The sequence below is a fragment of the Beijerinckiaceae bacterium genome, from assembly GCA_004564215.1.
Classification (GTDB): Bacteria; Pseudomonadota; Alphaproteobacteria; order Rhizobiales; family Beijerinckiaceae; genus Methylocapsa.
Map to the genome: position 1 here is coordinate 2,178,676 of CP024846.1, position 56,168 is coordinate 2,234,843.

A 56,168-nucleotide genomic window follows, 5' to 3' on the forward strand; every position below is an offset into this window, starting at 1 on the left:
CATCACCGAAACGCCGGCGTAGGCTTTGCCCCAGCTTGCGGACGCCATCGGCGCCGCAGTCGGCGGCATGAACAAGACCCGCAATGGCTCCTGTCGCAATCACTTCTTCGACCTTGGAAAAGCCCGTGACCACCTGGCCGGCCTTGTTGGCGAGCGAAAGGGCCTGCAGGCAATCCTTGGTTAACAACGCTTCGATCTCCGCCGCCAAAGCCTCGGAGGCCACGACTTTGGTCTTGAAACCACGCGCAAAGGCCTGTCGCTTGACCGCCTCCGCGACGCGATCGGCCCGGGCCGTCACCCAGACGCCCCGGCCGGGCAATTTGCGGCGAATATCGGGGACCACGGTCGCGTCCGGCCCGATCACGAAACGAATCATGTCCTCCGGCGTCCCCTTCGCCCGCGTGACGATACAGGTTCGCTCAGGCGACGCTTCGCTCTTCGGGGCTGCGGCCTTGGCCAAATCCAAAGGACTCTCCCTATTCGCCGTTCTCGTGGACGAAGGCTTCTTCCGGCGTCGGCTCCGGTTGGGCTTCGATCCATCCCGCCTTGACCCGCGCGGTCATGATCAGCGTTTCCGCCTCTTCGCGAGAAATCTCGAAACCGTCCAGAATCCCGGGGTGCTTGGTCGTCTCGCCTTCCTTGCGTTCGGTCCAGCCGGCAAGATCGTCGGTTGCGCAGCCGGCGAGGTCCTCGATGGTCTTGATATCGTTTTCTCCGAATTTGACGAGCATTGCAGTCGTGACGCCGGCGACCTCTTTAAGTTCGTCGGAGACGCCAAGTTCCAATCGCCGCGCGTCCTGCTCCGCCTCGATTTTGGCGAGATAGTCATGCGCGCGCGCCTGAATTTCAGCGGCGGTATCCTGATCGAAGCCCTCGATCGCGGCCACCTCGGTCGGTTCCACGAAGGCCAATTCCTCGACCGACCGGAACCCTTCCGATGCCAGCAGCTGGCCGACGACTTCGTCGACGTTCAGCGCATTCATGAAAATATTGGTCCGCTCGATGAATTCCTTCTGCCGGCGCTCGGATTCCTCCGCCTCCGTCAAAATATCGATGTCCCAGCCGGTGAGCTGCGAGGCCAGCCGGACGTTCTGGCCGCGGCGTCCGATCGCCAAAGACAATTGGTCGTCGGGCACGACGACTTCAATCCGGGCGGAATCCTCGTCGAGCACCACCTTGACGACCTCGGCCGGCTGCAATGCGTTGACGATGAAGGTCGCGGCGTCGGGCGACCAGGGGATGATGTCGATCTTCTCGCCCTGCAATTCATTGACGACCGCCTGGACGCGGGAGCCGCGCATGCCGACGCAGGCGCCCACTGGGTCGATCGACGTATCGCGGGAGATCACCGCGATCTTGGCGCGCGAGCCTGGATCCCGCGCGACCGATTTCACCTCGATGACGCCGTCATAGATTTCAGGAACTTCCTGACGGAACAGCTTGGCCATGAACTGCGGGTGGGTGCGCGAGAGAAAAATCTGCGGGCCGCGCTGTTCGCGCCTGACGTCGTAAACATAGGCACGGGCCCGGTCTCCGGGCCGGAAAACTTCGCGCGGGATCATTTCGTCGCGCCGGATGGTCGCTTCGCCGCGACCCAGATCAATGATCACATTGCCATATTCGACCCGCTTGACGATGCCGTTGACGATATCCCCGATGCGGTCCTTGTATTCTTGGTATTGCCGGTCCCGTTCGGCTTCGCGGACCTTCTGGACGATGACCTGCTTGGCCGATTGCGCCGCGATCCGCCCGAAATCGAACGGGGGCAGGGTTTCGGCAATCCAGTCGCCGACTTGAGCAGCGGGGTTTTTCTTGCGCGCTTCGGTGACCGTGATCTGCGTGGCGTCATTATCGATCTGATCGACCACGAGAAGCAGCCGGGAAAACCGGATTTCTCCCGTTTTCGGGTTGATCTCGGCGCGGACTTCCGTCTCTTGGCCGTAGCGGGAGCGCGCGGCCTTCTGGATTGCGTCTTCCATCGAGGCGAGCACGATCTGCCGATCGATCGATTTTTCCCGCGCGACGGCATCCGCGATCTGCAAGAGCTCGAGCCTATTGGCGCTGACTGCCATCTCTGTCTCCTGTTTCGGGCACGGCCGGGTCTGACCCGTGCGGTGCCGTATTTTGCGGCCGCTCCAGCGGCCTGGTTTGTTTTTGGTTCGTTGGCTTGGCGTTCGGCTGCTTCGTTTTGGTTGGCTTGAACGCGGACCTTACCCCTGCCGGAAGCACAGGTTTGGCCTTGAGGGCGCGGCGAGATGCGAAGCGGCCGGGTCCCCGACGCGGTCCGGTGGACGCGTCTTCATTCGCCTCCGTTCCGCTTGGCTCGGCAGTGTTTTCTTCGGCCTCGGCATCCGGGTCGAGCGAGGCTTTCGCGCTCCGCAAGGATTGGCGGATGAGGGCATCGGTCAAAATCAACCTCGCTTCGCCAATATCATAAAGAGGGAGCACGGCTTCGGCCGTCTCGCCGGGTTTGGCGTCGCTGCGTTCGAATCTCACGACGGCGTTTTGTCCTTCGCCTTCCACGTTGCCGATCAGGCCACGGAAGCGTTTGCGTCCCTCGACGCCGGTCTTCATCTCGATCCGCGCCTCATGAGCCAGCGCGCGGCAGAAATCCGAAACACGGACCAGCGGACGGTCGATACCCGGCGACGAAATCTCCAGGCGATAGGCAATTTTCACCGGATCCTCGACGTCAAGAACCGGCGAGAGAGCGGCGCTCACGATCTCGCAGTCGTTGACATTCATCGACCCGTCCGGCCGTTCCACCATAATCTGCACCACTGTTCCCGCTTGCGTCCAAAGCTTGACCCGAACAAGCCGGTAACCGAGGCCGGCGAGCACCGGCTGCGCAATATGCGCCACCCGCGCAGCGACCCCCGTTTCGTCCATCAAACGAGGCTCGTCGAGGAGGCTTTGCGCCTCCGTATTGATCGCGGTGTGGTCGTGATCCAAATTGAGCCGGTCCATCGCCGGTTCACTCCGGCATACAATAACTGGGAACCACGCTTCGACCCTGACAGCGCCCAATTGGCAATAAAAAAGAGCGGGTCCGGGAGGGCCCACTCTCAATAAAGCGATCGCTTCTATCGAACAACCGTCATGAGAAGTATGAACAACCCCACATATAAGGCAAGGGGCACCGTTGCGCAAGCGCCCGCCCAGCCTTCTGCCGGCCTGTCCCCTCGGCAGGCCGATCCCGTGCGACGCGACAATAATGGACAGTTGCGGTTTCGCGGTTGAAGACGCATTTTGGCAGGAGATTCGCACGCGCAAAAAATAGCGCAGGAGAGCTTGAACATGGCGGGGATTTTCGGGCTGGGGCGCGGCCAAGGGAAAGATCAAGGCGCCGGCCAAGCGGGCCAAACCGCCAAGCCGCCCGGCGCGGAGGCCGCTGACGCCCTCGTGAAGGACGGCTCGACCGCGAGCTTCGGAGCCGATGTGATTGCCGAATCCGCCCGCCAGCCGGTGATCGTCGATTTTTGGGCGCCATGGTGCGAGCCCTGTAAGCAGCTCGCCCCGGTTCTTGAAAAAATAGTCAGGGCCGCGGGCGGCAAAGTAAAGCTCGTCAAGATGAATATTGACGAGCATCCGGAAATCCCCGGACAGCTTGGGGTTCGGTCGATCCCCGCCGTGATCGCCTTCCAGCGCTCGGCGCCGGTCGATGGTTTCATGGGCGCCTTGCCGGAAGCCCAGGTCAAAGGCTTCATCGAGCGGCTGGTTGGGCCCCTCGACGACGGCGCCGATCGCCTCGCGGAAGCGGCGGAGTTGATGGGGGCGGGCGAGCTTGAGGCGGCGGCCGAGATTTATGCAGGCATTCTTGCCAAAGACCCGGATGAACTTGCCGCCATAGCCGGGTTGGCGAAAATCCTCGTCGCATCGGGCGATATTGACAGCGCCAAGCGATTGTTGGCCTCGGTCCCCGCCGGGGGCGAAAGCGACACCGCGATCCTTGCTGCCAAAACCGCGATCGATCTGGCCGAACAGGCGGCTTCCCTCGGTGATTCCGCCGATCTCCTCGGAAAGCTCGCGGCCAACCCGGCCGATCATCAGGCGCGGTTCGATCTGGCTCTTCTTCTCAATGCCCAGAACCGGCGCGAGGAAGCAGCCGAAGCGCTGACCGAAATCATCCGGCGCGATCGGACCTGGCAGGACGACGGCGCCCGCAAGCAATTGCTGCAATTCTTCGACGCCTGGGGGCCGATCGATCCAGCGACAATCGGTGCCCGGCGAAAACTTTCGGCCCTGCTGTTTTCCTGAGGCAAACCGGTGCCGCTCGGCAAACGTCCCGTCGGCTGAGACAGATCACCGATTGAGCATGGCGTAGCTAAAGCTCAACGTGACGTCGGAAAAGCGTAGCTCGGACCGCAGCTTGATCAAAAATAGCTGATTGCTTAATTAATAGGCAATCGCCCAAAAGCTTGGCGGAAGGCAAATTTTTCGATGGAATGGCGCGAGGTCGCCATCGGGGTTATATTAAGTGTCCTCAGCGAAATCCTTGGTCCCAAGGAGCGGAGCCCGGCGAAAGGTGAGGACCAGATATGAGCATGAACCGCGCCTATCGCGATCCGGGGGAGCTGCCAGCCGTATTCCCCATTTTCCCCCTTGCGGGCGCTCTTTTGCTCCCGCGTGGTGAACTGCCGCTCAATATTTTCGAGCGGCGCTATATCGCCATGGTCGACGACGCCATGAAAGCCGCGCGACTTGTGGGGATGATCCAACCCGACCCCGAGGCCGGGGCGGCCAGTGCGACGCCGGCGCTTTTTTCGGTCGGATGCGCGGGGCGTATCACCCAATTGGCCGAAACCGGCGACGGACGTTACCTCGTTACCCTGACCGGGATCGCCCGGTTCAGGATTGTCGAGGAAATCGCGACCGTTACCCCCTATCGGCAATGCCGGGCCGACTTTGGGCCGTTTGCGGTCGATTTCAGTCCCCGCGCCGGCGAGGAAGAGGTCGATCGCGAAGGGGTCTTGCGCACGCTGCGTGATTTTGCCGAGACGAACAACCTCCAGATCGACTGGAACAGCATCAACGAGGCGCCCAACGAAGCGCTGGTCAATGCGCTGTCCATGATGAGCCCGTGCAGCCCGAAGGAAAAACAGGCGCTTCTGGAAGCGCGCGACCTGAAAGGCCGGGCCGACGTCCTCGTCGCGATCACCGAGATCGAATTGGCCCGCGGGAAAAGCGCGTCGACGCCTTTGCACTAGACGCAGGCCACCCTAGCGGCTATCCGCTTAGAAGGTGCAGTCGCGCCGCCATGCTAAACGCGTGGTGCGGGCCCCAAGGCTCGCGAGTGAAAAAGCTGGAGGAAAACGGGATGTCCGACAAGGATCATGGTTCAAGCGGCAAGACGGCTCCGGAGGCTTCACGCATCGATCCGAGGCTGCTGGAAATCCTGGTCTGCCCGCGGACCAAAACCACCCTTGAATACGACGCCCTCAATCAGGAACTGATTTCGCGCGCCGCGAAGCTTGCCTATCCGATTCGCGACGGCATTCCGATCATGCTTCCGGACGAGGCGCGCCCGCTCGATTAAGGCTTGCCCCCGAAGGGGTAGCCGACCAGAGATTTATCGCATCGGTCGCCGAGCCGCGTCGTCAAGCTGCCGGGTGGCGATCGATGATGACTTACGGCTCATTCCATTTCCGGGGACATCATGGCCCGCAGATTTATAAGTGCTGTTTTCGCTGCGCTTTTTCTCACTCAACCGGCGCAGGCCTGTACCGGACTGCGTCTCACCGCCGAGGATGGCGCGGTGGTCCCCGGCCGCACTTTGGAATTCGGCTTCGACCTCCATTCGAATGTCGTGGTCATTCCGAAAGGCACCAAATTCACGGGGTCGACGCCGGGAGGCGGAACGGGACTGAGCTATACGACCAAATACGGCATGCTGGGCGCCAATGCGGTGGGCCTGCCGGACATTGTCGATGGCATTAACGACCAAGGCCTCTATGTGGGCCTTTTTTATTTCCCGGATTATGCAGCCTATGCCGATCCGAGCGCCGAAAATGCAGCCCGAGCCATGGCGCCGTATGAATATGGCAATTGGCTTCTCGGCAATTTCGCCAATGTGGACGAGGTCAAGGCCAATTTCGACAAGGTGGTTTTGGTCCCCACGGTTCTGGAGGCGATCAAGCAGGCGCCGCCGGTTCATTTCGTCGTTCATGATCGCAGCGGCAAATCCGTCGTCATCGAGCCGGTCCAACGGACGCTCAAGATTTATGACAACCCGCTTGGCGTCCTGACCAACGCGCCGACCTTCGATTGGCACATGACCAATTTGCGCAATTACATCAATCTGTCCGCGACCAATGTGCCGCCGGTGGATCTCTCCAGCCTCAAGCTCGCTCAGCTCGGTCAGGGGAGCGGCATGCACGGGCTTCCGGGAGACTTCACGCCGCCCTCGCGGATGGTCCGGGCAGTCGCCTTTTCGCAGGCGGCGCTGCCTTCGCAAACGGCCCCCGAGACGGTGCTCCAAGTCTTCCATATTCTGAATGCCTTCGACATTCCGGTCGGCGCCGTGCGGGGAACCCAGGACGGCAAGGTCGATGCCGAGTACACATATTGGACGAGCGTCGCCGACCTCAAAAACTTGAAATATTATTTCAGGACCTACAAGGATCAATCGATTCGCAGCGTCGATCTTCCGGCCGCGATCGCCGGCGCAAAGGGTAAAACCAAAATCATCACGATGGATTCGAAACAGCCCCTGCAGGATGTTTCGACCGGGTTCGAATAGGTGCTTCGGAACCGGCCGGTTCTATAATGAGGACTTTCCCGCGATGGCCAGGATTTGCACCTTCATTGCGGGCGAGTTCTTGGTTTTCGTCGTTCTGTTGTTTGGCGCCGCCGGCACGTTTTTCTGGCCGGCCGCTTGGATCTTCCTCATCATGTTCTTCGGTTGGTCCGCAATGATCACGGGCTTCATTGCGCGCGATGACCCGGCCTTGCTTGCCGAGCGGATGAAACCCCTGTTCCAGCACGGCCAGCCGCTATGGGACAAAATAATCCTGGTGAGCGTCGTCTTGCTTTTCGCGGCGTGGCTGATCTTGATGGGATTGGACGCCGTCCGGTTTCGTTGGTTTGTCATGCCCCTCTGGCTGCAATGGCTTGGCGCCGCGGGCGTCATCGCCTCGATGTGGATCTACCAGCTGGCCTTCAGGGCCAATACGTTCCTGGCCAATGTCGTAAGAATCCAGGATGAGCGCGGCCACAAAGTCGTCAGCACGGGTCCTTACGGCATCGTCCGGCACCCTCTCTATGCCGGTGTCCTGCTCTTTTTGCCGATGACCGCGCTGATGCTCGGCTCCTGGGCGGGCCTCGCCTTCGCGCCCTTGATTGCCATCGCCGTAATTGTGCGGACGGCGCTTGAAGATCGCGAATTGCGGCGCTCGCTGGACGGCTATGCGGATTACGCGCGCCGGGTCCGGTATCGGCTGCTTCCGGGGGTATGGTGATCCGTCCCAAGTGAGCTTTTTCAGAATTGACGGGCGCAAACATCCCACTGCGGAAAAGGAAGTTGATCCTGCCATGTCCAACGCCGTAGAAGAACTTTTGGCCATTCTAGATCTCGAAAAGATCGAGGAGAATATTTTTCGTGGCCGCAGTCCCCAAGTTGGCTGGCAACGCGTTTTCGGTGGGCTGGTGATCGCGCAGGCCCTCGTGGCTTCGGCCCGCACCGTCGACGGACGCGCGCCGCACTCCTTGCATGGTTATTTTCTTTTGCCGGGCGATCCGGCGGTGCCCATCGTCTATGAAGTAGATCGGATTCGGGACGGCAAGAGCTTCACCACGCGCCGTTGCAATGCGATCCAACATGGGCGGGCCATTTTCTCTCTGTCGGCCTCATTTCATATCGAGGAACCGGGCCTTGAACATGCGTTTTCGATGCCCGACGTGCCTTTGCCGGAAAGCCTGCCGAGCGAAGCTGAAATGCTCGAGCGTTTCGGGGCGGCAATGCCCGAGGCGATCCGCCGATGGTTCATGCGGGACCGCCCGATCGAACTGCGGCCGGTCGATCTCTCCCGCCACTTTCGGCACCAGCCTGGCGCGCCGCAACAAAACATCTGGCTCCGGGCGAGCGGGCCGCTGCCCGACGATCCCGCCATCCATCGCGCTGTCCTCGCATATCTTTCGGACATGACGCTCATCGACGTCGCGCTCAGCGCACATGGTCATTCGGTTTTCGATAGCGATCTGCAGATCGCGAGCCTTGATCATGCCTTATGGTTCCACCGGCCCTTTCGTGCCGATGAATGGCTGCTCTATGCGCAGGACAGTCCGAGCTCCGGCGGCGCGCGCGGTTTTACCCGGGGGCTTCTTTTCTCCCATGACGGCCAGCTCGTCGCCTCCGTCGTCCAGGAAGGCTTGATCCGTCCAAAACCAGAGAGCTTAAAAACTTTGCGCTGAGCGGGTCTGCGGCCGCGGATTTCCAAAGATGTGCTCTAGGCCGAGCCGAAGTTTTGAGACATGATGGGGAACCTCAGGATCACATCGATCGGGGATCCCGATGTCGATCTCGAGGGGGGCTGGTTCGCCATCTTGGGGCGATGCGTTAACCGCCTGATTATTCGACCGGAATAGAGGAGGCGGGCTCGGATTTCCGCCGCAGGGGCGATCGCCGTCGGGCATTTCTGCTGCGGGCCCGAGTCTTGGCCCGCCGATTGCTATCCAGAACTCAAGCAGGGCCGCGATAGCTCGCGTCCGGCTCTACGGTCGCGAGCCGTATTTGCACGCAGTTTCCAACGTCAAAGGTTAAAGGCAAGCAGGAAAATCAACATGAAAATAGTTACTGCGATCATTAAGCCGTTCAAGTTGGACGAGGTCCGTGACGCACTGACGGCGCTCGGCGTGCACGGCATGACCGTAACCGAGGTGAAAGGTTACGGGCGCCAGAAGGGCCATACGGAAATCTACCGTGGCGCGGAATATGCGGTCAGTTTTCTTCCGAAGTTGAAGCTTGAGGTCGCCGTGCCGAGCGATCTTGTCGCCCAGACCATCGACGCCATCACGACGGCTGCTAGAACCGGCGAGATCGGCGACGGCAAGATTTTCGTGAGCGGGCTCGATCAAGCGGTCCGAATTCGTACCGGCGAACGCGATCAAGAAGCCATTTAGCCTTCCTCCCCATTTGAAGTTTCTCAGGAGTTGAATATGAATCTTTGTTTGCTTCCGAGGATCGCTCCCCGAGCGGTCGGAGCAGGGCTTTTGATAGCCATGAGCACGGCAGGGCTGGCGTTCGCAGATGCGCCAGTGCCCAACAAAGGCGATACCGCCTGGATGCTGATCTCGACGGCACTGGTCCTGATGATGTCGATCCCAGGCCTCGCGCTTTTCTATGGCGGCTTGGTCCGTACCAAGAACATGGCGTCCGTACTTTCGCAGGTCTTCGCGATTGTGGCGCTGGTTTCGATCCTGTGGGTTTTTTACGGCTATTCGCTCGCCTTTTCCGAGGGCAGCCATACGTTGGTGCCCTTCGCCGAGAGCGAGCACGCTTGGCTCGGATTTCTGCAAGGGTTCGAATGGAACAACCTGATCGGAGGGTTCGACAAGGCCTTTCTTAAGGGCGTGACCCCGGATTCGACGGTCGCGACCTTCTCCAACGGCGTGGTCATTCCTGAATATGTCTATATGGCGTTTCAGATGACCTTCGCCTGCATTACCCCGGCCTTGATCATCGGCTCTTTCGCGGAGCGCGTTAAGTTCTCGGCCGTTTTCGTGTTTATCCTGCTTTGGGTAACGTTCATCTATTTCCCGATCGCCCACAGTGTTTGGTACTGGGCGGGCCCGGACGCGATTGGCGATGCCGCCAAAGCGCTTGCGGACGCTCCCGACGAGGCCGCCAAGGCCGCCGCGCAGGCAAACCTTGATTCTGTTCTCGCCAACGCCGGAAACTTCTTCAAAATAGGCGCGCTCGATTTTGCCGGCGGCACGGTCGTCCACATCAACGCGGGTATCGCTGGTTTGGTTGGCGCTCTGATACTGGGCAAGCGGATCGGCTATCCCCGCGATATCGATCCGCCGCACTCGGTCACCATGTCGATGATCGGCGCCTCGCTGTTGTGGGTCGGCTGGTTCGGCTTCAACGCCGGTTCGAATCTGGAATCGAACGGTGTGACGTCGCTGGCTTTCGTGAACACCTTTGTAGCGACCTCGGCGGCAACTCTTAGCTGGATGTTCGTGGAATGGGCGACCAAGGGCAAGCCTTCGCTGCTCGGCATGATCTCGGGAGCGGTTGCCGGCCTCGTCGCAGTGACGCCGGCGTCAGGCTATGCCGGCCCGATGGGGGCAATCGTTCTTGGTTTAGTCGCAGGTGCCGTCTGCTTCTTCTTTGTCTCGGTCGTGAAGGGCAAACTAGGCTATGACGATTCCCTCGATGTTTTCGGCGTCCACTGCATCGGCGGCATCATCGGGGCGATCGGAACCGGCATTTTGGTTGCGCCCTATCTCGGCGGCATAGGCCTCACCGACTATATGGCCAAGCCCGGCTTTGCCTCGCCGGGCGAATACGACATGAAAACGCAGGTTCTGATCCAGGTAAAAACTGTGCTGTTCACCCTTCTCTGGTCCGGTATAGGCTCGGCCATCATCTATAAGTTCGTCGACCTGACCATTGGCCTCAGGGTGACGAAACAGGCCGAACTCGAAGGCCTCGACATCACCGAGCATGGCGAGCGCGCTTACAATCCGTAAAGCGATGTCCTGACGCTTGGCGATCCGAGCGTCAGGACCAAAGTTCAACAGGAAACGAGAAAACCATGGGCCGTGAACAACGGTCCATGGTTTTTTAGATTGCCCCTCCGATCAGAGCCGGAAAACTTGGAGCGACTTTTTTTCGACAAGGACCTGCCCCAGCCTTACATTGTTGAGCGGTCGATCTCGGTCGGCTTGTCCCTGATCGGAACGGCTTTAGAGGTGGCGCATGGCGGATGGCGAAGTTGCACAGGCTCTGGCTGCGCTCAAGGCCCATAGGGCCGCGATAGGCGCGCGAACGATCGTCGATCTGTTTGCCGACGATCCGCAACGATTTGAACGCTTCCACATCAAACATGGCGATCTTCTGTTCGATTTCTCGAAGCATCGGGCCGACGAGGAAACGCTCCGGCTGCTCGGCAATCTCGCACGCGCCGCCGGTGTCGAGGCACGGCGGGCGGCCCTGTTTGCCGGCGAGCCGGTCAACGCGACGGAGCATCGGCCTGCGCTGCACATGGCTTTGCGCAATCTTTCGGGAAAGCCGATGTTCTCCGAAGGCCGGGATGTCATGCCGGAGGTCCTGGCCGAGCGGGCCAAGATGGAAGCCTTCGCCGAGGCGGTGCGCAACGGCGACGTCAAGGCCGCGAATGGCGCGCGATTTACCGACATTGTGAACATCGGCATTGGCGGCTCGGATCTTGGTCCCGCGATGGCCGCGCGCGTGCTGTTGCCCTTCGTCGCGGGGCATCTGACCTTGCACACCGTGTCCAATGTCGACGGCGCCGATCTCGGCGACACACTCAAGCGGGTGCCGCTCGAAACCACGCTTTTCATCGTTTGCTCGAAAACCTTCACCACGATCGAGACGATGACCAACGCTGCCTCGGCGCGCAAAGCCGTCGCGGCGAAGCTCGGTGAGGCGGCGGTTGCCGATCATTTCTGCGCGGTTTCCACCCATCTCGATAAAATCGCCGCCTTCGGCATCCGCAGCGATCGGGTCTTCGGGTTTTGGGATTGGGTCGGCGGGCGCTATTCGCTCTGGTCGTCGATCGGGCTTTTACTGGCGATCGGTATCGGCAAGGAAAAATTCAATGAATTCCTGCGCGGCGGCCAGGATATCGATGCCCACTTCGTGGAGGCTCCGCTCGACCGCAATGTTCCAGTCCTGATGGCGCTTCTCGGCATCTGGTACCGTAACATCTGGGGTTTTGCGACCCATGCCGTCATTCCCTATGACGAACGCATGGCCAGATTTCCGGCCTATCTGCAGCAGCTCGAAATGGAATCGAACGGGAAATCGGTGGGCCTCGACGGGGCGCGCGCCAAGCTGGAGACCGCGCCGATCATTTTTGGAGAGCCAGGGACGAATGGCCAGCACGCCTTCTTCCAGCTCTTGCATCAGGGCACCGAAATCGTGCCGATCGATTTTCTCGTGGCGGCGCAGCCTTTGGACGCGGACACCGCGCATCACCAGATGTTGTTTGCCAATTGCCTGGCCCAGAGCCAAGCTCTAATGCAGGGATTACCGCTGCAGGAAGTCGAGACCCGGTTGCGCGCCCAAGGGCTCGGCCAGGCGGCCATCGAGGCGCTCGCGCCACATAAGGTCTTCGAAGGCAACCGCCCCTCGAGCACTTTTCTCTATAAGCAGATGTCGCCACGCGTCCTCGGCCAGTTGATCGCCCTCTATGAACACAAGGTCTTCGTCCAGGGCGTGATCTGGAATATCAATTCCTTCGATCAATGGGGCGTCGAACTCGGCAAGGAACTCGCCAATAAGCTGTTGCCGATCGTCGCCGATCGGAGCCGCTCGACGGCCGGCCTGGACGCGTCGACCGCCGGCCTCATCCAAGAGGCGCGCGAATATGGCGAAGGCTGAGGGCGGCGTTTTGCCGGTCACTCATCCTCGCCGAAGCGATCGGCAACCAGCGCTGCGATCGCCTCGAGAGCCTGCGTTGCCTGAGCCCCGGTGGCGGTGAAGGTCACCGTCATTCCCGGACCTGCGCCGAGCGTCAATATGCCCATGATCGAAGTTCCGCCGACGGTCTCACCGCAGCGGCTGACCGTGATTTGGACATCGAACCCGTCGATGCATTGCACGAGTTTTGCGGTCGCGCGCGCATGCAGCCCCTTGCGGTTGACGATTTCGACCGTGCGCACCAGCACGCCTTCAGGGGCCTCGAATTCGGGGCAATCGCTGGCGTCGGCGGATTTGACGTTTTCCGAGCTCATTTTCCGCTCAATACCCGGCTCGCGACATAAATATATTTCCGCCCTGCTTCCTGGGCCTGGATCACGGCCTGTTCCAGGTTGGTGCTGTCCCGCAAGGAGGCCAGCTTAATCAGCATCGGCAAATTGACGCCGGCGATGACCTCTATATGGGAATCGTACATAACCGAGATCGCGAGGTTCGAAGGCGTCCCGCCGAACATATCGGTAAGTACCACCACGCCGTCGCCGCTGTCGACCTTGGCCACGGCGGCAACGATATCCTTGCGCCGCTGCTCAATATCGTCGTCCGGACCGATCGCAATCGATTCGATCTGTTTTTGCGGACCGACCACATGTTCCAACGCGGCACGAAATTCCGATGCCAGGTGGCCGTGGGTCACGAGGACGATTCCAATCATCAAACGTACCTGTTCGTTCAGGAACCTCGTGCCTGAGCGGCACGGACGTGAGTGGTGTTCGTCAAGGCAGGGACCATGCGTAGACCAAAGGTGAGAGGCGCCGTGACAGAGCCCGGCAGCTCACGTGGGTTAACCGTTTAATACCAAGGATAGAAGATAGCTACTCGCCCCACATTCGCGAAGGTTGTTCCAAAAATGATAAAAATCTAACCCCACAAACGCACCTTCACGCATGACCTGATCGGAACGATCGCCGATCAAGACAAGTTCGCGGCGCCATCTTGTGCGGCGCAATGGAATTGGCAAGCGAAATGACATGCCATTGGTTCCGATGGGACAGATTTATGTCAGTTTGATTTGGACGGATGCCGATCCCGAAATGCCTATCCATAAGCGGAAAGTCCTGTTTGTATTCAACGGAACCTTGAAAGCGACGGCAGCTGGTGGCGCTGGCGTAGATTTGCCAGCACAGCCCGCGCGAGGTCCGAAGCTGCGGCGTCTTGCCGCAGGGTCAGACAAGGCAAGTTTGCACCGGCGACGGTGACCTGGTCCTGGTCTGGTTCGGGATACCTTGGGATCGGGGCGCCCGCATCGGCAAGATCGACCACAAGCCGAAGCACAGCGGCAGGCAGAAACGGCACCTCGAGGATACCTTGGCCGCGGGACTCGATTTTTCCAAGGATCAACGGGTGCCCGCGGGCGATGAGGCGACCGGCTTTCAGTTCAACGCCAATCCTGTCATCGCCGATGAGGCGGGCGAACAGGCCGGCGTGCTCGGCGGCTTCGATCAGTGCGAAAGCCAGCCGGCTCTTGCCTGAACCCGAGCTGCCCCGAATCAACACGCCGGCCTCTCCCAGGACAACCGCCGTTGCATGGACTGACTGCCGCGGGGTATCGGTCGACTCGACAATTAAATCGGACAAGATATTATTGTGCTCTAGGTAAGAACACCAGGAAGCGGGCGCCGAGCACCGGGGTCACCCCATCCTTATCGGGGGGGCCAACTCGGTTGAGCGCCGAGATGTAGCCGCCATGGGCCTCGATGATCTGCCGGGAAATGGAAAGACCAAGTCCGGAGTTCTGACCAAAACCTTGTTCGGGGCGGTCGGTATAAAACCGCTCGAAAATGCGCTCATAGGCGTCGGCCGGAATGCCCGGACCGTCATCGTCGATGACAACTTCAAAACCGTCGGTGATATGGCCCTGGGCCGAATGGGCTCTGGCGAGCCGCAGAAGCAGGCGGACGCTTCCGCCAGGCTCCGAAAACGAGCGGGCATTGTCGATCAGATTATTGAAAACTTGGCCGAGGCGGGAATCATGGCCGAGAACCATATAGCTCAACCTGCGGGGGTCGTTGAAGGCTTCCCGGGCGATGGTCAGGCTGACGCGCACGGCGCCGGTGTCGGTGACCAAATTGGCCACGGCGACGACCGCTTCAAGCAGCCGGGTAAGATCCACAAGGTCAACGTCGGCGCGCGCCAATTCGGCATCGAGTCGCGACGCGTCGGAAATATCGCTGATCAACCGATCAAGCCGGCGCACGTCATGCTCAATGATCGCCAGCAGCGCGCGCCGCGATTCCGGCGCGCGGGCGATCGGCAGGGTTTCAACCGCGCTGCGCAAAGAGGTCAGCGGGTTTTTCAGTTCATGCGCCACATCGGCAGCGAAGCTTTCGATCGCCTCGATGCGGTCGTAGAGAGCCTTGGTCATATCCCGCAAGGCCCCGGAAAGATGCCCGATTTCATCCGAACGCCCCGTGAAATCGGGAATTTCCCGGCGTGACTTCGTCCCCTTCCGGACTCTTTCCGCTGCTTCCGCCAAGCGCCGGATCGGCTCCGCTATGGTTCCGGCGATAAACATGGACAGAAGGAACATGATCGCCGAGGAGACCAGAAAGATTCGGACGATCGCCCCTCGCTCGGACCCGATAATCTTGTCGATGTCGTCGCCTTGGGTCGATAGGAGCAGGGCGCCACGCACGGCCCGGAAACGTTGGATGGGCACGGCGACGGACACAATCGTCTCGCCTTTGGCGTTGACCCGAACCACCGAGCGTGCGCCGCCGCTCAGGGCGCGCGCCACTTCCGGATAATTCTTGCCGTTGCTGACACCAATGTCCTCATAAAGCGGAAGGTCGGAGCGGCCAAACAGCCGTTTGAACCAATTGCCGATGCCCTCCAACGGGTTCTTGGAATCTTCCCGTGCCGGCGGCGGCAGGTCGAACCGCATGATGTTCGCGCGGCTGGTCAAGGAGCGCGAATCAAGCAGCAGGTAGCCGTCGCGATCATAGATGCGCGCCCGCGTCCGAGTCGGCGAGGCAAGACGATGCAGAACCGGACCGACGCGCTCAGGATTGATGGAAAACTCCAGGGACGGAACCGTCTCCTCGGCGAGCGCGTAGCTTTCTCCCGGGGAGAGCTGCAGCAGCTTTTCCGGATCGATGGCGATCGAATCGGTTTCCACCGTGGCGGAAGCGGCGACCGCCGCGGCAATGATTTCCCCCTGGATCTGAAGGCTTTGAACCCGCGCGTCGATCAGCCCTTCGCGAAACTGGTTCAAATACAGAAAGCCGATCAGCAGAGCGACGAGGCCGCCGAGGTTCAAGACAACGATGCGGCGTGTCAGCGGAGAGGCAAATCGCGCACCGGCGGCGCGGGCGAAAGCCCGCAGGCGTACCGCAAGACCCCGCCGGATACGCTTAACCCGCCGCGCGGCCTCAAACGCTCGTTCGAAGCCCAGCCCCTCCCGCGCTTCAAAGCTCATTGACCGGTTATTCCAACCCGCAAAGCAGAAAGTCCCATGGGCAAGTCCCGAAAAGGTGACCGGACTCTTTCCCGGCATGAATCGGCCGTAGGCTGCGCCGATGAATATAGCCAATCCACAGCTGCCGGCGCGGATTGCTCAGGCCGCTGTCTTAGCAGCAGCGCAAAAAAAACTCAAAAAAATCCGCTTTTGGGCACAAGCGATGGCTTAGCCGGATGGCTCAGTTTGACCCAATCATTCCTTGAAACGATAGCCCACGCCATAGAGCGTTTCGATCATTTCGAATTCGTCGTCCACCACCTTAAATTTCTTCCGCAGCCGCTTGATGTGGCTGTCTATGGTGCGGTCGTCGACATAGACCTGATCGTCGTAGGCCGCGTCCATCAAGGCATTGCGGCTTTTGACGACGCCAGGTCTCGTGGCCAGCGCCTGAAGAATGAGAAATTCGGTGACCGTCAGAGTGACCGTATCATTCTTCCAGGTGCAGGCATGGCGCTCGGGGTCCATCTTCAGCTGGCCGCGCTCGAGAATCTTCGCTTCGGTTTCCTTCTGGGACCCTGGTTCCTTGGGATTGGCGCGGCGCAAAATAGCCTTGACGCGCTCGACGAGAAGCCGCTGCGAGAACGGCTTCCGGATGAAATCGTCGGCCCCCATCTTGAGGCCGAACAATTCATCGATTTCCTCGTCTTTCGAGGTCAGGAATATCACCGGCACATCGGATTTTTGGCGCAGGCGGCGCAGCAATTCCATCCCGTCCATGCGGGGCATCTTGATGTCAATAATGGCAAGATCCGGCGGATTGGTTTTCATGTCGTCGAGCGCGGTCGACCCGTCGGTATAGGTTTGGACGCGGTAGCCTTCTCCCTCAAGGGCAATCGCCACGGAGGTGAGGATATTGCGGTCGTCGTCAACCAAGGCAATCGTCGGCATGAATCGTCCTAATTGCGAATTCGAGCGCTCGAATTCTTTTCCACGGGGTGGTTAGACCTTTAGCGACGCATTAGCGAAAGGTTTTCGCCCCGAATTGGCCGTTTTGTTGCGGCGCGGTCTATTAGAATCCGTGGCCGCAACGGCAAAAGGGTGCATTCAGCAGGCTTCAAGGGCAAAATTAACTACTATCCCTGGCTTCTCTATACACGCAGGGAACCTAAACCGCACCCGTTACCTGAACAATTGCTGTGTCTATCGCTCTCCGTTCGCGTTTGGTTTCGCCCGTGGCGTGACCGCTCTGCTTTGGCTCGGTCGAAATAACCTGGAGTTCGCCACATCAAATAACCTTAAGCTCCGTATAACAGGAAAAATGCGCGGCTGAAATAAGGCGGAGTTTGGGCGTCACATGCCAAATTTGAGAGCAGAGGGAGAAAACGCCGCGATTGCCGCCTTCACAAAGGATGCCGCCGTCTATGATCCGGTGCGGCGCGCTCTGATCCCGTGTTTTGATTCGTTTTACGGAAACATTGGCGAGTTGATCGCGGAAAAGGGAGTTACGGGTAAGACCCGCATCCTCGACCTCGGAGCGGGAACCGGTCTGGTCTCGGCGATGATTCGGCAGAAATGGCAGAGCGTTTCATTGCAACTTCTCGATGGCTCGCAGGCGATGCTGGACCAGGCGCGCGGCCGTTTTGCCGGCGATGACTTGGTCTCTTTCGTCGAGGCGGATATGACGCAAGCCGAGCTCGGCGGGCCCTGGGACGTGGTCGTTTCCGCGCTCGCCATTCATCATTTGGAAGATGCGGTAAAACGCGAATTGTTCGGCCGAGTTTACGCTGCCTTGCAGTCAGATGGCTGGTTCATCAATGCCGATCAGGTTCGCGCCCCTGCACAAACGCGCCAGAACCGCGACCATAGGATGTGGCGCGAACAGGCCCTGAAGCTTGGCGCGCGTGAGAGCGATCTCGTCGCCGCGGAAGAGAGGATGCGCCACGATCGATGCGCCACCCTTGAGGATCAATTGGCCTGGTTGCGGGACGCGGGCTTTGCTGACGTCGATTGCACCTTCAAGGCGTGGCACTTTGCGGTCTTCTGCGCCGTCAAAAGCTGACGCGTCACGTCGAGGATAACAAAGCTTCGAGCGTTTCAATCCGGTCGGCTTCCGCCGCCGGCTTGTCCCAACGGATACGGGCGATCCGCGGGAACCGCATGGCGACGCCGGATTTGTGGCGGCTTGAGCGGTTCAGCCCCTCGAAAGCGATTTCCAGGACGAGACCCTGGGCCTCGCCATGGACGACTTCACGCACCGGCCCAAAACGATTGATCGTGTTTTCCCTTATATAGCGGTCGAGCAGTCGCAGTTCGGCGTCGGTAAAGCCAAAATAGGCCTTTCCTACGGGGACCAGGGCGCGGCCTTCATTGTCACCCCGCCAGACTCCGAATGTGTAATCCGAATAGAGAGACGAGCGCTTGCCATGGCCGCGTTGCGCATACATGAGCACGGCATCGACGGTGAACGGATCCCGTTTCCATTTGTACCAAAGTCCTTTGGGGCGTCCGGGCACATAGATCGAATCGGCGCGCTTCAGCATCACCCCTTCGATCGCTTCGGAATCGCGCGTGGCGCCGAAAGCGAGGGGATCGTGCCTCGCACGTCCTAGGTCGGCCCAGGACGAAAACGGAACGAGGGTCGACAAATCGAGGCGCGGGCAGGCCGCTGCCGCGACAAAGGCTTCGAGTTTGTGCCGCCGCTCCACAAAGGGCAGGGGGCGCAAATCTCCGGCCTCGCTCCGCAGCAGATCATAGGCGCGGATGTGAGCCGGATAATCGGCGCGAAGCTTTGCCGAGACCGTCTTTCGATTGAGCCTTTGCTGGAGAACCCCAAATGTCTCCACCCGCCCGCCACGCAGGATCAGCAATTCGCCGTCCAGCGCGAAAGAGGGAGAGGGAATTTGCTCCAACGCCTCCATAAGATCGGGAAAAGCGGCCGAAATCTCTTCGCCGGTTCGCGAAAAAAGCCGAGTTATCCGTTGGCCACTAGGGGCCAGTCCGCCGACCGCCTCCACCCGAATGCCGTCCCATTTCCATTCGGCGCAAAATTCGTCGGCGACGAGTTCGTCAAAATCCTTGGCCTCGACCGGATGGGCGAGCATGGGCGGACAAAAGGGCGCCGGGTTGGTCGTGCTGGGCTTGGCTTCGCGTCCCTCGATCCAGGCAAAAAGGTCGAGATAGGGCGGCGCCACCCCATGCCAGATCTCTTCGATTTCTTTGGTGGTGACGCCCCCTTGATCGGCGAGGGCCGTTTTTGCAAGCCGCGCGGAAACGCCGATCCGGAGCGAACCCGTCACAAGTTTAAGCAGGGCCCAGCGGCCTGTCTCATCCAGCGCGTCGAGCCATCCGGCAAGCTTTCGGGGCAGATCGAGCTTGCCGGTCGAAGTGAGCCCTTCGATCACGTCGGACAAAAGAAGCGGCGCGCGATTTCCCGTTGTGGTGCTGGCCGGCGCTGGCCACAGCAGCGCAACCGTTTCAGATAAATCGCCGACAAAATCATAAGAAAGTTCGAAGAGGAAAGGGTCGAAGCGCTCGGCGATCAAAGCCCGGATAAGGCCTGGCTTCGCGTGCGGAAAAGATAGCGCGCCGGTCAATGCGGCCAGCGCGTAGCCGCGTTCGGGATCGGGAATGGTTCGGAAGAAATCCGTCATGAGACGCAATTTATTATTGCGCGAGGGCTCGAACCCGAGCCGGTCGATGAGTTCAGCGAAGCGGTTCAAGGCGCGGCCGTCTCTTCCCCGGCGCTCTCTTCCTCGTCGCCATAGCCCAATAAATGCAACGGCTTGGCTGAAATTCCCTGGGTTGTGGCCCAATGGACCAAGGCATCGGCCTCGCCGTGGGTCACGAGCACTTCGCCGCAGCCCGTTTGCCGGATTGTCGCGGTGAGACCGTCCCAATCGGCGTGGTCGGAAATCACAAGCGGAAGTTCGACCCCCCGTTGTCTCGCCCTTGCGCGCACCCGCATCCAGCCTGAGGCAAAGGCTGCGACGGGGTCGGGAAATCTCGCCGACCAGGGATCATGCAGGGCGCCCGGCGGACAGATGACGATTTCGCCGCCGAGACTGGCCCGGTCCACCGCCGCAACCTTGCGGATGTCGCCGAAATCCATGCCTTCGCCAGCGTAAAATTCGGTCAGCTTCTCGATCGCGCCATGAAGATAGATCGGCCGGTCGTAGCCGGCCGCGCGGATGAGCGCCATGACGCGCTGGGCCTTGCCGAGCGCATAGGCGCCGACAAGATGGGTCCTTCCGGGAAACAGCGCCCGAGACGCGAGCAGCTTATCGATTTGGGTGCTTGCGGAGGAATGCCGAAAAACCGGCAAGCCGAATGTGGCCTCCGTGACGAAGACATCACAAGCGAGAGGCTCGAAGCCGGCGCAGGTCGGGTCGGGCTCCCGCTTATAATCTCCGGAGACGACGACCGTGCGGCCCCGATACTGAATGCGGATTTGCGCCGATCCGAGGACATGACCGGCCGGATGAAAGCTTACCTCGGCAGGACCAAGTTGCAGCTTTTCGCCGAGTCCGATCGCTTGAGTCGAACCCGCGAAGTCTCGACCGCACCGGATCGCCATGATGGCCAGGGTTTCGCGCGTCGCCAAAACTCGGCCGTGGCCGGGCCGGGCGTGGTCGGAATGGGCATGGGTGATGAGCGCTCGGGGGACCGGCTGCAGCGGATCGATATGAAAATCGCCCGGGGAGCAATAAAGTCCCGCGGGCGTCAAACTTAAAACGTCGGAAACATCCATGCCTCAGCGATATAGGCGCGAGGCTGGTGTTATAAAGCCCCTGCGCCTCTTCTCCCGGCACCTATTCCTGGCAGATCAGGCCGCGGGTGACATAGACCCGGCCATCCGGCCCCACCATGCGGGTGACCCGGACGCAATCTTCGTCTTCGCCAGCGGCGGCGCGACCAAGCTGAAAGGCCGGTCCCTTGCCGAGAGGCTCAAAAGCCGTCTTGGCTTCCTGCGACTGCGAGAAAACTTTGGTTTTGGGGGTGATGGTCATCGGCGCGGCGAACACGGCTGCACCAAGACAGGACACGGCAATCCCAGCCATGGCATATTTGAAAGCCTGTCTTCCGAGAGCTTGGTGCGAACTGATCATGATTTCAACTCCCTCTCGCTGCCGCGTCCGGCGCCAGCAAGAGCAACCTCTTAAAAAATGCCGACCGTTGCTGTGCGGCAATACACAAGCTTAAACGCCGGCTCACCGAAAAGGTTTCGCTGGGAGGGGAAAAAATTGAAAAAAAATTAAGCCCCGCCCCAAGGCGGGACTTTTCAATTGGAAGGGTTAATGGAAGAATCCGTTAACCAAGGCGATGCGGCGGCCTAGAGCCTGTTCCGAAAAAGTTGACCGACTTTTTCGATCAGAACATGCTCCAACTCGTTGAACTTGAGCGATTCCTTTTCGATCAGATGACTCCATCTGATCGGGAAGCGCTCTAGTTGCAGATTTGAACCGGCTGATAACCGACGAAATTGCCCCAGCCATCATAGATGGGCCGATTCTGCATGTAACACCCGCCATAATAGCCAGGACCGTAGGAATAGGCCGAACCGGCCAGCGCGCCGAGAGCCAAGCCACCGAGAACTCCGGCCGCAACCGGTGCGCCCCAGCCACCGCCGTACCCGCGGCCGCCCCGCCAATAGCCGCCGTGCCAGCCACCGTAGCCGCCTCGACCGTGCCAGCCGTGACCGCCGCCCCGGCCGTGCCAGCCCTGGGCCACCGAGGGTGTCGCGAGCGTTGTCATGCCGAGTCCCAAACTCAGGGCGGCGACGGCGCCGATGGCGGCTTTCCTCAACATTTTGGTCATTTCATTTCTCCATGCCGTGGCAGCGCCGAGCTGTCTTCCCAGCTTGGGACTTGGCGCTAGTCAAGCTTACATGGCTCCGGCCGCCTGAACTTGCCATGAACGGCAACGCTGAAATTTGCCGCTCGGGTCCTTCGCGGCAATAAGGTGCGGATTTGTGCGATTACGCGCTCGAAAGACGCATGGCTGAGCTTTTCGTTTGACTTTCGGGCGCAAAGCCACGATGTAGGGGACATCCGCTTCATTGTGGATATTGGCGCTTCCGGCCGCGTGAAGAACATTTGTTCTCCTTCCGAGCGCGCTAGTCTGACTCCGCTCGACAGCCCAGGCCACGCAGGGCGTCACATTTATATTCTCTTTGGCCGCCGTGCCGGTTCTTCCGGCCAAAAATGCGGCTTACCGAAAGACTCAAAATTGAACGATTTTTCCCGACTCGGCCTTGCCGCGCCGCTTTTGCATGCCTTGACTAAACAAGGTTACTCTCAACCGACCCCCATTCAGGCCCAAGCCATCCCGCCGATCATGGCGGGTCGCGATCTCATCGGCATAGCCCAGACCGGCACCGGCAAGACCGCTGCCTTCGCTCTTCCGATTCTTCATCATCTTGCGACGCATCCGGCGCCGGCGCCGCGGCATGGCTGCCGTGTCCTCGTCCTCAGCCCCACGCGGGAACTGGCGAGCCAAATCGCCGACAGCTTCCGCAGCCTGGGCGCGGGCCTCTCGCTCACGGTCGGCGTTGTCTTCGGCGGCGTGCCGCATGGCGCGCAGATCAAGGCGCTCGCGCGCGGCCTCGACATTCTGGTTGCAACCCCCGGCCGGCTTGAGGATCACCTCGACTCCCGCGCGGCGCGTCTTTCTCAGACGGAATTCTTCGTCCTCGACGAAGCCGACCGCATGCTCGACCTCGGGTTCGTCAAAGCGATCCGCCGGATCATCGGCACGCTGCCCAAAAATCGTCAGAACCTGTTCTTCTCGGCGACGATGCCGAACGAGATCGCCGCGCTCGCGGGGGACCTTCTGGTCGATCCGATCGAGGTGTCAGTCACGCCGGTTGCGAAAACCGCGGACCGCATCAACCATCAGGTTCTGCTTATCGACACCAACCGCAAGCGCGATCTGCTTGTCGAACTTTTCGCCGATGCGCAAATGTCGCGCACGATCGTCTTCACCCGGACGAAACGCGGCGCCGACAAGGTCACCCAGCATCTCGATTCCAGCGGAATTGCAGCTTGTGCCATCCATGGAAACAAGAGCCAAAGCCAGCGGGAACGTTCGCTCGAAGCCTTTCGGAGCGGGCGGGTCCGGGCCTTGGTGGCAACCGATATTGCAGCCCGCGGCATCGACATCGACGGAGTGACGCATGTCGTGAACTTCGAGCTTCCGGAGGTGGCGGAGGCTTATGTGCATCGGATCGGCCGCACCGCGCGGGCCGGAGCCGATGGCATTGCAATCTCGCTTTGCGATGGCGCCGAACGTCAGCTTTTGCGCAATATTGAAAAGCTGACCCGCCTGCAATTGCCGACCATCGACCGGCGTGGCGCCGTGCCGACGGAATTCGTGCGCACCGAGGAGACGAATTTGCCTCGGCGCGCCAAGTCCGCGCCTCCGGCGGGTGCAAAACGGCGGTGGGAAAACCGCAGGGCAGCGCCCGGTTCCAACGGTGCGAGCCCCGACGGAGCAGGTTTGCCGCAATTCTTGTCGCGGCAAGCTCCGCGCGGGCCGGCGGCGAAGTCGAAAGGGCCGTCCCGTTTTGTTGCAGCGGGCGCAAGGCCGGCATCCAAGCGGCGTCCCGAAGGCAATGCCGTTCGTCCGCAATAGATCGATTGGGCCCGAAAAGTTTCCTGACTTTTCGGGTCCGTTCCGCTCTATAGCGAGCTGGCGTCAGGTCTTTTGCAAGGCCGCCGCGACGCGGCGCGCCACAATTACGCGTTGCTCTTGAAATTCAGCATTCTCTGCCCGCACCGTTTTTACGGTCTCGGGCTCGGCCGTTACGGCGGAGCCGCTGGCAAACGGCGGCTTCGGGTCGTATTCCATCGCGAGCTGCACACATTTGGCGCGATCCTCGCCAAACAGTTTGGCGGCCAGGACCAGGGCGAAATCAATTCCGGATGAAACGCCCGCGCCGGTGATCCGATTGCGGTCGATCACGACGCGCTCGGCGACCGGCACGGCGCCGAAATAGGCCAGCTGGTCCAGCGACAGCCAGTGGCAGGCCGCCCGATAGCCGGTGAGCAGGCCGGCCGCGGCCAGCACAAGTGAGCCGGTGCAAACCGACGTCACATAGCTTGCTTGCCGGGCCTGCTGCCGTAGAAAGTCCAGAACCTCCCCGTCTTCCATGAGCGAGATTTGGCCGGGCCCGCCGGGGACGAACAGAAGGTCAGCCTGCGGGCAGTCTGAAAAGCTTGTCGTCGGCAGGAGCCGCAGGCCGCCCGAATCGACGATCGGATCGGTATTTTTCCACACGAGATGCAGGGTCAATTCCTTGAAGCGCGTCAGCACTTCGAAAGGCCCGGTGAGGTCGAGCTGGGTCATGCGCGGATAAAGCAACATCACAACATGCATCGAGGCCTCCGGTCTTCAGGTCTTGGCATCCGGCAGATTGAGCCTGATGTGCAACTCCCGCAATTGCTTCGGCGTGACCGTGGACGGCGCGCCCATGAGGAGATCCTCGGCGCGCTGGTTCATCGGGAACAACACGATTTCGCGCAAGTTTTCTTCCCCAGCCAGCAGCATGACGATCCGGTCGATGCCGGGCGCGATGCCACCGTGGGGCGGCGCCCCATATTGGAAAGCGCGGTACATCCCGCCGAATTTTTCCAAGAGAACATCCTCGCCGTAACCCGCGAGGGCGAACGCCTTCTTCATGATGTCCGGGCGATGGTTTCTGATGGCGCCGGAGGATAATTCGATTCCATTGCAGACGATGTCATATTGGAAGGCCTTCATGCCGAGAATGGCCTTCTCGTCGGCTGCGTCGAGCGCGACAAAGGCCTCGGGATCGAAGTTCGGCATCGAAAAAGGGTTATGCGAGAAGTCGATTTTCTTTTCGTCCTCGTTCCATTCATACATTGGGAAATCGACGATCCAGCAGAACTCGAAGACGTCCGTTTTGGACAGTCCGAGTTCATGCCCGATCCTGAGCCGCGCGGCGCCGGCCAGTTTGGCCGCTTTTTCCGCCTGGTCGCAGGCAAAAAAGACCGCATCGCCGGATTTCAGCCCGGCCTTCCCCGCGATCCGCGTCTGAACGTCCGAAAGCAGGAATTTGGCAATCGGTCCCTTGCCGGTTAGTCCGCCCTCTGCACCCTCGAAGATCACATAGCCGAGCCCAGCCGCGCCCTCGCCCTTGGCCCAATCGTTGAGCTTGTCGAAGAAGGAACGGGGTTGGGCGCTCGCTCCTGGCGCTGGAATTGCGCGGACGACGCCGCCCGTCTTGATGACATTCTTGAAGGCGTTGAAGTTCACCTCATCGCGGGCAAACTCCTCCGTTACATCGACGATCTGCAGGGGATTGCGTAGGTCCGGCTTGTCGGAACCATATTTCAGCATGGCCTCCGCATAGGGAATCATCGGGAATTCTTGCGTCACGGGGCGGCCATTGCCGAAGTCCTCGAAGACGCCGCGCAACACCGGCTCGACCGCCGCGAAGACATCCTCCTGGGTGACAAAACTCATCTCGATGTCGAGCTGATAGAATTCCCCCGGGCTGCGGTCAGCGCGCGCGTCCTCGTCGCGGAAACAGGGTGCAATCTGGAAATAGCGGTCGAAGCCCGCTACCATGATCAGCTGCTTGAATTGCTGCGGCGCCTGCGGCAGGGCGTAGAATTTGCCGGGATGCAGCCTGGACGGCACCAGAAAATCGCGGGCTCCCTCGGGGCTCGACGCGGTGAGGATTGGGGTCTGAAACTCGAAGAACCCTTCCGACTTCATGCGCGCGCGCAGAGAATCGATGATCTGACCCCGCAGCATGATATTCTTATGGAGCTTCTCCCGCCGCAAATCGAGGAACCGGTAGCGAAGCCGCATGTCTTCCGGATAGGGATGCTCGCCGAAAACCGGCAGAGGCAGTTCAGCGGCGGCTCCCAAAACTTCAATTTCGGTCACATAGATTTCGATAAGGCCCGTCGGCATTTCGGGATTTTCCGTGCCGGCCGGGCGCCGGCGCACCTCGCCGTCGATGCGGACGACCCATTCCGAGCGAAGCTTCTCGGCTTGAGCGAATGCCGGTGAATCCGGGTCGGCCACGCATTGGGTGATGCCGTAATGATCGCGCAGATCGATGAAAAGCACGCCGCCATGATCGCGAATGCGGTGGCACCAGCCGGAAAGACGGATCGTTTCGCCGGCCTGCGCTTCGCGCAGATCGCCGCAGCTATGAGAACGGTAGCGGTGCATTTTCTCGTCGTGTGTAAGAGGAAAGGCTTGGGCAAGACCTTGCGGTTTGCGCCAAGCGGGCGGAGAACGGCATGGGTGGGCGCATCTGTCAAGGCTCGGTCGGTTTCGGCGCGCCGCTTGAATGCAGACTATAGCCGTCGGTCTGTCTTTGGATTATTGAGCAAATATGACCCTGATCGCTACGACACAAGAATTAGCCGCCGTTTGCCGCCGCCTTGCAACGCATCCCTTTGTCACGGTTGATACCGAGTTTTTGCGGGAAACCACCTTCTGGCCCAGGCTTTGTGTCGTGCAGATTGCCTCCGCTGAAGAAGCCGTGGCGGTCGATGCGATGGCGGAAGGGCTCGATCTTTCGCCTTTCTTCGAACTCATGGCCGATCAGCGGCTCACCAAGGTTTTTCATGCGGCGCGCCAAGATCTCGAAATCATCTGGAATCTCGCGCGGCTGATCCCGGCGCCTTTGTTCGACACCCAGGTCGCCGCAATGGTCTGCGGCTTTGGCGATCAGGTCTCCTATGGCGATCTCGTCCAGACCATCACGAAAGTGACGCTCGACAAATCATCGCGGTTCACCGATTGGTCCCGGCGTCCGCTTTTGCCGGCCCAGGCCGAATATGCCATCGCTGACGTCACCTATCTCCGCGACATCTATAGCTATCTCCGGGTCAAGCTGGAAGAAAGCGGGCGGCTGAACTGGCTGGACGACGAGATGACGCTTTTGACCTCGCCATCGACCTATGAACAGCATCCCGAGAATGCCTGGGAGCGGTTTCGGAATCGGGTTCGAAAGCCACGCGATCTCGCCGTCCTCATGGAGGTCGCCGGATGGCGCGAGGCCGAGGCGCAGACCCGGGACGTGCCCCGCTCACGGGTACTCAAGGATGATGTGTTGATCGAACTTGTCCTTGCCGCGCCGAAAACGGCCGAGAGCTTGGGCAATCTTCGGGCCTTTCCGCGCGGGATGGAACGCTCCCGCGCGGGCCTCGATATTCTGGCCGCGGTCGAACGGGGCTTGGCGCGCGATCCCAAAACCCTGCCGAAGCTCGAACGCGATCGCCGGAATGGTGGCCATGCGGCGACGGTCGAACTCTTGCGTGTACTCCTGCGCCACGTCAGCGAAAGTCATGGGGTCGCCGCGAAGATGATCGCCACGGTCGACGATCTCGAAGCGATCGCCGCCGACGACCGTGCCAAGGTCCCGGCGTTGACGGGCTGGCGCCGCGAACTCTTCGGGGCCAAGGCGCTCGAACTGAAGCATGGGCGCTTGGCGCTCACCGTCGAGGAGGGCCGGGTGGTACCTCTCGAATGGCGGGAAGCCGACGCGCCGCAAGACGGCGAAGCGTGAGCATGGGCCGCTTCGGGTCGCCTTTTCGGAGGTCAGGCCTTTAGATCACGATGATTTTGGATCGACTCAACCCAAAATCATGAACGTGATCGATTCCAAAAGTTTAGAGCGGGATGCGGGCGGAAAACCCTGTTCCACTTTCCTCATCCCGCTCTAGCCGACCGCTGTGATGACCGGCTCGCGGCCGATCAACCGCCCCAACTGTTTCAAACGATTCTGCAGTCGGTCGCTGGCGAGATCGGAGAATTTCTGTGGCAAGCTCAAGATCAATTTGTTTTTGACGCAGACCAGGGGCGTTGACGGCAGCACACCCGGCATTGCTCCGGAGATGACATAGGCCGCGCGAGTTGCCGCAGCGAGAATCCGCGCCTTGTCGAGCATCCGCGACGAGACCAGCGCGCGAATCTGCGGACTGACGTCGGCATCGAGGCCGAGGTAACGATAGGAAGCCGCCAGCGCGAGAAACGAACGGCCCGGATGATCGACGCCGACAAAGGCGGCGTTTTCAACGATGTTCACGCTTTCCTGATGCCGGTGGTCCGGATGGGCGCGCCAGTTCACATCGGTCAACAAGCAGGCGGCGTGGCGCAGCCTGCGTTCTTCCGGCGTTTCCTCAAGATGGGTCGACTTCATGAACTTGTCGGTCCAATCGCAAAGATCCTGGGCATGACCCGGCGCCCGGGACAGCAATTGGTTGAGCTCGGCCGCCGCGAAGAGAAGCGGATCTTGACGGCGTTGCTCGATGTTGAGCATTTCGTAGAGGAATCCCTCCCGCACGCCGGTCGTGGAAATCACGATCTCGATCGGCTGCGCGCGGCGGATGATCTCGTCAAGCACAACCGCGCCATAGGCCAGAAGCGGGCGCCGCGCCTCGCTGACCGCGTCGATCGAAATCAGCGTTTCGGTATTCACCCGTTCGACGAGGCCGGCAAAATCGGCGGCGTCCTGGGACGGGATAACATAGTTGTGGATCACGTTCAGCGGATAATTGCGCTGGCTCATATGCAGCTTGGCCAAGGCTCGCCAGGTACCACCGACCGCATAAAAAACGCGTCCGGCGAGCCGGTCGGCAATTCGTGAATTTGCCAGGCTTTCGCGAACGATTTTGACGGCCCCTCGCGGCGACCGGCCCGAGGCATCCATCAAAGTGAGGCCGCCCAGCGGCAGGGTCACGCCCTTGCCGGCATGCGAGCCTTTGACGTCGATCAATTCGAGCGAGCCGCCGCCGAGATCCCCGACGACGCCATCCGGCCTGTTGATGCCGGAAATAACGCCATAGGCGGAAAGCTGCGCTTCGCGGTCACCGGACAGAAGCGAGACCGGCGCCCCGATCGCCTGCGCGGCCGCAGCCACAAACTCAGGCCCGTTCAAGGCATCCCGCGCCGCTGCCGTTGCCAGCACATGCAGCTCGCCAACGCCCATGATGTTGGCAAGGGTTCGGAAGCGGCGCAGCGCGCCGAGGGCCTTTTCCATGCCGGATTTTGGGAGGTAGCCGGTCGTCGCCACGCCGTGGCCTAGGGCGCAAAACGATTTCTCGTTGAAAATCGGCCGTGGGGACCGGCTCAAGGATTCGTAGACGACGAGGCGCACCGAGTTCGAGCCGACGTCGACAATTGCAATCGGCTGCTTGGCCTGCAAGGCGGCAGCACCCTCGTGGTAGGTGTCGAACATGGAGGCCTTAACGACTTTCCAGTCGCTTGAGGAGTGTTTTGGGGCTCGAGTTCTTGAGGGATTTGCCACGGCCAGACAGACTAGGGTTCGTCATGAAATAGGAATGCGCGTTAAAGGGCTCTTCATTTTGGGGTGCCTTTATGCGCGCGCTCGAACCATCCGGCAAGACCATGTAGCTCTGCTGATTGTCGATCAGATTGGCGACCATGATCTGATCGAGAATCTGTTCATGCACGGTCGGATTGAGGATCGGCAGCAAAGCTTCGACGCGCCGGTCCAGATTGCGCGGCATCAGATCGGCTGAGGAAATATAGACATGCGCCTTCGGATGCGGCAACTCATGGCCGCCGCCGAAGCAATAGACCCGCGCATGTTCGAGAAAACGACCGATGATGGATTTGACGCGAATGTTTTCGGACAGGCCTTCGACGCCGGGTCTCAGACAGCAAATCCCGCGCACGATCAGCTCGATGCCCACCCCGGCCTGGCTCGCCTCATAGAGCGCATCGATGATCTCAGGATCGACAAGGGCGTTGCACTTCCCCCAGATCGAACCGGGCTTTCCGGCTTTCACAAAGGCGATTTCCTGCGCGATATGCTCAAGGAGACGCTTTTTGAGCGAAATCGGCGAGACCGACATGCGTTCAAGACCGGCCGGTTCGGCATAGCCGGTGATGTAATTGAAGATACGCGAGATATCCCGTCCGATCACTGGATCGGCCGTGAAGAAGGAGATGTCGGTGTAAATCTTTGCCGTCACCGGATGGTAGTTGCCAGTGCCGATATGGCAATAGGTGATCAAGGAACCGCTTTCGCGCCGGACCACCATCGAGAGTTTGGCATGGGTCTTCAATTCGATGAAGCCGAACACGACCTGTGCGCCGGCGCGTTCGAGATCGCGCGCCCAGCGGATGTTGGCGGCCTCGTCAAACCGCGCTTTGAGTTCGACGAGAGCCGTGACCGATTTGCCGGCTTCCGCCGCCTCGATGAGGGCGCGCACGATCGGGCTATCCGAGGAGGTGCGATAAAGCGTTTGCTTGATGGCGACCACATTGGGGTCGGCCGCCGCTTGATTGAGGAACTGGACCACCACGTCGAAGGATTCATAAGGGTGATGGACGACGAGGTCCTTTTGTCGGATCGCCAAAAAACAATCCCCGCCATTGTCGCGGACGCGTTCAGGATAGCGCGGATTATAGGGTTTGAACTTGAGGTCCGGACGGTCGAGACTGACCAATTCGGAAAGTTCGTTCAGAGCCAGCATTCCGTCCAGGACAAAAACTTCCTCTCCCACGACATCGAGTTCTTCGGCCACGAAGGCGCGAAGCTCTTCCGGCATCAGGCTATCGAATTCGAGTCTGATGACTGAGCCCCGACGGCGGCGCTTCAATGCGCTTTCAAACAGGCGAACGAGGTCCTCGGCCTCTTCCTCAACTTCGAGGTCGCTGTCACGGATGACTCGGAACAGACCGTGGCCGCGCACTTGATAGCCGGGGAACAAGGTTTGGGTGAACATCCCGATCGCGGTCTCGAGCGCAACAAAGCGCTGGCCCTTTTCAGCTAGCTCGTCGGGCAGACGGATGAAGCGCTCAATCTTCGCGGGCAGGCGAATCAAGGCCTTGAGATTTTTTTGATCGCTGGGTCCGAGGAGTTCGAGGGCGATCGTGAAGCCAAAATTGGGAATGAACGGGAACGGATGCGCCGGATCCACCGCAAGCGGGGTCAGCACCGGAAATACATGAGTCATGAAATGCTGCCGCAGCCAGTCAACCTCAGGTTTGGTGAGATCGGGCGGGTCAACGATCATGATTCCGGCGCTCTCGAGTTCCCTGCGCAACTCGCGCCAGCGGCGCTGTTGTTCCGCGGCAAGGAGGCTCACGCGCTCGCGAATCTTGATAAGTTGTTCCGGCGGAGACATCCCATCCTCGGATGGAGTCGCGATATCGGCGCGCAATTGGCCGCGAAGGCCCGCGACGCGCACCATAAAGAACTCATCGAGATTATTGGCCGAAATCGAAAGGAATCTGAGTTGCTCGAGCAAGGGGTGGTTGCGGTTCGAAGCTTCCTGCAACACCCTCCGGTTGAATTCGAGCCAGGACAATTCGCGATTGATGAAGCGATGCGGCGATTGCATGAGTTCAATCGAGCGCGTGAGCCCCTTTTCCTGATTGTCGAAATTCTCGATCGCAATCTCGGGCGTGGTTTCCACCGGCGCCGAGCCAGCCTGATCGGCCAGATCGACAATCTCGGCGCGCGGCTCGCTCGCTTGCTCCAGCGCAGCGGCCGGCCGCGGAGCCTTGTTCACGGCGGCCGAATTGGTCTTCATCCCGCTTCTTGACATCGTCGGGCGCTTTACCGCAGCCAGCTTTTGTCCCTTTACCTGCGACGTCAATATGACCTCCTAAAGCCAAAGATCGTTGGACCTTCGTCACAATAAATGACGGGAGCGTGACTATTACGAATACGCTCGCCAGCGCTGCATGTTTTTTGACATCCGGCTGCGCAAATGACGGCGTTGCCCTTTGTTGCCAGCCGCCACGGCGATCGACCGCGCCTCTTGTGTCGACGTGGCTGTTCAAATCGCCGGATTGTTTTCCAGAATCAACCTACCACATTTAAGCTGATCGGGCAGGCCCGGCACTTAGGTTGGAGGTCGGTGAATGCGGATCGGAGTTCCCAAAGAGATCAAGGATCATGAATATCGTGTCGGATTGATCCCCGACGCGGTCCGCGAATTCGTCGCGGCGGGGCACGAAGTGAGCGTTGAAACAGAGGCGGGCGCCGGGATCGATGCCTCGGACCAAGCCTATTTGGCGGTCGGCGCCCGAATCGTCGCTACGGCCGATGAAATCTATGCGAACTCCGAAATGATTGTGAAGGTTAAGGAACCGCAGCCGAGTGAATGGTCGAAGCTGCACGAAAATCAAATCCTATTCGCATTTCTGCATCTTGCGCCGGATTTGGTGCTGACCCGTGGATTGCTGGCGTCCGGCTGCACCGCTGTCGCCTATGAAACCGTGACCGGGCCGGACGGGCTGGGGCTCCCCTTGCTGGCGCCGATGAGCGCGGTCGCCGGCCGGCTCGCCATCGAGGCGGCGACCATGGCCCTTCGCCGTCAGAACGGCGGACGCGGCATTCTGCTCGGTGGGGTTCCCGGCGTCGAACCCGCCCGGGTTGTGGTCTTGGGCGGTGGCGTCGTCGGAACCCAGGCGGCACGGATGGCCGCAGGTCTCGGCGCGGATGTGACGATCCTCGATCGTTCGCTGGCGCGCTTGCGCGAACTCGATGAATTATTTCAAGGACGGGCGAAGACACGGTTCGCCTCGGCGGCGGCGATCGACGATGCGGTTTTTTCCGCCGATGCGGTGATCGGCGCGGCTCTAATCCCGGGGGCCACGGCGCCGAAGCTCGTGACGGAGCCGATGCTGAAAAGCATGAAGCGCGGCGCCGTGCTCGTCGATGTGGCGATCGATCAGGGCGGCTGTTTCGAAAGCTCGCGCGCAACGACCCATACCGATCCGACTTTCATTAAGAATGGTGTGGTCCATTATTGCGTCGCGAACATGCCCGGCGCGGTGCCATACACGTCGAGCCACGCGCTTAACAATGCCACCTTGCCCTATGGGCTTGCCCTTGCGGCCGGAGGGCTCGCCGCAATCGCCGCCGATCCGGGGCTTCGCCATGGACTCAACCTGCATCGCGGTCAGATCACCCATCCAGCTATTGCCGCGAGCCTCGGGCTTGCCGCCAAGACTCCCGAAGCAGCGCTTGCGGCGTGAAGCCGCGCGCGCCATTCCCTTAGATCACGATGATTTTGGATTGACTCAATCCAAAATCATGAACGTGATCGATTCCAAAAGCTTAGAGCGGGATGCGGGCGGAAAACCGGTTTCCACTTTTCCTCATCCCGCTCTAGCGTATCGCCGGGACCGTCTTGGGGTAATTCAAATCATAGGTCTTGTTGCGCAGCGGATCGAGAGGGGTGCCTTCGGATGCGTCGAAGGCGCGGGCACGATGCACGGCGGCTTCGGCATTTTGCGGCTGTGGCGCCGGGCTTGTTCCAGCCTCGTCGGATCGGTCCGCTAAATCATCGCTGTTTTGCGAGAGGCCGGCCGCGCGGCTCTTTTGCTCGGCAAGGCGGTCGGTCGATACCGGGAAGGTCATGTCCCGGCCGGCGGGACCGTCCTCCGCATCCGACTGGCCGACCGGACCGTCGAGCACCGCCGCGGCGGAGGTGGGCTTGGGCGCCTGAACTGTGATCCCGAGTTCATCGAGTCCCGGTCCCCAGGTGAAGGCGCTGACCTTTTGGGCGGTTTTGCCCCGAGCCTTATTGGCTTGCGCATTCTTGGTTGTCGGCATCACTTCGTTGATCGCCGTCACTGCGGAGGCATAGGGCAGCATCGACGGGGGTAGGTTGGCGGTCGTGGTCCCGAACGAGGAGGGGAGCGACCCATAGATGGACGAGCCGGTTCCAAGTTCGCTCTTTCGCTCACCGCTTGGTGGAGGGGCCGGCGGCACCCCTTGCGGAATTGTCGTGTCGACCTCCGGCGCGGCCTGCTCCTGCTCCTGTTTCTCTTTGGTATCTTTTTCGATCTGGCGCCAGCGCTGAACATTGCGGCTATGCTGATCGAGCGTTTCGGAGAAGATATGCCCGCCCGTGCCGTCGGCGACAAAATAAAGATCCTGGGTGCGGGAGGGGTTGGCAACCGCCTCGAGCGCCGCGCGGCCGGGATTGGCGATGGGTCCAGGCGGCAAGCCCTCGTTCGTATACGTATTGTAAGGCGTGGCTTTGTCGACTTCCGCGCGGGAAAGCCCCCTGCCGAGGCTGCCTTTGCCGCCAACCAATCCATAGACGATCGTTGGATCCGACTGCAGGCGCATTCTTTTCTGCAAACGGTTCAGGAACACGCTGGCGACCCGCGGCCGCTCGTCCGCCTTGCCGGTTTCCTTTTCGACGATCGAGGCCAGAGTCACCAGATCATAAGGGGAGCGCAGGGGCAGGCCATTGGTTCGGCGCGACCAAATCTGGTCGACAACCCGCTTTTGATCGTCCTGCATCTTCTTCACAAGGTCGGCGCGCAAGGTCCCGCGCGCGACCTTATAAGTTTCCGGCAGCAGGCTGCCTTCCTTCGGCAGGTCCGCAAGATCGCCCTGTAGGACATCGCTCTCACGGAGCCGCTCGACGATCTGTTCGCTCGTTAGCCCTTCGGGAATGGTGATCGCGTGCAGAACCTGCTTGCCATTGACCAGCGTATCGATCACGTCGCGCAAACTGGCATTCTGTTTGAACATATATTCGCCGGCCTTGACCTTGGACCGGTTGCCTTCGAGCAGCAGCGCGAGATTGAGCGCAAAAGCATTGTCGATGACACCTTCGCGATCAAGTTCGGCGATAATATCGGGAACCTCGGTGCCCGGCGCGATATACAGAACTTTGTTGGTAGTGAGCGGGCCCGGCGCTCGCATGCGCTGCTGGCTCCAGACGATGCCGAAGACCCCGGCAACCGCCAAGATCAGCAGGAACGAGAGAAATCCGCTGAGGGCTGAGAGCGTCGGGCGTCTGCGGCTCGGCGGAATGGGCGGCGGTGGCGGCGCCGCGTCGGGCTGCAACGCCTCTTTCGGACTTTGCGGAGTCACTCTTTGGCCGGCAAACCGGCCGCCCCGACGGGTCGGCGCGGCGCGGTTTTGATCCAGGCCCTCGGCCGCATCGTCTTCATTCGGTTTTGAAGGCATGTCGCCCATCAAGCCAGCTCGCAAGTTTCACGTTGAGAGCAGTTTCCAGAACGAAAGCGCTCTAAGCTTCGAATATAGCGTATTTTTCCGGGCAAAGGAGAGTTCGCTCACCCCTCAAGGCCAAGTCCATCTATCCGGCCTGAAAAATATGGCGAATTCGGGTTCGAGGCCGGTCCCCCGCGGGTAGTGTCTCAGTTTGAAATTTAAACCGTCGGCCAGATCGCCGCGATCATGGAGCAAGCAGTCTGAATGTTGGCGACCCTTCTGGTAATATTGGCGGGGCCACGAACAACCGTTTCACGAGGTACGTCAATAACCATAGAAGTTGGAGAATGCGAAACGCCAAGATGGCCTAGAAATTGGGCGGCGTGCATGTGGGCAATAGTCGCCAAATGCCCGTTCGCTTCCGACCTACGATTTTCCGCGCCATCGCCAGCCGTTCCAATTGTGCAGCGAATAAAGACTTCACCGACCCGAGTCTCCCCACCGCGCGTTGCAACGCTGGCGACTGCGTCCGGCCAGACCGAAACCTCAACGCCAGAGATTATTAATGGGTCGCTCGGATTCGGGCCAGGCTGATAATTGGCCCCTCCGATATCAAGAGCGTTAATTGTCCGTTGGAATGTTTCGATCACTCCTATAGACCGAATCGCGTCATCTCGAACCAATGGTGAACTGGCTGGGTCGTCTCTTCGTTGTTCAAGCGCAACAATTGCACTGGCGACAATTCGGTTTAATCCAGATGGCGATTGCAGACATGCCGAAATGCAACGGCGCGCGTGCTGGTACTGGATGATGAGCGGTTTGTTCTGGCCAGGATTCTTGGCTTGGCGTAGGATTCCTATTTGGCCGATTGGTGTCGGCGCAACAAGATAGTCAGCTAATTGCGAAGCAGACAGCTTCGGAGTGAGGCGAACGGGAGATAATGGCATGGATGAGTTCCTAATCATCGGGACGACTCAAATTGATACACAAGTATATATGTCTGAGTTATCTTCGCAGACATTGAGAGATAATGGACTCGATGGGGACAGATCCGGACTATATCTTTATGAGGCGAGCGATGACCCATCCTCTGTTGGGATTCGCGTGCTAGCTACAGTTCCAAACACTGATGCGGCATATCGCCTTTTAGACATCTTAGGAATCCGTGTGGCCGTCTAAGCGGCGTCGGCGCTTTTCTTATAAGGACCGCGTTTCTTGGCCGGAGCGTCCGCATCCATAACCTCAACGATATCCGCCCAATCCATGACTGTCTCGCTCAGGCCAGCGGCCATTGCTGGGGTTACGCGAAGGCTCTTGTGAATGCGTATCCAATTGTACCAGACGGCATAGATTGCAACCATATGAGCATGGTTCTCGAATTTCTTTGAAAAAGCATTCGTCAGGCGCGTGAACCGCCGATTGTGCATCCTCATTGTGAGATTCGCCCGCTCGGCATAGGACGTGCTGACGTGCTTCATATCGGGTGAGCCTTCGATCCGCTCCTTGCGGCAACCCACACATTCCGCAGGGCTGTAGCGACCCTTGGCACTCTCTGGTGACGCGCCATAAATCTTGTTCAGCATGGCGTAATCAACATCCGCGCCGAACGCACCTTCAACAGCCTCCAAATAGGCTTTGTGGCCGTCCGAAGTCAGTTGGATACGATTGGCGATCCGCGACGCCATATCGTCAATAAACCACTTGGCGCATTCGCCATCGCGGCTGCCAACAAAGTGCGAAATAAGCAATTTCGTATCGGCTTCGATCGCAGTCCATGTCCAAGTGTCGCCTGCGCCATCAACCGGATTTTTCATCGCCGCTACGTTCTTTTGTTTAGCGCCGGTGAAAGACCAGATTTCATCGACCTGGACGCGGTGCGCCTTCACGCCGCGAACTTTCGCGTCATGGAAGCCCGCACAAAAGCGCCCAGCGTCTTCCAAGAGCTTTGAAACCGTGTTGATGCTCGTATCTGTGAGACGCGAAACGGAACGCATCGAAGCGCCTTCGCAGAGCATCGAAAGGATTTGGGTGCGCGTGGCGACAGGAAGCTTGTTCATGCCAAGCATAATATGAACTTTCTTGCTTAGCGTCAAGCAATTAAATTCAGAATGGAATATCGTCTGGATCCGGTGGTTCCGGTGGTTCCGATGGCGGTTCCGGCTCGCTTCGAATCGAACCAAACCCAGGAGGTGGTTGGTCATCCTCATCTTCCACAACCGTCTTATGGCCAAGCTCTATAAGCCCAAAGGTATTAGGAGCCGGGCGGGTAAAAATCTCGCTCCGTCTCACATACGCCGCGAGAGAGCTGGCAAGAGAAGCACGACTCTCACGGCTTGAATCCCTTCCAAGTGCTGCCAAAAGCGCCACTATATGGACCGGCTTTCCTTGTTTAAGGATCACATGCCTCGCTCGAGCGACCGCGCTTCCAGAGCGAAGAATCGATTCGGTGCTTCCTGGTGTGGCTGGTGAGGGCGGTGGGGGAGAAGCATCTATTTCCAGCAGCTTAAGAATATCGTGAAGCGCTTGAACATACACGCGCGCCGTTCTTAGACGGTCCTCTAGCGTTTGGATTTCCTGCTCCTTTTTCCGAAGACGCTCTGCGATTTTCTCCCTATCATCCATTTTACCACACCCTCGACTCTGTATGTGACAGATGATATGTGATGTGACTCCCAGCGACAAGTCAGGAATCACATATGGCGCAAGAAATGACGAATTTGCCAGAGTATCGGGTTACCATGGCTCGGTTGGAGCAGGTGAAGCGAGAAAGCTCGACCGGAGTAGAATATTGGCACGCCAGGGAAATCAACGAGATTCTCGGCTATCCGAATTGGCGAGAGTTCGAGAATGTGCTCAGCCGCGCAAGGGATGCTTTTAGAAAAAACGGCGTTGACCCCTCCCATCAGATTGTGTTGACGCACAAACTGATGGGAGTTGGAAAGGGTGCCAAGCTCCGAGGTGACGACTATTTTCTAAGCCGCTCGGCCTGTTATCTCATCACTATGAACGGCGACCCCTCGAAACCGGAGATCGCGGCAGCGCAGGCATATTTCGCTGTTCAGACGCGACGAATGGAAGAGCAAGATGCTCAATCGAGTGACGAAAAACGCCTTGAACTACGCGATAAAGTTGCGCAGTCACACAAGTTAGTCAGCGGAGTTGCCCAAGAAGCCGGTGTCAGGAGCGCCATGCAGGGTGTGTTTCACGATGCGCGCTATCAAGGGCTTTACGGCATGAACCTAAAAGACGTGAAAAGGAAAAAAGGAATCCCCGAAAAGCTTCCTCTTTATGATGTTGCTGGTCCGCTTGAACTTTCTGCCAATGACTTTCAGATGAATCTAGCAGCCGAGGTGCTCAAGCAGGAAAATGTTAAAGGCGAGCAAAGCGCGATACGAACGAACAAAAGCGTCGCGGATCGGGTGCGAAAGGCGATGAAGGATAGCGGCGCCACGCTACCCGAAAATCTGCCAATTGAGTCGCCCATTAAGGAGCTGAAGAAGCGATTCGGTGAGCAAAAAAAATTGGCGCGTCCTATCGATCCTTCCATCTAGATTTCGCAGCTTTCTTCGCGATCTCAACCTTCCGCTCTGAGGTGAGTCTCTTAGCTCGCGCCGCGCCGCCCTTTCGGCCAAGCTCAGCGGCGGCTTTGTCCTTCCCTGTCTCGGCGCCGTAATCTTCTGGCTCTTCGCCCGTGGCAATACGCATGACTTTGACGGCTGCGCCGATAACGTCGGCGGGGCGCCTCTCGCCTTTAGGACCGCGAGGCATTACTTGTCTCCCGCATGCTTGCGGATAAAGGCGGCGATCTGTTCCCTTAACTGAACGGTTTTATATTTATCGTCGATGAATACCGCCTGTTCCGCGATATGCGCCTTAAGCTTATCCGGTAAGCTAGCCCATTGTCGAATAACAGCCCAACCCAGACGCCGTATGATGTGTTCGTCGTCGCTTACGTTCGGGGGATTAAATGCCTTGATGTCGTCCATGAGCGCGGCCTCCTGCTTTGCGCTAAGCATATCATGGGAGATCAGGGACGCGCGAGGGAAAGTCAACCGCCTCAAATTTCAAACTGAGACACTACCCCCCCGCGCCTTCCCTTGCTGAGCGCTCGATCCGGCGGTCAGCCCGGATGTTTGAAGATCAAGCAGGCGTTGGTGCCACCGAAACCGAAGGAGTTCGATAGGACGAATTCGACCTCGCGTTTGCGCGGCGTATGCGGCACGAGATCTAGGGTGGTTTCCACGGATACGTGATCCAGATTGAGCGTCGGCGGTACGGTCTGGTCGCGGATCGCCATGATCGAAAAAATCGCTTCCACGGCGCCGGCCGCGCCGAGAAGATGTCCGATGGCCGATTTCGTCGACGACATGGAAAGCGAATGTTCGCGATTGCCGATCACCCGCTCAACCGCTCGAATCTCGATTTCATCGCCAAGCGGCGTCGAGGTTCCATGCGCATTGATATAATCGATGTCGCTCGGGCCGATTCCGGCGCGCTTGATGGCGGCTGTCATGGCCCGATAAGCCCCGTCGCCGCTCTCTTCCGGCGCGGTAATGTGGTAGGCGTCGCCCGACATGCCGTAGCCGACGATCTCGGCGTAAATCTTGGCGCCCCGCGCCTTGGCGTGTTCGTATTCTTCGAGAACGACGCAGCCGGCGCCTTCGCCCATGACAAACCCGTCGCGGTCCCGGTCGTAAGGCCGCGAAGCTCGCGTCGGCTCGTCGTTGAAATTGGTCGACAAAGCCCGACAGGCTGCAAATCCGGCGATGCCGATGCGGTTGATTGCCGATTCGGCGCCGCCCGCCACCATGACGTCGGCGTCTTCCAAGGCGACCAGCCGGGCCGCATCGCCGATTGCATGGGTGCCCGTCGCGCAGGCGGTTACGACCGAATGATTGGGGCCCCTCAGCCCATGCTGAATCGAGACATAGCCGCCCGCGAGGTTGATCAGGCGACCGGGAATAAAAAACGGCGAAACGCGCCGGGGGCCTTTTTCCTTCAGGACGATCGCGGTTTCCGCAATGCCGCCCAGGCCTCCGATTCCCGCTCCTATGAGAACGCCGGTCTTGACTTGCTCTTCATAGGTTTTGGGAGCCCAGCCGGCATCCTCGAGCGCCTGCGTTGCGGCGGCGACGGCATAAAGGATGAAATCGTCGACCTTGCGTTGTTCCTTAGGCTCCATCCATTGATCGGGATTGAAGCTCGCGTCGCTGCCGTCGCCACGGGGAATCGGCATCGCTATTTTGCAGGCCAGATCCGAGACGTCGAATTCTTCGATGCGGCGGGCACCGCTTTTCCCGTCCAACAGGCGACTCCAGCTTGGCTCGACCCCGCAAGCAAGCGGCGAGATCATGCCAAGTCCCGTAACAACCACCCTCCGCATCTCTACGACCTTGCCACCATATCCTCGGGTTAAACGGTCCCCCGTCCCTTTCTACAATCGCCGCAGCCCCTAAAGGCAGCGTCTTCCTTCGATGGAGACTCCATCCGAATACGCTGCCTTCGGTCGGACCAACGTCAAAAATTCAAGCGGCGGACGCCTTTTCAAGGAACTTTATGGCGTCGCCCACGGTCACGATCGTTTCCGCGGCATCGTCTGGAATCTCGACGCTGAATTCCTCTTCGAAAGCCATGACGAGTTCGACCGTATCGAGAGAATCGGCGCCAAGGTCTTCCATGAAATTTGCGTTGTCGACCACTTTGTCGGCATCGACACCGAGGTGCTCAATTACAATCTTTTTTACGCGCTCGGCGACATCGCTCATGGTTTTCTGATCCTCGTCCTAACGATTTGGCGCCACGGGCCAGCGTTAACGCGGTGCAGGTCGGATATGGGAAAAGATTGGGCAAAGAAATTTGCCGCACCCTTGACCATGATCCCCCCGGGGCAAAGTTCGACTTTGCCTTAATCTTCCCCGCGAATTGCCGTCCCAGTCGCTTAAGCGTGGTTGGTAACATACTTCAATGCGGTTGGCGAGAGCCGGCGCGGCCCCCGCAATCAGGGCAGTACCACATTCAAATCATTGCCATTCCTCCATTTACATGGAGGGTCTGACCGGTGACATAGGAGGCTTCCGTGCTGGCCAGATAAACGACCGCCGCGGCGACGTCGGCGCCGCTTCCCAGCCGTCCCATCGGGATGGTCGCGAGAATTGCCTCTTTCTGTTTTTCATTCAGGGCATCGGTCATCGGGCTTTCGATGAAGCCGGGGGCAATACAATTGACGGTCACGTTGCGGCTCGCCACTTCGGCGGCCAAGCTCTTGCACATGCCAATCATTCCCGCCTTCGCGGCTGCGTAATTGCCCTGTCCCGCATTGCCAGTGACGCCGACGACCGAGCTGATCCCGATAATGCGTCCGTGCCGCTTGCGCAACATGCCCTTGAGGCAGGCCCGGGAAAGCCGAAAAGCCGCGGTCAGATTGAGGTTGAGGACCGTGTCCCATTCCTCGTCCTTCATCCGCATGAAGAGATTATCCCTGGTCACTCCGGCATTGTTGACGAGAATATCGATGCTTCCCATTGCCGCTTCGGCGGCGGGCACAAGCGCTTCCGTCGCAGCCTTATGGGCAAGGTCGCACGGAAAAACATGGACGTCAGTTTCGATTTCGGCGGCGAGGGCATCGAGCGCGTCGCGTCGCGTCCCCGAAAGCCCGACGATGGCGCCGCGTTCGTGTAAGGCGCGGGCGATCGATTTGCCAAGACCGCCGCTCGCGCCCGTTACGAGGGCTGTTTTTCCGGTAAGATCGAACATCTAAAAGCAGCTCCCGATGACGGCGTATAAAACGCAGGGCTCAAGCCTGAGCCTTATAGATATCGATATCGGCTGGGATTCCTACCGAAATCCCGCTCGCCGCCTCGGCTATTCGCTTGACGAGTCCCGAGAGGACCTTCCCGGCGCCGCACTCGACAAACAGCGTAATCCCCTGGTTTGCCATAAAAACCATGCTTTCCCGCCAGCGCACGCGGCCGGTGACTTGCGCCACGAGCAACCTGCGGATCTCGTCGGGATCGATGACTGGCGCGGCCATGACGTTCGAGACGAGGGGAACGCAAGGCGGCTTGATGACGGCCAAAGCCAACGCCTCGGCCATCGCCTCGGCTGCCGGTTGCATCAATGCGCAATGAAAAGGGGCGGAGACGGGCAGAAGAATTGAACGCCGCGCGCCTTTTTGCTTGGCGAGCTCCATTGCCCGCTGCACGGCGGCATTGGATCCCGACACGACCACTTGACCGCCGCCATTGTCGTTGGCGACGTCGCAGACGGCACCGTTGCCGGTTTCCTGAGCTGCTTGCTTGGCGATGGGTAAAACCGCATCATATTCGAGCCCAAGCACCGCTGCCATTGCGCCCTCGCCGGGCGGCACGGCATCCTGCATGGCAAGGCCGCGCACGCGCAGCAGTTTTGCCGCTTGCCCGACGCTCAAAGAGCCGGCCGCGGCGAGGGCCGAATATTCGCCGAGCGAATGACCTGCCACAAAGCTCGCATCCCGGGCGAGATCGAGGCCGGCCTCCGCTTCAAGAACCCGGACGGCGGCCAGACTCGCGGCCAGCAAGGCAGGTTGAGCATTCGCGGTCAGGGTGAGCTCGTCTTGCGGACCCTCGAACATCAACGCGGAAAGCTTCTGCCCTAACACGTCGTCGACTTCGGCGAGAACCGCGCGGGCCTGCGGAAATGCTTCCGCGAGGGCTTTTCCCATGCCCACGACCTGAGACCCCTGTCCGGGAAAAACGAAAGCCTTGGACATCCCATCCCGTATTGATTTTTTGCCGCGTTCGTTGCGAGCGCAGCGACTCGCATTGCGACTGGCGCAAGTCAAGTGGCTCGGTCGAAAAACCCGTTCCTTGTCAGCGGCCTTGTTTGAGAGGCTGCAAACTACCGCTCAAAGCAAGAGAATCGGGCCGGAACTCCGATCCGCAACAAAAATGCAACACGCCGCGAAATTGCAGCGCGTTTGCGCGTTTCAGAGGCCGTTGTGGCGCTGGCACGCTTGTTAGGTTTTCTTCGAGTGGTAAGAGTCGTTGCTGACAATGACGACAAGTCAAATGAAAGAGGGGAGTGATTCCATGAAGCGAGACTTCTTGCGGTGTCTGGCCGGCGGTGCAGCCGGTTTACTTTTGACCGGAGCATCGGCCTTTGCAGCGGATCTTCCCTTGGCTCCCATGCCTGCCCCGCCGCCGGTCTTTACCTGGACTGGTTTTGAGCTCGGCGCGCAAGTCGGCGGGGGATGGAATCAGACGAGGTTTAACCTTCCTCCCTTTTCCCAAAGCTACAATGGCGCGGGTGTTTTCGGGGGTCTGCACGTCGGCTTCAACTATCAGCTGATGGGGCCGCTCGTTGTCGGCGTCCAGGGCGAATATAACTTCGCCGGCATCACGGCACACCGCAGTTCGTTCCCGCTTGATTATCTGACCACGTCGGTCCGCCAATTTGGATCAGCGGACGCCCGCGTCGGCATCGCCTTCGACCACATTCTCCTCTATGCAATCGGCGGCTTCGCTTATGGCGACATCCGCAACTCCGTCCAACTGGCCGGCTTCCCGATCTCCCGCTTCTTCGCCATGAACCGCTATGGCTACGATGTCGGCGGCGGTATCGAATACAACTTCGCTGGCAATTGGACCGCGCGGGTCGAGTATCGCTATTATGATTTTGGTCGCCGGGGCTTCAACGACGCTGGGTTCCCGACCCCTCTCTTGCCTTTCGCTATTCCTAACCACAGCACAAGAGAGACCATGCAGACCGCGCGCGTCGGCCTGACCTACAAATTTGGCTGGGGAGCCGCCGCTCCGGTCGTCGCGAAATACTGAGTAAAGCTGCCGGCCTGAGATTAGACCGCGAGGTTTGATCAAAAGCGCCTTGGTAGCCGTGGAACGCCGTCGCGGTTCTTGACCGTGGCGGCGTTTCCGCTTTTAGGCGCCTCTTTAGGCGCGCATAACACCTCGGCGGGCTGTGAATGCCCTTGCGCCCGCAGCCTGCCTGATCAAGATCTTCCAAGTCGAATCACGCGCAAAATGCGAAGGCAGATGTCCGATGCCTGAAATTCCCGGTAAAGCTTGTGCCGAATGCAGTCTGTGTTGCAGGGTTCTCGAAATCGTCGAATTTGCAAAGCCGCCTGGCAAATTATGCGAGCACTGCGGATCCTCGGGCGGTTGCGGCGTCTATGAGACAAGACCCAATGTGTGCCGCGATTACGAATGCCTCTGGAAGAGCGACCGCACTTTAAGCTCGCGTTTGCGGCCCGATCGGGTCGGAACGCTCCTGATGGAAGATCCTGATTCCGATGAATATCGGGCCGTCTGCGATCCCGAAAAGCCATTCGCATGGCTGACGCCCTTGGTTTTCAAGCATCTCGTCTTCATGGCCAAGAACGGCCGGACTGTCGTGGCTAAGGCAGGATTGAAGTCCTGGCGCGTTCGCGCCAACGGCCAATGGGCTCCTTATGTATGATGTGGCCGGTCAGCCCGCCTGATAGGGCTGGCGCGTGGCGCCGGGACAAATGATCCGCCTCCCCCCTTGCGACGCGCCTTGCTTCCAAGGCAAATCCTTGTATAAAACGCCTTCGCGACTTCGGCCGGAGGCTGAATGGGAACCCGCTTTGGCGGGCAGGGTCCTTGGATCCGTTTCCCGGTGTCTCCGCCTTCGTTTGTCCAAATCGAGCCTTTCCTGGGCTCGAAGGGCTCCGCGCCGAGCGTCGCCATGTGAGTAGGAAAGGCAGCCCCATGGCTCTTTATGAGCATATCTATATGGCGCGTCAGGACATTTCCGCCCAACAGGTGGAAGCGCTGACGGAACAATTCAAGACGATCGTCGAATCCTTCGGCGGCAAGATCGAAAAGGTCGAATATTGGGGCGTTAAATCGCTCGCCTACCGGATCAAGAAAAACCGGAAGGCGCATTTTTCGCTTCTGAATATCGATGCGCCTCCCGCTGCGCTCACCGAAATGGAGCGACAGATGGGCATCAACGAGGACATCGTTCGCTTCATGACCATCCGGGTCGAGGCCTTGGAACAAGGTCCGTCGGTGATGATGCGCAAACGTGACGACGATGATCGCGGCGACCGCTCAGACCGTGGGGATCGCTCCCGCGGCCCGCGCCCGGATCGGGGCGATCGAGGCCCGAGACGTCCGCGCGATGATGCAGCTGCTGGCGAGGAGGCAAGCTTCTGATGACAACTGCAGCCGCACCCCGCAGACCCTTCTTCCGCCGCCGCAAGACCTGCCCGTTTTCCGGCCCGAACGCGCCCAAGATCGATTATAAGGACACGCGCCTTCTGTCCCGCTACATTTCCGAGCGGGGCAAGATCGTCCCTTCGCGGATCACGGCTGTTTCGGCCAAGAAGCAGCGCGAACTCGCAAAGGCGGTCAAACGCGCGCGGTTCCTGGGGCTCTTGCCTTACGTAATCCGGTAAATGACAGACAGCAGTTCGCGCCGGCAGGGAGGTCTGCCTCGGGAGATTTCCTGCCGTGTCGAATTGCTCTAATATGAAGTCGCTAAGAACAAGATAGATCAACCGGCCGTTCGGCGAGACCGTGCGGTGTTGCTGGGACGAACGGAATTGAAGTTCCGCCGGCCCCTAACCGCCAATTCGGCGGGACAGCAGGTCCTAATGAAAAAAAAACGTTTGCTGAAACTTGGTCCACCCGCCGCCATTGCGATTGGCGCGGGAGTTGCTGCCGCCGTCTTATTTAGTTTAGCCGGTCAGGCGACTTTTTTCGCGTGGGTGCTCGCCACGCTAGCCCCGCTTCCCATTATGATCGCCATGCTTGGCTTTGGAGGGTTTGTCGGGGCCGGAGCGGCTGCGTCGGCTGCGCTGGTCGTCTCTGCGATCGCCTATGCGCACCAGCGCAGCGTGAATGTCGATGAGGCGGCGCTGCAAGGGCTGGTCTTCGCGTTCGATTTGGGCTTGCCCGCCTTGTGGCTCAGTTTTCTCGCGGTTTTGAGCCGAAGCAAGGGAGCGACCAATTGGGTCGTGACGACCCGGGTCGGCAGTTTTTTTGCGCGCGAATATTGCCCTCTCGAGCGAATCCTCTCTTACGCCGTCTCGATCTGCGCGACGATCGGGGTTGCCCTTGCAATTTATGTGTCCTCCCTCTATGGCGGGTTCGACATCGCGCTGGAGCGATTGGTCGGCAATGTGGCCCCCTTCGTCGAAGGCCTGGTGGGCCCGAACACACAATTACCAAAAGGCGTCAATGCGCAGGTGTTGGCGCGCTTCATGGTTTTGGCCGCAGCGCCGGCCGTGGCGGCTTCCAGCCTTCTCATGCTGATGTTGAATCTTTGGCTGGCGGGACGCGTGGTCCAGCTCTCGGGCTTGCTGCCGCGTCCGTGGCCCGACATTCCGCGCGAATTGGCCATGCCGCGAATCTATCTGCTGGTCTTCGGCGCCGCCGCCCTGGCCGGACCTTACCTCGGCAAGCTTCCCGGCCTCATCATTGGGGTTGTCGGGGTTACCGTCGGTGTGGCCTTCGCCTTGGAAGGGCTCGCTGTGGCGCACTACCTGACGCGTGGGCTCAGTTTCCGCATTCTGTTGCTGCTTGCAATCTATCTTGGCCTTGCAGTCCCCGTGACGTGGCTTGTCTTTGCATTCGGCTTGATCGCGCTCGGCATCCTCGAGGCAGCTTTCTCCTTGCGCGACCGCAAGGACAAGGCGGCGTCATTCAAAACCTAATGCAACTTAAAGGACCATATTATGGAAGTGATCTTGCTCGAACGCGTCGCCAAACTGGGTCAGATGGGCGACACCGTGCGCGTGAAGGACGGATACGCGCGCAATTTCCTGCTGCCCGGCGGCAAAGCCTTGCGTGCCACGGAGGCCAATAAATTCCGCTTCGAAAGTCAGCGGGCGCAACTCGAAACCCGCAATCTCGAATCAAAGAATGAAGCTGCCGCCATCGCCGAAAAACTGAATGGCCAAGCCTTCATCATCATTCGCCAAGCCGGCGAGACGGGCCATCTTTACGGCTCGGTTTCCCCGCGCGACGTTGCCGACGCGATCACGGCGGGCGGCTTCAGCGTGAACCGCACCCAAATCGTTTTGAAAACGCCGATCAAGTCGCTTGGATTGCATGAGGTCCCGGTGCATTTGCACCCCGAAGTCGAGGCGACGATCAGCGTCAACGTCGCGCGCTCTGCCGCCGAAGCCGAACGCCAGGCCAAAGGCGAAGCGATCCATATGGAAGAAGAGACCACGATGGATGAGCTGGGACTGGAAGTCGGCGCCGCGCTGGCTGAAGCGGGCGGTAGTCTCGGCGAGCAATAAAGTCCGACCCAAAGGCCGGCCGATCGGTTGCCGGGCCTTGGGCCATCTGAGCTCGCTGATGATCGGTTGAGAACAGCCAGTTAAAACTGGTTGTCAGAAAGCGCGCTGGACCCGGACGCGGCCTTCGTATTGGCTTTGGTTTGGCCTGAAGGCCGGCAAGCCCGTGGCAGTGAGCAGCGCATCCGGAGCGAGACCGACCGGCCGCGTCTGATTCAGATGCACATACATGAATTCAGCGCCGATATCGAAGCCCTTGAGCGGCGTCCAGATGAGATTGGTGCCGACCCGCGCTTCCTTGATGTTGGAGATGCCGACGCCGCCGCCGAAGCCGGAGAGGGCATTCGCCGGATAATGGACCTCCATATAGGAGCCATAGATTCCGGAGCTGAGGGTCGGGATCCAGTAATGCTTGTAGGCGCCGGTGATGTCCCAGCCCCATTGTTGTTCGCAGGAGCCGCTGCCGGTGAAGACGCAATCCGAATTGGGCTGGCTGTTCCAGCCGGTGCTGTAATCCGATGCCGTGAAGCCGGAGCCGGCATAGCGGTTCTGGTTGACCGCGCCATAGTTGTAGCCGAGGTTGTTGCCGGCGATATAGCCGAAGGCGCCTTTTTCATACGCCGCCTGGAGCCAGAGCTTGTCGCCCGGCGAGAGAAAATCGGCGTTCAGCTGGACGCCGCCCTGGATCGCGAAGCCATAGGAATTACTGACCAAAGCCGGGAAGGCATAGGCGGGGGTGAGCCCGGCGCCGGTGGCCGGCGGGGTGCCGAGCGCGGTGGAGCCGAACAGGCTGGCCCGGACCTGATGCGCCGCGGCCGACAATTGCACCGCGCCCCAAGGCTGGTCGAGGCGGAGGTTGCCGACGATTTCGGGGACCCGGGCGCCGGCGGGCTGGCCTTGGAACGAGGTTCCGGTGATGCCCCCGACATTGATCGGGATGGGCGCGCCGGCGGCGGTCGCCGTGGCGCTGGCGATGGTGCTGCCGATCGCGGCGCGGCGGGACGGCTGGTCTTCGAAGGAGATCGTCGACGAAAACCCACTGCCGAAGGTCGCGGTATAGGAGAACAGGGCGACGGTGGCGTTGGAGCCGCGCACATTCACCCAGTTATAGGCATCGGCGTAGAAATCGAACATCGATTGGGCGCGGCCCGCGGTCAACCCGGCGAATTGGATGAAGGCCTTGTTGATGATCGTCGTCTCGCGCTGCGAACTGGTGCCGGCGGTGGTGTTCCAGGTGTTGCCGAGCGACGCAAGGCTGCCGGTGGCGGAGTTGGCGCCGGAGCCGTAATAGGCATCGACCCGCGCGAAGGCCCGCAAGGTGCCCCAGGGGGAGGCCGTCCGGGAATCGAGTTCGACCCGGCCCAAGGCGTTGAAGCTCGCCGCATCGCGCGAGCGATTGTTGGAATATTGGGCGACGCCCGGAAGGAAGCCGGGGCCCGCAGCGACTCCAACCCCGGCAAGGCCGCCATGGAAGGCCGGAATACCATTGCCGTAGAAACCGGTGCCGCTGATGCTGTAGCTCGGATCGAAGGTGCGTCCTTCGGCCAACACCAGGCCGCCGACCCGCAAGCAGGTCTCGGTGCCCGGGATATAGAAGAAGCCGGCGCCGTAAGCATCGCAGATGCGAACATATTCGATTGGCGCCGCGGCGCGCGCGGGAAGATCGGCGGCCTTCGCCCCCGACACCCCTGCCACGCCCGCGGCTGAACCAAGAAGAACGGCTGTGAAAAAATTTGCAAAGCCCATTCGAAGCTTGCGGCGGCCCCTAAAGGTTTTGGCGGCAAGACCGCCCGTCCCCCGCTCAAGCGGAAATTGCCTTGTACGAGCGTCCTGTCTCATCAAATTCTGAAAACGTTTCACTTTGATAGAACTCCGGACTTTTCTCAGTATATATCAAGGCACTGGCCTCAGCCAATGGGCGCCCGATTCGAGGCAGTTCCTTTGGCCGCAAGGGCAGCTTAGCTACAATGCTGCCCAAGTAAAACGAAGTTTAGTGGAACGCATGCTTTCGCGGACGGGTGTGGCTTTAGAGCAACATTTTTAAAGCTGTGGAACGCGAAGTCGGCGGAGATATCCGAGAGAGATGAGGGGTAGCATCAGTGGGCAAGCTGGTCGGGATGCCGGTTAACGAAAAGCCAGATCAAACCGGTCACAAAGCCGCATTTTTGCCATGATTGGACGGCCAAAGAAATAAGGAAAATATTGCGGTCAATAATGTGGCGTATAGCTTGCGCCATCACTTTAGCTATCGCTGGTAGCTGCTGCTATAAAGCATTTTTTGTTGAAAACTATATTAAGATAAACATTGGAATGCTATCACTATGCTCTGCGAGGCTGAGGTGGGATGAAGCAGGAGGGCGAGGCTTGCCCTCCTGCGTGCCTGTCGTGAAGGCCTTGCCAGGATGATGGGCCTCGGGCATATGTGCACGAGCATCCGGAACAGCATCCAAATGCGCCGATTTCCGTGTGTAAGGAGACGTGGCCGAGCGGCTGAAGGCGGCGGTTTGCTAAACCGTTATAGGGTTGTAAAGCCCTATCGAGGGTTCGAATCCCTCCGTCTCCGCCAGCCGACGTATTTACGATCACAATCTGGGCTGGCGAGGGGTTGGCGCGACCGCTCCCCGAACCCGCGCGCGAGAGTTTGAAACTGAAAATCAGGCTGGGAGTAGGTTCGATGCAGCAGGCTCGTCATTGTTTCGTTTGGCCCCTTCGACTGTTTCTCCGACTTCGGTCGGCCGCATGCGCGCTCGGGCTCTTGCTCGTGCTTGCCGTCGGGCCTTTCGCCCCGGCGCGGGCCGCGCCCGCAGACCCCTCCGGCCTCTGGTGGACCAAAAACAATGGCTCGATTATCAAGATTGTGCCCTGCGCCAAGCTTTTTTGCGGCACTTTGGTTTGGCTGAAGGAACCCAATAAGCCCGACGGGACACCCAAAACCGATATTGCGAATGAGGATGAGAGCAAACGCGCTCGCCCGGTGATCGGCATTCAAATATTGATTGATCTGAAATCGGACGGAGACCATTGGCAGGGTCAAGCCTATAATCCCGAGGACGGCAAAACATATGATGTCGATTTTAAAGTCATGACAGGTGGCGATACTGCGGAAATCAGAGGCTGCGTTTTAAAAATCCTTTGCAAGACCGACACTTTTACCAAGGCTCAGGCGGTTCCAAAGCCATTGGCGGTTCAGCCGTGACGCTTGTTCGCAACATGGGCCTGCTGCCGGGCGCCCGGATATCGTGTTGCTTCTTGCTGGCGCCGACCGCGGGAGAACACCGCGACTGCTGCGCCAAGGCGGCAGCAAGATAATTTGAGTGGGTCTATGATTCAGGAAAGGGGCGGTTCAACCAGATGCGGAGGGTGGATCCTGGCGATGACGGGCGCCCTCGCATGCTTCGCTTTGAGCCCCCTTCAATCGCCGTTGGGTTCGGCGCAGGCGGAAGTCCAGCCAGCCAAGTCGAAGCCGTCCCTCACGGTCCCACTACCACCGACGCGGCCCGTTCAGCCCGCCGCGGTAAGTCCGGTGTTGGCACCATCCCTGCTGGCGCCACCGGCCGTCGCTCCGCCTCAACCGACTCCAACGGAAGGATTGCTGCAGCCGCGAAAGCTTCCGCCCGCATCGCGGGCTCGGATGCATGCATGCGGCCTGGAATGGCAAAACATGAAGCGCGCCGGAACCGCCGTCGATAAGACCTGGCTGGATTTCGCGCTAGCTTGCCTGACGAGATAAAGCCCGGTCCGGGTGGTATCGGTGCGGCAAACCACGCCGCCGCAAAGATCCTTGTCTTCGCGCCCGGTCCATGCGTGCCGACACGCCCTCGGCCAAAGCTCGTGGGACGCCCAAATCCAATCGACTTGCCGTCGCGGAAGTCTGGCCCGCGCGAAAACCGACATCAAAGGTCAGAGGGAAACAACCGGCGACGCGGAAAAACTCTCTCGCCCCATGCATTGCGTGCGAGAGTCGCGGCCGGCTGTCTCCATTCCAACTGTGCAGTCGTTAAACCGTCTCCGGCGAGCCCGAAGGCGGCGGCGGGGGTTTGCGGACGACTGGCCGGCGTGCTTTCTTAGCAGCGGCTTTCTTGGCCGGAGCCTTTTTGGCCGGAGACTTCTTGGTGGCCTTTTTGGCGACTGACTTTTTGGCGGCGTATTTCTTGGTAGCCGTCTTCTTCGTCGCCTTCTTTACGGCCTTCTTCACGGCCTTGCGCGCGGTCTTCTTAACGCTGCCCTTTTTGACGGCGCCCTTTTTCGCGGCCGACTTTTTCGCCGCGGATTTCTTCATTGGCTTTTTGGTGGTTGCCTTCACCATGTTCAAAGTTCCCTCTGCTGTTTTAGTCGACTGATTCAAAATGCCGACTAGAGGCTTACACAGCGTAGCGTTGTTCATCAGTCGTGCAAGAGGTGTTGCTTGGCAAGCAACGCAAATGGCCGCCAATAGAGCATCGGCAACGCATCCGAAAATGCTTTCACCTGCGCTCTTTCAGAACACTTCAAGCCTCTATTAGTGAGGCTTGATGATTGAGCGTGAGAGGCCGCGCAAGATGCTTGCAACGATATTCGCAATCAGCGTCGATCGCCGTTGAAACGAAGCGCGCCGACTCTCGTCAATCGTTTTCTTAGATTTAAAAACCGTTGATATTTAAAGGCTCTATTCTATTCGTCACGTGTCGGCGCATGTCGCGCGTCGATGTGATGCGCAACAACCATTGCAATGTCAGGGCCTTCACTCGCAGGGTTTTTTATCTGTCGAAAACAGCGCTTCCGAAGCGCTGTTTTGAGTCGCCGTTCAAGTTCGAGAAAGGAATCGCACGACACCTTTCCAAAGCGTCGAAGGCCGCAAAAAAAAATTTCGTGGGATGAAAAAAAAAGTGCTTCGCAATGGCACTGCCGTCGCTTCAATCGACGCAGACTGCGCGAATCACCCGAATCACTTGAGTGATTCGCGCGGCATTTTTAGATGCCGAGCTTCGCTTTCAGCAGCTCATTGACGGTTTGCGGATTGGCCTTGCCGCCGGTTTCTTTCATGACCTGACCAACAAACCAGCCGAGCATCGAAGGCTTGGCCTGTGCTTGCGCGACCTTGTCGGGATTGGCTGCGATGATCGCATCGACGGCGGCAGCGATGGCTCCCTGGTCTGTGACCTGCGTCATGCCGCGTGCGGCGACGATGGCGCGCGGATCGCCATCCTTTTCGTCGGTGATGATGATCGCCAGCAAATCCTTGGCGATCTTCCCGGAGATTGTACCGTCGCCGATAAGGTCGACAATCGAAGCGATCTGGCTTGGCCGGATATGTGTCTGCGGAATCGACAGCCCCTGGGAATTGGCAAACGCAGCGACGTCACCATTGATCCAATTGGCGACAAGCTTGGCGTCGCGCTTCTTGCCGTCGTACTTGGCCGCGGCTTCAAAATAATCGGCGGTGTCCTTGTCGGCGACGAGGACACCGGCATCATAGGGGGACAGGCCGTAGTCTTCGACGAAACGCGCCTTCTTGGCGTCGGGAAGTTCCGGCAGATAGCCGGCCAAAGCATCAACGAAGGCCTGGTCGAACTCGAGCGGCAGAAGATCCGGGTCGGGGAAATAACGGTAGTCGTGCGCCTCCTCCTTGGAGCGCATGGAGCGTGTCTCGCCGCGACCGGGATCAAACAGCCGGGTTTCCTGCTCGATCGCTCCACCATCCTCGATGATGCCGATCTGACGGCGGGCCTCGACTTCGATCGCCTGCCCAATGAAGCGGATCGAATTGACGTTTTTGATTTCGCACCGCGTACCGAGTGGCTCGCCGGGGCGTCGGACCGACACATTAACGTCCGCGCGCAGGGATCCCTGCTCCATATTGCCGTCGCAGGTCCCCAGATAGCGCAAAATCGTGCGCAGCTTGGTGACGTAAGCGCGGGCTTCCTCTGCCGAACGCATGTCCGGCTTGGAGACGATTTCCATCAGCGCGACCCCGGACCGGTTGAGATCGACGAAAGAATCCGTCGCCGACTGGTCGTGCAGAGATTTGCCGGCATCCTGTTCGAGATGCAGCCGCTCGATCCCGACCTCGATTTGCTCCGTCGGCGAGACATCGACCGTGACGATGCCCTCGCCGACGATCGGGCTCTTATATTGTGAGATCTGATAGCCCTGAGGCAGATCGGGGTAGAAATAATTCTTGCGGTCGAAGACCGAGCGGAGGTTGATTTTCGCCTTAAGACCCAGCCCCGTGCGCACCGCCTGCGCGACGCACTCTTCGTTGATGACCGGAAGCATGCCGGGCATGGCGGCGTCGACAAGCGAGACATTGGTGTTCGGTTCCTGGCCGAACTCGGTCGAGGCGCCGGAGAAAAGTTTCGAATGCGAGGTCACCTGGGCGTGGATCTCCATCCCGATCACGACTTCAAAGTCGCCGGTCGCGCCCTTGATGAGTTTGGAGGGTTTTGCATATGTGTTCATGATCGTCCTTCCCCACCCGTCAGCGAAGCCGGGCTTCGCTGACCCCCCCCCCTTTCAGGGGAGGGATTGTTCGACCCCGCGCCGCGCCTGGGCCTCGTGATAGATCGTTTCAACGACACCATTCAGATTTTCATTCACTTCATTATTCCAGAACGCGGAGCACTTTGAAGCCGGCAGCTGCTAGTTTCGCATCCCGTTCCGTATCCCGATGAAGATGGCCGTCCTCGCCATGCTGAGCGCCATCTATTTCGATAACCAGCCACGACTTCAGACAGGCGAAGTCAACGATGAAGCCCTCGCGCGGCACTTGCCGACGAAAGTGCAGACCCTGATCCTAAAGCCCGCAGATGAACCCAAAGCTTTACCTCTTGCGGTGTCATCGTCTTGCGTAACCGCCGAGCAATCTCATTGGCCAGAACTCATCCATATAGGCAATCCCTCCCCGGTACGGGGAGGGTGGCGGCGAAGCCGACGGGTCGGGCGTGATTACGCCCACCATTTCGGCGGCAGATCCAATTTGGGTGCCGAGTCCTCGATGGTTTGCGCGGCCGCAAACAATGTTTCTTCGTCAAAAGCGCGGCCGATCAGCTGAAGCCCCAAGGGCAGGCCCTCGGCCGACAGTCCCGCCGGAACCGCGATGGCAGGCAGCCCCGCCATGTTCACGGTGACGGTAAAAATATCATTCAGATACATCTCGACCGGATCGACGGACCCCTTCTCGCCAAGACCGAAGGCGGCGGAGGGGGTCGCGGGGGTCAAGATTGCGTCGATGCCATCGGCGAAGGCGGTCTCGAAATCGCGCTTGATCAAGGTTCTGATCTTCTGCGCCCTTACATAATAAGCATCGTAGTAACCGGCCGAGAGCACATAAGTGCCGATCATGATGCGCCGGCGGACTTCCTTGCCAAAACCCGCCGCCCGGGTCTTTTCATACATGTCGGCGATGTCCTTGCCCGGGACGCGCAGACCGTAGCGGACACCATCGTAGCGCGCGAGGTTCGAGGACGCCTCTGCCGGCGCCACTATATAATATGCAGGCAAGGCAAAACGCGTATGGGGAAGCGAGATCTCGACAATCGAGGCGCCCGCCGCTTTCATCCATTCAATTCCCTGCGCCCAGAGCGCTTCGATTTCACCAGGCATGCCCTCGCGGCGATATTCCTTCGGAATGCCTATCGTCAGGCCTTTGACGCCGCGCCCAACGGCAGCTTCGAAATCCGGCACTGGAATATCGACCGATGTCGTATCCTTGGGATCATGGCCCGCCATCGAGCCCAGCATAATTGCGGAATCGCGCACCGTCCGGGCGATCGGACCGGCCTGATCGAGCGAGGAGGCAAAGGCCACAATGCCCCAACGCGAGCAGCGGCCATAGGTCGGTTTGATCCCCACCGTTCCGGTAAATGCCGCAGGCTGCCGGATCGACCCGCCTGTATCGGTGGCCGTCGCGCCGAAACAGAGCCGCGCGGCGACGGCCGCCGCCGAGCCGCCGGATGAGCCGCCCGGAACCAGCGCGGTGTTCGAGGCCCCATTGGGTCCTTTTCGCTGCCAGGGCGAAATCACCGGGCCGTAATAAGATGTTTCGTTCGACGACCCCATGGCGAATTCGTCGAGATTAAGTTTTCCGAGCATCACCGCGCCGTCGCGCCAGAGATTGGCGGTGACAGTCGATTCATAAGGCGGCACGAAGCCCTCGAGAATATGGCTGCCCGCCGTCGTCTGCACACCTTCGGTACAATAGAGATCCTTGATGCCGAGCGGAATTCCTTCCAGCGGTCCGGCTTCGTGTTTCGCGAGCCGAGCATCCGCCATCTTCGCCATGGCGAGCGCCTTTTCCGGCGTCTCGACGATGAACGCATTCAGCGGGCGGGCTTTTTCGATTTCGGCGATATGGGCCTTCGCGAGTTCGACAGCCGAGATTTTTTTCTCTCTCAAAGCGTCGCGCGCCTCGGCGAGCGTCAGCTCGGTGGGGTCGGTCAAAGCCATGTCCGCTCTCATTCCACCACTTTGGGCACGACGAAGAAATGATCGTCCGAGACCGGCGCGTTGGCGATAATCTTGTCCGCGATGGCGCCGTCGGTCACGGCATCGGTCCGTTTCTTCATTGGCATCGGCATCACAGATGTCATCGGTTCGACGCCGTCGACATCGGCGCCCGCCAGTTCCTCGACGAAGGCGAGAATGGCGTTGAGCTCGCTTTGCAGATGCGGCACGTCGTCCTCGCTGACCTTGATCCGCGCCAGATGCGCGATACGCCGCACGGTCGCCTGATCGACGGACATGACGTCTCCCTGGGTTTGGGCTGAAGCAAGGGGAGGCTATAGCACCGGGGCTGCCGCCGGGGCAATGCATGAGCGTCGTTTATCGGACTGCAAGCGTTGCGGAGATTTGCGGGCGCCGGGCGGTCGGCTTGGCGCAAGGGCGCGCCTCTACTCTGGGGGCATGCCCTTATCTCCACAGAAGAGAT

52 protein-coding genes, 1 tRNA gene and 3 pseudogenes (1 of these 56 running past the window's edge) are annotated in these 56,168 nt (G+C 59.7%); 23 read left to right on the forward strand and 33 right to left on the reverse strand.

The window, feature by feature from the left end:
• The 3 genes in view from CU048_10190 to CU048_10200 are tightly spaced (at most 10 nt apart) and all read right to left on the reverse strand, a layout consistent with a single transcriptional unit that may run on beyond the window.
• A protein-coding gene (locus tag CU048_10190) for a DNA-binding protein (GenBank protein QBR71588.1) crosses the window boundary here: on the reverse strand, positions 1 to 466 show its 5' portion. Its footprint begins 191 nt before the window's first position; 466 of the gene's 657 nt are visible here — the first part of the coding sequence; it begins with the start codon at positions 464 to 466; its stop codon lies off the left edge, out of view.
• A gap of 10 nt (positions 467 to 476) precedes the next feature.
• Entirely contained in the window at positions 477 to 2,072 is a 1,596-nt protein-coding gene (locus CU048_10195; protein QBR71589.1) for a transcription termination/antitermination protein NusA, read from the reverse strand.
• On the reverse strand, positions 2,053 to 2,967 hold the full coding sequence (locus tag CU048_10200; GenBank protein QBR71590.1) for a ribosome maturation factor RimP: 915 nt from the start codon (positions 2,965 to 2,967) through the stop codon (positions 2,053 to 2,055). The genes CU048_10195 and CU048_10200 overlap by 20 nt, the downstream gene beginning before the upstream one ends.
• 330 nt (positions 2,968 to 3,297) lie before the next feature.
• On the opposite strand from CU048_10200, the gene CU048_10205 reads away from it, so the two are divergent.
• From CU048_10205 to CU048_10245, 9 genes are all read left to right on the forward strand, one after another.
• On the forward strand, positions 3,298 to 4,257 hold the full coding sequence (locus tag CU048_10205) for a co-chaperone YbbN (GenBank protein ID QBR71591.1): 960 nt from the start codon (positions 3,298 to 3,300) through the stop codon (positions 4,255 to 4,257).
• Positions 4,258 to 4,538: 281 nt separating this feature from the next.
• On the forward strand, positions 4,539 to 5,207 hold the full coding sequence (locus CU048_10210) for a peptidase S16 (protein QBR71592.1): 669 nt from the start codon (positions 4,539 to 4,541) through the stop codon (positions 5,205 to 5,207).
• Between the two features lie 110 nt (positions 5,208 to 5,317).
• Entirely contained in the window at positions 5,318 to 5,536 is a 219-nt protein-coding gene (locus CU048_10215; GenBank protein QBR72836.1) for a hypothetical protein, read from the forward strand.
• A gap of 120 nt (positions 5,537 to 5,656) precedes the next feature.
• Positions 5,657 to 6,739, forward strand: coding sequence for a choloylglycine hydrolase (locus tag CU048_10220; protein ID QBR71593.1), 1,083 nt, complete (start codon positions 5,657 to 5,659; stop codon positions 6,737 to 6,739).
• 43 nt (positions 6,740 to 6,782) lie between these two features.
• The gene (locus CU048_10225) at positions 6,783 to 7,457 is read left to right on the forward strand and encodes an isoprenylcysteine carboxyl methyltransferase (protein ID QBR71594.1); all 675 of its coding nucleotides are present in this window, start codon (positions 6,783 to 6,785) and stop codon (positions 7,455 to 7,457) included.
• Positions 7,458 to 7,530: 73 nt separating this feature from the next.
• Entirely contained in the window at positions 7,531 to 8,409 is an 879-nt protein-coding gene (gene tesB, locus CU048_10230; GenBank protein QBR72837.1) for an acyl-CoA thioesterase II, read from the forward strand.
• A gap of 369 nt (positions 8,410 to 8,778) precedes the next feature.
• Positions 8,779 to 9,117 (forward strand): transcriptional regulator, encoded by a 339-nt coding sequence (locus CU048_10235; GenBank protein QBR71595.1) that lies wholly within the window; start codon positions 8,779 to 8,781, stop codon positions 9,115 to 9,117.
• A 36-nt stretch (positions 9,118 to 9,153) separates the two neighbouring features.
• Complete coding sequence (locus CU048_10240) at positions 9,154 to 10,692, forward strand: ammonia channel protein (GenBank protein QBR71596.1); 1,539 nt, start codon at positions 9,154 to 9,156, stop codon at positions 10,690 to 10,692.
• Between the two features lie 229 nt (positions 10,693 to 10,921).
• A complete protein-coding gene (locus tag CU048_10245) occupies positions 10,922 to 12,568 on the forward strand; it encodes a glucose-6-phosphate isomerase (protein ID QBR71597.1) in 1,647 nt (548 codons plus the stop codon).
• A 17-nt stretch (positions 12,569 to 12,585) separates the two neighbouring features.
• On the opposite strand, the gene CU048_10250 is transcribed toward CU048_10245, so the two are convergent.
• The 5 genes from CU048_10250 to CU048_10270 form a co-directional block, all read right to left on the reverse strand.
• Positions 12,586 to 12,921 (reverse strand): HPr family phosphocarrier protein, encoded by a 336-nt coding sequence (locus CU048_10250; protein QBR71598.1) that lies wholly within the window; start codon positions 12,919 to 12,921, stop codon positions 12,586 to 12,588.
• Positions 12,918 to 13,319, reverse strand: a complete 402-nt coding sequence (locus tag CU048_10255) for a PTS fructose transporter subunit IIA (protein QBR71599.1) — start codon at positions 13,317 to 13,319, stop codon at positions 12,918 to 12,920. The genes CU048_10250 and CU048_10255 overlap by 4 nt, the downstream gene beginning before the upstream one ends.
• A gap of 413 nt (positions 13,320 to 13,732) precedes the next feature.
• Positions 13,733 to 14,230, reverse strand: coding sequence for a hypothetical protein (locus tag CU048_10260; GenBank protein ID QBR72838.1), 498 nt, complete (start codon positions 14,228 to 14,230; stop codon positions 13,733 to 13,735).
• 16 nt (positions 14,231 to 14,246) lie between these two features.
• On the reverse strand, positions 14,247 to 16,082 hold the full coding sequence (locus CU048_10265; GenBank protein QBR72839.1) for a histidine kinase: 1,836 nt from the start codon (positions 16,080 to 16,082) through the stop codon (positions 14,247 to 14,249).
• 234 nt (positions 16,083 to 16,316) lie between these two features.
• The gene (locus CU048_10270) at positions 16,317 to 17,012 is read right to left on the reverse strand and encodes a DNA-binding response regulator (GenBank protein QBR71600.1); all 696 of its coding nucleotides are present in this window, start codon (positions 17,010 to 17,012) and stop codon (positions 16,317 to 16,319) included.
• A 406-nt stretch (positions 17,013 to 17,418) separates the two neighbouring features.
• Between CU048_10270 and CU048_10275 the strand changes: the two genes are divergently transcribed.
• Complete coding sequence (locus CU048_10275; GenBank protein ID QBR71601.1) at positions 17,419 to 18,123, forward strand: methyltransferase; 705 nt, start codon at positions 17,419 to 17,421, stop codon at positions 18,121 to 18,123.
• 4 nt (positions 18,124 to 18,127) lie between these two features.
• On the opposite strand, the gene CU048_10280 is transcribed toward CU048_10275, so the two are convergent.
• The 4 genes from CU048_10280 to CU048_10295 all read right to left on the reverse strand — a co-directional run bounded on the left by CU048_10280 (position 18,128) and on the right by CU048_10295 (position 21,878).
• Entirely contained in the window at positions 18,128 to 19,783 is a 1,656-nt protein-coding gene (locus CU048_10280; GenBank protein ID QBR71602.1) for an ATP-dependent DNA ligase, read from the reverse strand.
• Positions 19,780 to 20,811: a DNA ligase-associated DEXH box helicase gene (locus CU048_10285; GenBank protein QBR71603.1), complete on the reverse strand. Its 1,032-nt coding sequence runs from the start codon at positions 20,809 to 20,811 to the stop codon at positions 19,780 to 19,782. Before CU048_10285 ends, CU048_10280 begins: the two co-directional genes overlap by 4 nt.
• Positions 20,812 to 20,872: 61 nt before the next feature.
• Positions 20,873 to 21,169 (reverse strand): hypothetical protein, encoded by a 297-nt coding sequence (locus tag CU048_10290; protein ID QBR71604.1) that lies wholly within the window; start codon positions 21,167 to 21,169, stop codon positions 20,873 to 20,875.
• A gap of 337 nt (positions 21,170 to 21,506) precedes the next feature.
• Positions 21,507 to 21,878: a hypothetical protein gene (locus CU048_10295; protein QBR71605.1), complete on the reverse strand. Its 372-nt coding sequence runs from the start codon at positions 21,876 to 21,878 to the stop codon at positions 21,507 to 21,509.
• Positions 21,879 to 22,289: 411 nt separating this feature from the next.
• Here CU048_10295 and CU048_10300 point away from each other — a divergent pair, with 411 nt between their 5' ends.
• Positions 22,290 to 23,693 carry an RNA helicase gene (locus tag CU048_10300; protein QBR72840.1) on the forward strand — a complete coding sequence of 468 codons (1,404 nt, stop codon included), beginning with the start codon at positions 22,290 to 22,292 and terminating at the stop codon, positions 23,691 to 23,693.
• A 63-nt stretch (positions 23,694 to 23,756) separates the two neighbouring features.
• Here CU048_10300 and CU048_10305 read toward each other — a convergent pair whose 3' ends face one another.
• Both CU048_10305 and CU048_10310 read right to left on the reverse strand, forming a co-directional pair.
• Positions 23,757 to 24,437 (reverse strand): thiamine biosynthesis protein ThiJ, encoded by a 681-nt coding sequence (locus CU048_10305; protein QBR71606.1) that lies wholly within the window; start codon positions 24,435 to 24,437, stop codon positions 23,757 to 23,759.
• Between the two features lie 15 nt (positions 24,438 to 24,452).
• A complete protein-coding gene (locus tag CU048_10310) occupies positions 24,453 to 26,267 on the reverse strand; it encodes an aspartate--tRNA ligase (protein ID QBR71607.1) in 1,815 nt (604 codons plus the stop codon).
• Positions 26,268 to 26,433: 166 nt separating this feature from the next.
• Between CU048_10310 and rnd the strand changes: the two genes are divergently transcribed.
• The gene (gene rnd, locus CU048_10315; GenBank protein QBR71608.1) at positions 26,434 to 27,612 is read left to right on the forward strand and encodes a ribonuclease D; all 1,179 of its coding nucleotides are present in this window, start codon (positions 26,434 to 26,436) and stop codon (positions 27,610 to 27,612) included.
• A 66-nt stretch (positions 27,613 to 27,678) separates the two neighbouring features.
• On the opposite strand, the pseudogene CU048_10320 reads toward rnd, so the two are convergent.
• From CU048_10320 to CU048_10330, 3 genes and pseudogenes are all read right to left on the reverse strand, one after another.
• Positions 27,679 to 27,765 (reverse strand): annotated as a pseudogene (locus CU048_10320) (hypothetical protein).
• Positions 27,766 to 29,283, reverse strand: a complete 1,518-nt coding sequence (locus CU048_10325; protein ID QBR71609.1) for an exopolyphosphatase — start codon at positions 29,281 to 29,283, stop codon at positions 27,766 to 27,768.
• A gap of 7 nt (positions 29,284 to 29,290) precedes the next feature.
• Positions 29,291 to 31,417, reverse strand: a complete 2,127-nt coding sequence (locus CU048_10330) for an RNA degradosome polyphosphate kinase (protein ID QBR72841.1) — start codon at positions 31,415 to 31,417, stop codon at positions 29,291 to 29,293.
• A 526-nt stretch (positions 31,418 to 31,943) separates the two neighbouring features.
• On the opposite strand from CU048_10330, the gene ald reads away from it, so the two are divergent.
• A complete protein-coding gene (gene ald / locus CU048_10335) occupies positions 31,944 to 33,062 on the forward strand; it encodes an alanine dehydrogenase (protein ID QBR71610.1) in 1,119 nt (372 codons plus the stop codon).
• Between the two features lie 45 nt (positions 33,063 to 33,107).
• Here the strand turns inward: ald and CU048_10340 are convergent.
• The 3 genes and pseudogenes from CU048_10340 to CU048_10350 form a co-directional block, all read right to left on the reverse strand.
• Positions 33,108 to 33,195 (reverse strand): annotated as a pseudogene (locus CU048_10340) (hypothetical protein).
• A complete protein-coding gene (locus CU048_10345) occupies positions 33,196 to 35,016 on the reverse strand; it encodes an endolytic transglycosylase MltG (protein QBR72842.1) in 1,821 nt (606 codons plus the stop codon).
• Positions 35,017 to 36,176: 1,160 nt separating this feature from the next.
• The gene (locus tag CU048_10350; protein QBR72843.1) at positions 36,177 to 37,058 is read right to left on the reverse strand and encodes an IS1 family transposase; all 882 of its coding nucleotides are present in this window, start codon (positions 37,056 to 37,058) and stop codon (positions 36,177 to 36,179) included.
• 639 nt (positions 37,059 to 37,697) lie between these two features.
• Between CU048_10350 and CU048_10355 the strand changes: the two genes are divergently transcribed.
• Positions 37,698 to 38,552: a DNA damage-inducible protein D gene (locus CU048_10355; GenBank protein ID QBR71611.1), complete on the forward strand. Its 855-nt coding sequence runs from the start codon at positions 37,698 to 37,700 to the stop codon at positions 38,550 to 38,552.
• Here CU048_10355 and CU048_10360 read toward each other — a convergent pair.
• The 6 genes from CU048_10360 to fabD form a co-directional block, all read right to left on the reverse strand.
• Positions 38,533 to 38,769: an RNA-binding protein gene (locus tag CU048_10360; GenBank protein QBR71612.1), complete on the reverse strand. Its 237-nt coding sequence runs from the start codon at positions 38,767 to 38,769 to the stop codon at positions 38,533 to 38,535. The genes CU048_10355 and CU048_10360 overlap by 20 nt on opposite strands.
• Entirely contained in the window at positions 38,769 to 39,017 is a 249-nt protein-coding gene (locus CU048_10365; GenBank protein QBR71613.1) for a hypothetical protein, read from the reverse strand. Before CU048_10365 ends, CU048_10360 begins: the two co-directional genes overlap by 1 nt.
• A 104-nt stretch (positions 39,018 to 39,121) precedes the next feature.
• A complete protein-coding gene (gene fabF / locus CU048_10370) occupies positions 39,122 to 40,384 on the reverse strand; it encodes a beta-ketoacyl-[acyl-carrier-protein] synthase II (GenBank protein QBR71614.1) in 1,263 nt (420 codons plus the stop codon).
• A 142-nt stretch (positions 40,385 to 40,526) separates the two neighbouring features.
• A complete protein-coding gene (locus CU048_10375; protein QBR71615.1) occupies positions 40,527 to 40,766 on the reverse strand; it encodes an acyl carrier protein in 240 nt (79 codons plus the stop codon).
• A gap of 250 nt (positions 40,767 to 41,016) precedes the next feature.
• A complete protein-coding gene (gene fabG / locus CU048_10380; GenBank protein ID QBR71616.1) occupies positions 41,017 to 41,754 on the reverse strand; it encodes a 3-oxoacyl-[acyl-carrier-protein] reductase in 738 nt (245 codons plus the stop codon).
• A gap of 40 nt (positions 41,755 to 41,794) precedes the next feature.
• Positions 41,795 to 42,748 carry a [acyl-carrier-protein] S-malonyltransferase gene (gene fabD / locus CU048_10385; GenBank protein ID QBR71617.1) on the reverse strand — a complete coding sequence of 318 codons (954 nt, stop codon included), beginning with the start codon at positions 42,746 to 42,748 and terminating at the stop codon, positions 41,795 to 41,797.
• 283 nt (positions 42,749 to 43,031) lie between these two features.
• On the opposite strand from fabD, the gene CU048_10390 reads away from it, so the two are divergent.
• From CU048_10390 to CU048_10415, 6 genes are all read left to right on the forward strand, one after another.
• The gene (locus CU048_10390) at positions 43,032 to 43,811 is read left to right on the forward strand and encodes a porin family protein (GenBank protein QBR71618.1); all 780 of its coding nucleotides are present in this window, start codon (positions 43,032 to 43,034) and stop codon (positions 43,809 to 43,811) included.
• A gap of 223 nt (positions 43,812 to 44,034) precedes the next feature.
• The gene (locus CU048_10395; GenBank protein ID QBR72844.1) at positions 44,035 to 44,451 is read left to right on the forward strand and encodes a hypothetical protein; all 417 of its coding nucleotides are present in this window, start codon (positions 44,035 to 44,037) and stop codon (positions 44,449 to 44,451) included.
• 272 nt (positions 44,452 to 44,723) lie between these two features.
• Positions 44,724 to 45,173 (forward strand): 30S ribosomal protein S6, encoded by a 450-nt coding sequence (locus CU048_10400; GenBank protein QBR71619.1) that lies wholly within the window; start codon positions 44,724 to 44,726, stop codon positions 45,171 to 45,173.
• Entirely contained in the window at positions 45,173 to 45,415 is a 243-nt protein-coding gene (rpsR, locus tag CU048_10405) for a 30S ribosomal protein S18 (GenBank protein QBR71620.1), read from the forward strand. The genes CU048_10400 and rpsR overlap by 1 nt, the downstream gene beginning before the upstream one ends.
• 198 nt (positions 45,416 to 45,613) lie before the next feature.
• Entirely contained in the window at positions 45,614 to 46,675 is a 1,062-nt protein-coding gene (locus CU048_10410) for a hypothetical protein (protein ID QBR71621.1), read from the forward strand.
• 21 nt (positions 46,676 to 46,696) lie between these two features.
• On the forward strand, positions 46,697 to 47,266 hold the full coding sequence (locus CU048_10415) for a 50S ribosomal protein L9 (protein QBR71622.1): 570 nt from the start codon (positions 46,697 to 46,699) through the stop codon (positions 47,264 to 47,266).
• Between the two features lie 93 nt (positions 47,267 to 47,359).
• Here the strand turns inward: CU048_10415 and CU048_10420 are convergent, their stop codons facing one another.
• Complete coding sequence (locus CU048_10420) at positions 47,360 to 49,009, reverse strand: porin (GenBank protein ID QBR71623.1); 1,650 nt, start codon at positions 49,007 to 49,009, stop codon at positions 47,360 to 47,362.
• A 726-nt stretch (positions 49,010 to 49,735) separates the two neighbouring features.
• Between CU048_10420 and CU048_10425 the strand changes: the two genes are divergently transcribed.
• A tRNA-Ser gene (locus tag CU048_10425) sits at positions 49,736 to 49,829 on the forward strand.
• 108 nt (positions 49,830 to 49,937) lie between these two features.
• On the forward strand, positions 49,938 to 50,459 hold the full coding sequence (locus CU048_10430; protein QBR71624.1) for a DUF2147 domain-containing protein: 522 nt from the start codon (positions 49,938 to 49,940) through the stop codon (positions 50,457 to 50,459).
• Positions 50,460 to 50,830: 371 nt separating this feature from the next.
• Here CU048_10430 and CU048_10435 read toward each other — a convergent pair whose 3' ends face one another.
• Both CU048_10435 and CU048_10440 read right to left on the reverse strand, forming a co-directional pair.
• Positions 50,831 to 51,157 carry a hypothetical protein gene (locus CU048_10435; protein ID QBR71625.1) on the reverse strand — a complete coding sequence of 109 codons (327 nt, stop codon included), beginning with the start codon at positions 51,155 to 51,157 and terminating at the stop codon, positions 50,831 to 50,833.
• 103 nt (positions 51,158 to 51,260) lie between these two features.
• On the reverse strand, positions 51,261 to 51,569 hold the full coding sequence (locus tag CU048_10440) for a histone-like protein 2 (GenBank protein QBR71626.1): 309 nt from the start codon (positions 51,567 to 51,569) through the stop codon (positions 51,261 to 51,263).
• 365 nt (positions 51,570 to 51,934) lie between these two features.
• Here CU048_10440 and CU048_10445 point away from each other — a divergent pair, with 365 nt between their 5' ends.
• A complete protein-coding gene (locus tag CU048_10445) occupies positions 51,935 to 52,120 on the forward strand; it encodes a hypothetical protein (protein ID QBR71627.1) in 186 nt (61 codons plus the stop codon).
• A gap of 93 nt (positions 52,121 to 52,213) precedes the next feature.
• Here CU048_10445 and gatB read toward each other — a convergent pair whose 3' ends face one another.
• The 4 genes and pseudogenes from gatB to CU048_10465 form a co-directional block, all read right to left on the reverse strand.
• Complete coding sequence (gene gatB / locus CU048_10450) at positions 52,214 to 53,701, reverse strand: Asp-tRNA(Asn)/Glu-tRNA(Gln) amidotransferase GatCAB subunit B (protein ID QBR71628.1); 1,488 nt, start codon at positions 53,699 to 53,701, stop codon at positions 52,214 to 52,216.
• Positions 53,702 to 53,755: 54 nt separating this feature from the next.
• Positions 53,756 to 54,117, reverse strand: a pseudogene (locus CU048_10455) (endonuclease domain-containing protein).
• A 70-nt stretch (positions 54,118 to 54,187) separates the two neighbouring features.
• Positions 54,188 to 55,687, reverse strand: coding sequence for an Asp-tRNA(Asn)/Glu-tRNA(Gln) amidotransferase GatCAB subunit A (gene gatA / locus CU048_10460; GenBank protein QBR71629.1), 1,500 nt, complete (start codon positions 55,685 to 55,687; stop codon positions 54,188 to 54,190).
• An 8-nt stretch (positions 55,688 to 55,695) separates the two neighbouring features.
• On the reverse strand, positions 55,696 to 55,983 hold the full coding sequence (locus CU048_10465; protein QBR71630.1) for an Asp-tRNA(Asn)/Glu-tRNA(Gln) amidotransferase GatCAB subunit C: 288 nt from the start codon (positions 55,981 to 55,983) through the stop codon (positions 55,696 to 55,698).
• Positions 55,984 to 56,168: the final 185 nt, after the last annotated feature.

What these genes read in the sequence shown, in the direction of transcription:
- CU048_10250 (QBR71598.1), bottom strand. Translation starts at nt 12,921, where the DNA reads ATGAGCTCGGAAAACGTCAAATCCGCCGACGCCAGCGATTGCCCCGAA.
- CU048_10420 (QBR71623.1), bottom strand. Translation starts at nt 49,009, where the DNA reads ATGGGCTTTGCAAATTTTTTCACAGCCGTTCTTCTTGGTTCAGCCGCG.
- CU048_10205 (QBR71591.1), top strand. Translation starts at nt 3,298, where the DNA reads ATGGCGGGGATTTTCGGGCTGGGGCGCGGCCAAGGGAAAGATCAAGGC.
- CU048_10395 (QBR72844.1), top strand. Translation starts at nt 44,035, where the DNA reads ATGCCTGAAATTCCCGGTAAAGCTTGTGCCGAATGCAGTCTGTGTTGC.
- CU048_10270 (QBR71600.1), bottom strand. Translation starts at nt 17,012, where the DNA reads ATGCCGACGATTGCCTTGGTTGACGACGACCGCAATATCCTCACCTCC.
- gatB (QBR71628.1), bottom strand. Translation starts at nt 53,701, where the DNA reads ATGAACACATATGCAAAACCCTCCAAACTCATCAAGGGCGCGACCGGC.
- CU048_10465 (QBR71630.1), bottom strand. Translation starts at nt 55,983, where the DNA reads ATGTCCGTCGATCAGGCGACCGTGCGGCGTATCGCGCATCTGGCGCGG.
- CU048_10285 (QBR71603.1), bottom strand. Translation starts at nt 20,811, where the DNA reads ATGGATGTTTCCGACGTTTTAAGTTTGACGCCCGCGGGACTTTATTGC.
- CU048_10345 (QBR72842.1), bottom strand. Translation starts at nt 35,016, where the DNA reads ATGCCTTCAAAACCGAATGAAGACGATGCGGCCGAGGGCCTGGATCAA.
- CU048_10275 (QBR71601.1), top strand. Translation starts at nt 17,419, where the DNA reads ATGCCAAATTTGAGAGCAGAGGGAGAAAACGCCGCGATTGCCGCCTTC.
- CU048_10375 (QBR71615.1), bottom strand. Translation starts at nt 40,766, where the DNA reads ATGAGCGATGTCGCCGAGCGCGTAAAAAAGATTGTAATTGAGCACCTC.
- fabF (QBR71614.1), bottom strand. Translation starts at nt 40,384, where the DNA reads ATGCGGAGGGTGGTTGTTACGGGACTTGGCATGATCTCGCCGCTTGCT.
- CU048_10325 (QBR71609.1), bottom strand. Translation starts at nt 29,283, where the DNA reads ATGTTCGACACCTACCACGAGGGTGCTGCCGCCTTGCAGGCCAAGCAG.
- CU048_10400 (QBR71619.1), top strand. Translation starts at nt 44,724, where the DNA reads ATGGCTCTTTATGAGCATATCTATATGGCGCGTCAGGACATTTCCGCC.
- CU048_10255 (QBR71599.1), bottom strand. Translation starts at nt 13,319, where the DNA reads ATGATTGGAATCGTCCTCGTGACCCACGGCCACCTGGCATCGGAATTT.
- CU048_10305 (QBR71606.1), bottom strand. Translation starts at nt 24,437, where the DNA reads ATGCATGTTGTGATGTTGCTTTATCCGCGCATGACCCAGCTCGACCTC.
- CU048_10430 (QBR71624.1), top strand. Translation starts at nt 49,938, where the DNA reads ATGCAGCAGGCTCGTCATTGTTTCGTTTGGCCCCTTCGACTGTTTCTC.
- CU048_10200 (QBR71590.1), bottom strand. Translation starts at nt 2,967, where the DNA reads ATGGACCGGCTCAATTTGGATCACGACCACACCGCGATCAATACGGAG.
- CU048_10360 (QBR71612.1), bottom strand. Translation starts at nt 38,769, where the DNA reads ATGCCTCGCGGTCCTAAAGGCGAGAGGCGCCCCGCCGACGTTATCGGC.
- CU048_10240 (QBR71596.1), top strand. Translation starts at nt 9,154, where the DNA reads ATGAATCTTTGTTTGCTTCCGAGGATCGCTCCCCGAGCGGTCGGAGCA.
- rpsR (QBR71620.1), top strand. Translation starts at nt 45,173, where the DNA reads ATGACAACTGCAGCCGCACCCCGCAGACCCTTCTTCCGCCGCCGCAAG.
- CU048_10390 (QBR71618.1), top strand. Translation starts at nt 43,032, where the DNA reads ATGACGACAAGTCAAATGAAAGAGGGGAGTGATTCCATGAAGCGAGAC.
- CU048_10195 (QBR71589.1), bottom strand. Translation starts at nt 2,072, where the DNA reads ATGGCAGTCAGCGCCAATAGGCTCGAGCTCTTGCAGATCGCGGATGCC.
- CU048_10220 (QBR71593.1), top strand. Translation starts at nt 5,657, where the DNA reads ATGGCCCGCAGATTTATAAGTGCTGTTTTCGCTGCGCTTTTTCTCACT.
- gatA (QBR71629.1), bottom strand. Translation starts at nt 55,687, where the DNA reads ATGGCTTTGACCGACCCCACCGAGCTGACGCTCGCCGAGGCGCGCGAC.
- CU048_10330 (QBR72841.1), bottom strand. Translation starts at nt 31,417, where the DNA reads ATGCAATCGCCGCATCGCTTCATCAATCGCGAATTGTCCTGGCTCGAA.
- CU048_10245 (QBR71597.1), top strand. Translation starts at nt 10,922, where the DNA reads ATGGCGGATGGCGAAGTTGCACAGGCTCTGGCTGCGCTCAAGGCCCAT.
- fabG (QBR71616.1), bottom strand. Translation starts at nt 41,754, where the DNA reads ATGTTCGATCTTACCGGAAAAACAGCCCTCGTAACGGGCGCGAGCGGC.
- CU048_10215 (QBR72836.1), top strand. Translation starts at nt 5,318, where the DNA reads ATGTCCGACAAGGATCATGGTTCAAGCGGCAAGACGGCTCCGGAGGCT.
- CU048_10350 (QBR72843.1), bottom strand. Translation starts at nt 37,058, where the DNA reads ATGAACAAGCTTCCTGTCGCCACGCGCACCCAAATCCTTTCGATGCTC.
- CU048_10435 (QBR71625.1), bottom strand. Translation starts at nt 51,157, where the DNA reads ATGTCGGTTTTCGCGCGGGCCAGACTTCCGCGACGGCAAGTCGATTGG.
- CU048_10365 (QBR71613.1), bottom strand. Translation starts at nt 39,017, where the DNA reads ATGCTTAGCGCAAAGCAGGAGGCCGCGCTCATGGACGACATCAAGGCA.
- CU048_10445 (QBR71627.1), top strand. Translation starts at nt 51,935, where the DNA reads ATGTCGCGCGTCGATGTGATGCGCAACAACCATTGCAATGTCAGGGCC.
- tesB (QBR72837.1), top strand. Translation starts at nt 7,531, where the DNA reads ATGTCCAACGCCGTAGAAGAACTTTTGGCCATTCTAGATCTCGAAAAG.
- rnd (QBR71608.1), top strand. Translation starts at nt 26,434, where the DNA reads ATGACCCTGATCGCTACGACACAAGAATTAGCCGCCGTTTGCCGCCGC.
- CU048_10410 (QBR71621.1), top strand. Translation starts at nt 45,614, where the DNA reads ATGAAAAAAAAACGTTTGCTGAAACTTGGTCCACCCGCCGCCATTGCG.
- CU048_10225 (QBR71594.1), top strand. Translation starts at nt 6,783, where the DNA reads ATGGCCAGGATTTGCACCTTCATTGCGGGCGAGTTCTTGGTTTTCGTC.
- CU048_10290 (QBR71604.1), bottom strand. Translation starts at nt 21,169, where the DNA reads ATGATCAGTTCGCACCAAGCTCTCGGAAGACAGGCTTTCAAATATGCC.
- CU048_10210 (QBR71592.1), top strand. Translation starts at nt 4,539, where the DNA reads ATGAGCATGAACCGCGCCTATCGCGATCCGGGGGAGCTGCCAGCCGTA.
- CU048_10235 (QBR71595.1), top strand. Translation starts at nt 8,779, where the DNA reads ATGAAAATAGTTACTGCGATCATTAAGCCGTTCAAGTTGGACGAGGTC.
- CU048_10295 (QBR71605.1), bottom strand. Translation starts at nt 21,878, where the DNA reads ATGACCAAAATGTTGAGGAAAGCCGCCATCGGCGCCGTCGCCGCCCTG.
- CU048_10415 (QBR71622.1), top strand. Translation starts at nt 46,697, where the DNA reads ATGGAAGTGATCTTGCTCGAACGCGTCGCCAAACTGGGTCAGATGGGC.
- CU048_10440 (QBR71626.1), bottom strand. Translation starts at nt 51,569, where the DNA reads ATGGTGAAGGCAACCACCAAAAAGCCAATGAAGAAATCCGCGGCGAAA.
- CU048_10265 (QBR72839.1), bottom strand. Translation starts at nt 16,082, where the DNA reads ATGAGCTTTGAAGCGCGGGAGGGGCTGGGCTTCGAACGAGCGTTTGAG.
- ald (QBR71610.1), top strand. Translation starts at nt 31,944, where the DNA reads ATGCGGATCGGAGTTCCCAAAGAGATCAAGGATCATGAATATCGTGTC.
- CU048_10355 (QBR71611.1), top strand. Translation starts at nt 37,698, where the DNA reads ATGGCGCAAGAAATGACGAATTTGCCAGAGTATCGGGTTACCATGGCT.
- CU048_10310 (QBR71607.1), bottom strand. Translation starts at nt 26,267, where the DNA reads ATGCACCGCTACCGTTCTCATAGCTGCGGCGATCTGCGCGAAGCGCAG.
- fabD (QBR71617.1), bottom strand. Translation starts at nt 42,748, where the DNA reads ATGTCCAAGGCTTTCGTTTTTCCCGGACAGGGGTCTCAGGTCGTGGGC.